The 57,671-nt window shown below is 56.5% G+C and carries 54 protein-coding genes and 1 tRNA gene (2 of these 55 only partly in view); 17 read left to right on the top strand and 38 right to left on the bottom strand.

The features are described from left to right. The 5 genes from WC359_07540 to WC359_07520 form a co-directional block, all read right to left on the bottom strand. Positions 1-102 carry the beginning of a hypothetical protein gene (locus WC359_07540; GenBank protein ID MFA5400274.1) on the bottom strand. The gene continues 732 nt to the left of window position 1, outside the view, so only the first 102 of its 834 coding nucleotides appear in the window; it begins with the start codon at positions 100-102; the stop codon falls past the left edge of the window. Further along, positions 99-632 carry an epoxyqueuosine reductase QueH gene (locus tag WC359_07535; GenBank protein ID MFA5400273.1) on the bottom strand — a complete coding sequence of 178 codons (534 nt, stop codon included), beginning with the start codon at positions 630-632 and terminating at the stop codon, positions 99-101. The genes WC359_07540 and WC359_07535 overlap by 4 nt, the downstream gene beginning before the upstream one ends. A 22-nt stretch (positions 633-654) precedes the next feature. Further along, positions 655-1,434: an enoyl-CoA hydratase/isomerase family protein gene (locus tag WC359_07530; protein ID MFA5400272.1), complete on the bottom strand. Its 780-nt coding sequence runs from the start codon at positions 1,432-1,434 to the stop codon at positions 655-657. A 179-nt stretch (positions 1,435-1,613) separates the two neighbouring features. Next, positions 1,614-2,393 carry an enoyl-CoA hydratase/isomerase family protein gene (locus tag WC359_07525; GenBank protein ID MFA5400271.1) on the bottom strand — a complete coding sequence of 260 codons (780 nt, stop codon included), beginning with the start codon at positions 2,391-2,393 and terminating at the stop codon, positions 1,614-1,616. A gap of 50 nt (positions 2,394-2,443) precedes the next feature. After that, a complete protein-coding gene (locus WC359_07520; protein ID MFA5400270.1) occupies positions 2,444-3,781 on the bottom strand; it encodes an MFS transporter in 1,338 nt (445 codons plus the stop codon). A gap of 213 nt (positions 3,782-3,994) precedes the next feature. Between WC359_07520 and WC359_07515 the strand changes: the two genes are divergently transcribed. Continuing rightward, on the top strand, positions 3,995-4,336 hold the full coding sequence (locus WC359_07515; protein MFA5400269.1) for a hypothetical protein: 342 nt from the start codon (positions 3,995-3,997) through the stop codon (positions 4,334-4,336). Between the two features lie 196 nt (positions 4,337-4,532). Then, positions 4,533-4,871 carry a hypothetical protein gene (locus WC359_07510; GenBank protein ID MFA5400268.1) on the top strand — a complete coding sequence of 113 codons (339 nt, stop codon included), beginning with the start codon at positions 4,533-4,535 and terminating at the stop codon, positions 4,869-4,871. A gap of 65 nt (positions 4,872-4,936) precedes the next feature. Here the strand turns inward: WC359_07510 and WC359_07505 are convergent, their stop codons facing one another. From WC359_07505 to WC359_07495, 3 genes are read right to left on the bottom strand one after another with little or no spacing between them, the layout of a single operon-like run. Continuing rightward, positions 4,937-5,455: a ribonuclease H-like domain-containing protein gene (locus tag WC359_07505; GenBank protein ID MFA5400267.1), complete on the bottom strand. Its 519-nt coding sequence runs from the start codon at positions 5,453-5,455 to the stop codon at positions 4,937-4,939. Between the two features lie 13 nt (positions 5,456-5,468). Then, positions 5,469-6,671 carry a polymer-forming cytoskeletal protein gene (locus WC359_07500; protein MFA5400266.1) on the bottom strand — a complete coding sequence of 401 codons (1,203 nt, stop codon included), beginning with the start codon at positions 6,669-6,671 and terminating at the stop codon, positions 5,469-5,471. Between the two features lie 53 nt (positions 6,672-6,724). Continuing rightward, on the bottom strand, positions 6,725-7,597 hold the full coding sequence (locus tag WC359_07495; protein MFA5400265.1) for a YihY/virulence factor BrkB family protein: 873 nt from the start codon (positions 7,595-7,597) through the stop codon (positions 6,725-6,727). 138 nt (positions 7,598-7,735) lie between these two features. On the opposite strand from WC359_07495, the gene WC359_07490 reads away from it, so the two are divergent. Next, positions 7,736-8,044, top strand: a complete 309-nt coding sequence (locus WC359_07490) for a hypothetical protein (GenBank protein MFA5400264.1) — start codon at positions 7,736-7,738, stop codon at positions 8,042-8,044. A 93-nt stretch (positions 8,045-8,137) separates the two neighbouring features. Here WC359_07490 and WC359_07485 read toward each other — a convergent pair whose 3' ends face one another. The 3 genes from WC359_07485 to WC359_07475 all read right to left on the bottom strand — a co-directional run bounded on the left by WC359_07485 (position 8,138) and on the right by WC359_07475 (position 12,075). Beyond that, the gene (locus WC359_07485; GenBank protein ID MFA5400263.1) at positions 8,138-9,631 is read right to left on the bottom strand and encodes an acetyl-CoA carboxylase biotin carboxylase subunit; all 1,494 of its coding nucleotides are present in this window, start codon (positions 9,629-9,631) and stop codon (positions 8,138-8,140) included. A gap of 1 nt (position 9,632) precedes the next feature. Next, positions 9,633-11,351, bottom strand: coding sequence for a pyruvate/oxaloacetate carboxyltransferase (locus WC359_07480; protein ID MFA5400262.1), 1,719 nt, complete (start codon positions 11,349-11,351; stop codon positions 9,633-9,635). Positions 11,352-11,481: 130 nt separating this feature from the next. Beyond that, positions 11,482-12,075, bottom strand: coding sequence for a LytS/YhcK type 5TM receptor domain-containing protein (locus tag WC359_07475; GenBank protein MFA5400261.1), 594 nt, complete (start codon positions 12,073-12,075; stop codon positions 11,482-11,484). 223 nt (positions 12,076-12,298) lie between these two features. Between WC359_07475 and WC359_07470 the strand changes: the two genes are divergently transcribed. From WC359_07470 to WC359_07460, 3 genes are read left to right on the top strand one after another with little or no spacing between them, the layout of a single operon-like run. Then, on the top strand, positions 12,299-13,456 hold the full coding sequence (locus WC359_07470; protein MFA5400260.1) for a uroporphyrinogen decarboxylase family protein: 1,158 nt from the start codon (positions 12,299-12,301) through the stop codon (positions 13,454-13,456). Positions 13,457-13,486: 30 nt separating this feature from the next. Then, positions 13,487-13,837, top strand: a complete 351-nt coding sequence (locus tag WC359_07465; GenBank protein ID MFA5400259.1) for a DUF5684 domain-containing protein — start codon at positions 13,487-13,489, stop codon at positions 13,835-13,837. Positions 13,838-13,852: 15 nt separating this feature from the next. After that, positions 13,853-14,401, top strand: coding sequence for a dual specificity protein phosphatase family protein (locus WC359_07460; protein MFA5400258.1), 549 nt, complete (start codon positions 13,853-13,855; stop codon positions 14,399-14,401). 101 nt (positions 14,402-14,502) lie between these two features. Here the strand turns inward: WC359_07460 and WC359_07455 are convergent, their stop codons facing one another. Next, positions 14,503-15,042 carry a hypothetical protein gene (locus tag WC359_07455; protein ID MFA5400257.1) on the bottom strand — a complete coding sequence of 180 codons (540 nt, stop codon included), beginning with the start codon at positions 15,040-15,042 and terminating at the stop codon, positions 14,503-14,505. Positions 15,043-15,161: 119 nt separating this feature from the next. On the opposite strand from WC359_07455, the gene WC359_07450 reads away from it, so the two are divergent. Both WC359_07450 and WC359_07445 read left to right on the top strand, forming a co-directional pair. Next, a complete protein-coding gene (locus tag WC359_07450) occupies positions 15,162-16,292 on the top strand; it encodes an MBL fold metallo-hydrolase (protein ID MFA5400256.1) in 1,131 nt (376 codons plus the stop codon). Between the two features lie 103 nt (positions 16,293-16,395). Beyond that, entirely contained in the window at positions 16,396-16,680 is a 285-nt protein-coding gene (locus WC359_07445) for a putative quinol monooxygenase (protein MFA5400255.1), read from the top strand. Positions 16,681-16,693: 13 nt separating this feature from the next. Here WC359_07445 and WC359_07440 read toward each other — a convergent pair whose 3' ends face one another. The 4 genes from WC359_07440 to WC359_07425 form a co-directional block, all read right to left on the bottom strand. Then, on the bottom strand, positions 16,694-17,266 hold the full coding sequence (locus tag WC359_07440) for a YIP1 family protein (GenBank protein MFA5400254.1): 573 nt from the start codon (positions 17,264-17,266) through the stop codon (positions 16,694-16,696). A gap of 91 nt (positions 17,267-17,357) precedes the next feature. Then, entirely contained in the window at positions 17,358-20,639 is a 3,282-nt protein-coding gene (locus tag WC359_07435; GenBank protein MFA5400253.1) for a UvrD-helicase domain-containing protein, read from the bottom strand. Beyond that, a complete protein-coding gene (locus WC359_07430; protein ID MFA5400252.1) occupies positions 20,636-23,767 on the bottom strand; it encodes a PD-(D/E)XK nuclease family protein in 3,132 nt (1,043 codons plus the stop codon). Before WC359_07430 ends, WC359_07435 begins: the two co-directional genes overlap by 4 nt. A gap of 47 nt (positions 23,768-23,814) precedes the next feature. Beyond that, on the bottom strand, positions 23,815-24,384 hold the full coding sequence (locus tag WC359_07425) for a YIP1 family protein (protein MFA5400251.1): 570 nt from the start codon (positions 24,382-24,384) through the stop codon (positions 23,815-23,817). 173 nt (positions 24,385-24,557) lie between these two features. On the opposite strand from WC359_07425, the gene WC359_07420 reads away from it, so the two are divergent. Then, a complete protein-coding gene (locus tag WC359_07420; protein ID MFA5400250.1) occupies positions 24,558-26,003 on the top strand; it encodes a CoA-binding protein in 1,446 nt (481 codons plus the stop codon). Between the two features lie 235 nt (positions 26,004-26,238). Beyond that, complete coding sequence (locus WC359_07415) at positions 26,239-26,820, top strand: DUF308 domain-containing protein (protein MFA5400249.1); 582 nt, start codon at positions 26,239-26,241, stop codon at positions 26,818-26,820. Between the two features lie 26 nt (positions 26,821-26,846). Here WC359_07415 and WC359_07410 read toward each other — a convergent pair. The 4 genes from WC359_07410 to WC359_07395 all read right to left on the bottom strand — a co-directional run bounded on the left by WC359_07410 (position 26,847) and on the right by WC359_07395 (position 29,712). Then, positions 26,847-26,935: transfer RNA gene (locus WC359_07410), tRNA-Ser, on the bottom strand. 268 nt (positions 26,936-27,203) lie between these two features. After that, on the bottom strand, positions 27,204-27,980 hold the full coding sequence (gene pyrF, locus WC359_07405; protein ID MFA5400248.1) for an orotidine-5'-phosphate decarboxylase: 777 nt from the start codon (positions 27,978-27,980) through the stop codon (positions 27,204-27,206). A 213-nt stretch (positions 27,981-28,193) separates the two neighbouring features. Then, positions 28,194-28,880: a phosphoribosyltransferase family protein gene (locus WC359_07400; protein ID MFA5400247.1), complete on the bottom strand. Its 687-nt coding sequence runs from the start codon at positions 28,878-28,880 to the stop codon at positions 28,194-28,196. Beyond that, the gene (locus WC359_07395; protein ID MFA5400246.1) at positions 28,867-29,712 is read right to left on the bottom strand and encodes a hypothetical protein; all 846 of its coding nucleotides are present in this window, start codon (positions 29,710-29,712) and stop codon (positions 28,867-28,869) included. The genes WC359_07400 and WC359_07395 overlap by 14 nt, the downstream gene beginning before the upstream one ends. 552 nt (positions 29,713-30,264) lie before the next feature. Here WC359_07395 and WC359_07390 point away from each other — a divergent pair. Beyond that, a complete protein-coding gene (locus tag WC359_07390) occupies positions 30,265-32,259 on the top strand; it encodes an ATP-binding protein (GenBank protein MFA5400245.1) in 1,995 nt (664 codons plus the stop codon). Positions 32,260-32,622: 363 nt separating this feature from the next. On the opposite strand, the gene WC359_07385 is transcribed toward WC359_07390, so the two are convergent. The 7 genes from WC359_07385 to greA all read right to left on the bottom strand — a co-directional run bounded on the left by WC359_07385 (position 32,623) and on the right by greA (position 42,269). Continuing rightward, positions 32,623-32,853, bottom strand: a complete 231-nt coding sequence (locus tag WC359_07385; GenBank protein MFA5400244.1) for an SHOCT domain-containing protein — start codon at positions 32,851-32,853, stop codon at positions 32,623-32,625. Between the two features lie 155 nt (positions 32,854-33,008). After that, positions 33,009-35,252 carry a redoxin domain-containing protein gene (locus tag WC359_07380; GenBank protein ID MFA5400243.1) on the bottom strand — a complete coding sequence of 748 codons (2,244 nt, stop codon included), beginning with the start codon at positions 35,250-35,252 and terminating at the stop codon, positions 33,009-33,011. 140 nt (positions 35,253-35,392) lie between these two features. After that, positions 35,393-37,198, bottom strand: coding sequence for a redoxin domain-containing protein (locus WC359_07375; protein MFA5400242.1), 1,806 nt, complete (start codon positions 37,196-37,198; stop codon positions 35,393-35,395). A gap of 70 nt (positions 37,199-37,268) precedes the next feature. Next, positions 37,269-38,864, bottom strand: coding sequence for a redoxin domain-containing protein (locus tag WC359_07370; GenBank protein ID MFA5400241.1), 1,596 nt, complete (start codon positions 38,862-38,864; stop codon positions 37,269-37,271). A 150-nt stretch (positions 38,865-39,014) separates the two neighbouring features. Then, the gene (gene serS, locus WC359_07365; GenBank protein ID MFA5400240.1) at positions 39,015-40,277 is read right to left on the bottom strand and encodes a serine--tRNA ligase; all 1,263 of its coding nucleotides are present in this window, start codon (positions 40,275-40,277) and stop codon (positions 39,015-39,017) included. Continuing rightward, positions 40,274-41,797: a lysine--tRNA ligase gene (gene lysS / locus WC359_07360; protein ID MFA5400239.1), complete on the bottom strand. Its 1,524-nt coding sequence runs from the start codon at positions 41,795-41,797 to the stop codon at positions 40,274-40,276. Before lysS ends, serS begins: the two co-directional genes overlap by 4 nt. 4 nt (positions 41,798-41,801) lie before the next feature. Then, positions 41,802-42,269: a transcription elongation factor GreA gene (gene greA, locus WC359_07355; GenBank protein MFA5400238.1), complete on the bottom strand. Its 468-nt coding sequence runs from the start codon at positions 42,267-42,269 to the stop codon at positions 41,802-41,804. Between the two features lie 149 nt (positions 42,270-42,418). Here greA and WC359_07350 point away from each other — a divergent pair, with 149 nt between their 5' ends. After that, the gene (locus tag WC359_07350; GenBank protein ID MFA5400237.1) at positions 42,419-43,471 is read left to right on the top strand and encodes a DRTGG domain-containing protein; all 1,053 of its coding nucleotides are present in this window, start codon (positions 42,419-42,421) and stop codon (positions 43,469-43,471) included. Positions 43,472-43,479: 8 nt separating this feature from the next. Here WC359_07350 and WC359_07345 read toward each other — a convergent pair whose 3' ends face one another. Next, on the bottom strand, positions 43,480-43,719 hold the full coding sequence (locus WC359_07345) for a DUF2007 domain-containing protein (protein MFA5400236.1): 240 nt from the start codon (positions 43,717-43,719) through the stop codon (positions 43,480-43,482). Between the two features lie 81 nt (positions 43,720-43,800). Next, positions 43,801-44,484 (bottom strand): hypothetical protein, encoded by a 684-nt coding sequence (locus WC359_07340; protein ID MFA5400235.1) that lies wholly within the window; start codon positions 44,482-44,484, stop codon positions 43,801-43,803. Between the two features lie 184 nt (positions 44,485-44,668). Between WC359_07340 and speD the strand changes: the two genes are divergently transcribed. Beyond that, positions 44,669-45,043: an adenosylmethionine decarboxylase gene (gene speD, locus WC359_07335; GenBank protein MFA5400234.1), complete on the top strand. Its 375-nt coding sequence runs from the start codon at positions 44,669-44,671 to the stop codon at positions 45,041-45,043. After that, positions 45,044-45,970, top strand: a complete 927-nt coding sequence (speE, locus tag WC359_07330; protein ID MFA5400233.1) for a polyamine aminopropyltransferase — start codon at positions 45,044-45,046, stop codon at positions 45,968-45,970. Here the strand turns inward: speE and WC359_07325 are convergent. From WC359_07325 to WC359_07305, 5 genes are read right to left on the bottom strand one after another with little or no spacing between them, the layout of a single operon-like run. Further along, positions 45,964-46,524 carry a GNAT family N-acetyltransferase gene (locus WC359_07325; protein MFA5400232.1) on the bottom strand — a complete coding sequence of 187 codons (561 nt, stop codon included), beginning with the start codon at positions 46,522-46,524 and terminating at the stop codon, positions 45,964-45,966. The genes speE and WC359_07325 overlap by 7 nt on opposite strands. Next, positions 46,494-47,426: a HEAT repeat domain-containing protein gene (locus tag WC359_07320; GenBank protein MFA5400231.1), complete on the bottom strand. Its 933-nt coding sequence runs from the start codon at positions 47,424-47,426 to the stop codon at positions 46,494-46,496. Before WC359_07320 ends, WC359_07325 begins: the two co-directional genes overlap by 31 nt. Then, complete coding sequence (locus WC359_07315) at positions 47,423-48,238, bottom strand: PAC2 family protein (protein ID MFA5400230.1); 816 nt, start codon at positions 48,236-48,238, stop codon at positions 47,423-47,425. The genes WC359_07320 and WC359_07315 overlap by 4 nt, the downstream gene beginning before the upstream one ends. Before the next feature lie 5 nt (positions 48,239-48,243). Beyond that, positions 48,244-49,542, bottom strand: a complete 1,299-nt coding sequence (locus WC359_07310; protein ID MFA5400229.1) for a metallopeptidase TldD-related protein — start codon at positions 49,540-49,542, stop codon at positions 48,244-48,246. A gap of 1 nt (position 49,543) precedes the next feature. Next, complete coding sequence (locus WC359_07305) at positions 49,544-50,902, bottom strand: TldD/PmbA family protein (GenBank protein ID MFA5400228.1); 1,359 nt, start codon at positions 50,900-50,902, stop codon at positions 49,544-49,546. A gap of 164 nt (positions 50,903-51,066) precedes the next feature. Here WC359_07305 and WC359_07300 point away from each other — a divergent pair, with 164 nt between their 5' ends. Then, positions 51,067-51,321: a hypothetical protein gene (locus tag WC359_07300; protein MFA5400227.1), complete on the top strand. Its 255-nt coding sequence runs from the start codon at positions 51,067-51,069 to the stop codon at positions 51,319-51,321. 45 nt (positions 51,322-51,366) lie between these two features. Here the strand turns inward: WC359_07300 and WC359_07295 are convergent, their stop codons facing one another. The 4 genes from WC359_07295 to WC359_07280 form a co-directional block, all read right to left on the bottom strand. Further along, on the bottom strand, positions 51,367-52,695 hold the full coding sequence (locus WC359_07295) for a folylpolyglutamate synthase/dihydrofolate synthase family protein (protein ID MFA5400226.1): 1,329 nt from the start codon (positions 52,693-52,695) through the stop codon (positions 51,367-51,369). A 95-nt stretch (positions 52,696-52,790) separates the two neighbouring features. Next, positions 52,791-53,960 carry a glycosyltransferase gene (locus WC359_07290; GenBank protein MFA5400225.1) on the bottom strand — a complete coding sequence of 390 codons (1,170 nt, stop codon included), beginning with the start codon at positions 53,958-53,960 and terminating at the stop codon, positions 52,791-52,793. A 54-nt stretch (positions 53,961-54,014) separates the two neighbouring features. Continuing rightward, complete coding sequence (locus WC359_07285; GenBank protein ID MFA5400224.1) at positions 54,015-55,175, bottom strand: glycosyltransferase; 1,161 nt, start codon at positions 55,173-55,175, stop codon at positions 54,015-54,017. Next, positions 55,175-55,792: a glycerol-3-phosphate acyltransferase gene (locus WC359_07280; protein ID MFA5400223.1), complete on the bottom strand. Its 618-nt coding sequence runs from the start codon at positions 55,790-55,792 to the stop codon at positions 55,175-55,177. Before WC359_07280 ends, WC359_07285 begins: the two co-directional genes overlap by 1 nt. A gap of 25 nt (positions 55,793-55,817) precedes the next feature. Between WC359_07280 and pyrF (WC359_07275) the strand changes: the two genes are divergently transcribed. Both pyrF (WC359_07275) and dinB read left to right on the top strand, forming a co-directional pair. Further along, positions 55,818-56,615: an orotidine-5'-phosphate decarboxylase gene (gene pyrF / locus WC359_07275; protein ID MFA5400222.1), complete on the top strand. Its 798-nt coding sequence runs from the start codon at positions 55,818-55,820 to the stop codon at positions 56,613-56,615. 24 nt (positions 56,616-56,639) lie between these two features. Continuing rightward, positions 56,640-57,671, top strand: partial view of a DNA polymerase IV gene (dinB, locus tag WC359_07270; protein ID MFA5400221.1) — the 5' portion only. 198 nt of this gene lie beyond the right edge of the window; only the first 1,032 of its 1,230 coding nucleotides appear in the window; it begins with the start codon at positions 56,640-56,642; its stop codon lies beyond the right edge, outside the window.

Here is a 57,671-nt window from a genome sequence, read left to right as displayed (position 1 = left end):
GCCGTTGTAGGGCAACTGCTGCGTGTTGCCCTGGCAGGCCGGGATAACAAGAGCCAATATGAGGGCAGCCGCTAATAAGGCCGGCGCAAATGGTCTGCTCATTTGCATGACTCCCGCAGGCTGTAGATGCACCCGCAGTAGTTCTGTCGGTAAAGCCCCCAGCTCCTCGCCATCTCCATCGACCTCTTGAAACCATCCTTCTTCTTGAAGTCCCTCGCCATATACCTGTCTCCGCCTATCTCTTTCCCGATGCGGTTGATCTCCGCCGCCTGTTTATGCGGGCTGATGGTTAAGGTAGAGGTGAAGGCATCCGCCCCTCTTTCCCGCATGAAATCGAAGGCCTTTGCGAGGCGCAGCCGGTAGCAGACGGAGCAGCGCGAACCTCCCTCGGGCTCATCTCCCATCCCCGCCGTTAGCTTGTTCCAGGTCTCGAAGTCGTAAGGCCCGGCCGCCAGCGTGAATTGGAGCTTATCGGCAACTCGCTGCACTGCCTCCAGCCTGCGGCGGTACTCCTCTTCGGGGTAGATATTGGGATTATAGAAATAGCCGGTGACCTGATGGCCCTCGTTTAAAAGCACATCGGCGGCGCCCGCCGCGCAGACGCCGCAACAGATATGCAGTACAACATTCATCGGTTTAACGCTGACGCGTGCCTCAGGACTTCTTGCCTTTGGTCCTCTCCTCCAGCCGCTTCTGGATCCTGGTGATAAACTCGGGATCGGAGAAGCCCAGGCTCTGCGCCATGCCGGCGCATTCCAGACCGTCGGCCACGCTCATGTTCATGCTCATATCGATGTTGCGCTTGGCCAGGCCAACGCCGATGGGGCCGTTGCTCGCGATTTGTTTGGCCCAGGCGATGCCGGTTTTCTCCAGGTCCTCCTGTTTGACCACCTCGTTGACCATGCCCCACCTCTCCGCTTTTTCAGCACCAATAGTCTTGCCGGTCAGTATCAGTTCCTTGGCCCTGCCCACTCCCACCATGCGAGGCAAACGCTGGCTGGCGCCGTCGTCGGGCACCAGTCCCATCACTACCTCGGGTATACAGAACGTAGCCTCGGGGCTGCAGATCCTCAGGTCGCAGGCCAGAGCCATCTCGCAGGCGATGCCCAGGCAGAAGTTGTGGATCAGCGCGATGACCGCCTTCTCGAGGTATTCGATCTCGTTGTAAGCCCGCTGTGCCATCCTCACGAACCTGCGGATATCCTGCTGGCTTCCGCCGGCCTGGAAGGCGGTCAGGTCCGTGCCGGCCGAGAATCCCTTGCCTTCGCCCGAGAGCAGCACGGCTCCTACGCTGGGACGCGACGCCACCTCTGCGAAGCATTTCTCGATGTCCCAGAACATCTGGGGGTTGATGGCGTTCCTTTTATCAGGCCTGTTCAGTTTTACGTGGAGAATGCCGTCCTTTTCGGTGTAGGCAAGAGTCTCGAATTGCATGATGCGATCTCCTTAAAATTATTGTGGGACTGATGTCATCCGGTGCCGAACAACAACCCTAATTAAAATAGCTGTCGCAGCCACGGAATGTCAAGCACATATCCGTCGTCGGACAGCTATTCGCCGGACCGATGCCGGCTTGGTAAGGAGACCGGACACACTGTGTCGCAACCGGTTTATCAGGCCTTTTTACTCTTCACCCTGTCGAGGAAGCGCTGCTCGACCCTTTTGATAAAGTTGGGATCGGACATCGCCAGGCTCTGCGCCATGCCCGCGCATTCCAGCGCATCATGTATGCTCATGTTGTAGCTCATGTCGACGTTGCGCTTGGCCAGCCCCACGCTGACCATGCCGTTGGCCATGATCTCTTTGGCCCAGGCGACGCCTGTTTTCTCCAGGTCCTCGAATTTGACGATCTCGTTGACCAGCCCCCAGCGCTCGGCCTTATCGGCGCCAATAGTCTTGCCGGTCAATATCAGCTCCTTGGCCCGTCCCACGCCCACCACGCGGGAGAGACGCTGGCTGCCGCCGCCGTCCGGCACCATGCCCATGTTCACCTCGGGTATGTTGAAGGTGGCTTCGGGGGTGCAGATCCTCAGATCGCAGGCCAGCGCCATCTCCAGCGCTCCGCCGAAACAGTAGTTATGGATGAGGGCGATAACCGGCTTCTCCAGCAGCTCTATCTCGTTGAACATGGCCTGGAACATGCGTACGCCCCGGCGGAGGTCCGCGGCGCTCATCCCCACCTGGAATGAGTTCAGGTCGGTGCCGCCGGAGAAACACTTCCCCTCGCCTGACAGCAGCACGACCTCCACTGAGGCCCCGGTCGCCACCTCGGCGAAGCACTGCTGAACCTCTTTGATCAGATCGAAGTTCATGGCGTTCCTCTTCTCGGGCCTGTTTAATTTTACGCTGAGGATGCCGTCCTTTTCGCTGTGGGCAACTGTCTTGAATTGCATTTCCGTCTCCTTTTTATTATTTCTTTATAATCTGTGAGCGCAGCCGGTTTTCAGCGGGATGCGCCTTTGTGCGGTTTGGGTGGAGTGCAGAAGAGTATGAGGACCACGCCGATCAGACCGCCCACGCAGCCGATGAGCATGGCCGCATCGTAGTTGCCGTAGATATCGAACATGAAGCCGGCGAAGGCCGGCGACATGAACTGGAAGATCGAGTTGACCGGGTTGGTGATCCTGCTGATGCTGGGGAAATGTGCCGCGCCAAAGTAATTGCCCACTATAAGAGGCGTTGCCACATAGGCCGCCCCGAAGCCGAATCCCGACAGCAGCGGGAAAATATATACGGCCCACAGGGTATCTTTCGATGCGATGGTGAAAAGCACGCCGCCCACCAGCAGAGAGAAACCGGCGATGGCTATCAGATATCGTGTCTCTATTTTCTCGCCCAGAAACGATATGCTCAGCCGCCCGATGATGCTGCAGGCCAGTATCAGCCCGTAGATAAAGGCAGGGTGGAATATGAGCTGCGGGTCGGTGGGCAAGAAGCCGCGGTCAAGCATATGGGCGGGGGTCTGCGTCAGCACGGCCTGCCAGAGGAAATAGATCAGGCCCGTGGCGCCCACGATCAGCCAGAGAGCGCGTGTCCTGACGGCGTCCCGGAAATTCCAGTTAATCGGGGTGCGGTAGGTCTTGACCATCCGGTGCCTGGCATGGGCAACGGCCGTCTGCTCCGCCTGGGGAGATAAGCCGTCCGGATGCTGGCCCAGGTCCTCGGGACGGTTGCGCACCGCGATCAGGGCTATGACGGCGCCGGCCAGGCAGGCCAGCGCTATGACGTACCAGCCCACGCGCCAGTCATTGCCGAAGCTGACGATGCAGTTGCTTACGATCTGGGGGTAGATGAAGCCGCCGATGGCGCCTCCACCCAGCACCAGCCCCAGAGCCAGCGCCCTGTGCACATTGAACCACAGAAGCACCAGCGCCTGCACCGGTACCACGGAGCTGAAGGAGAGCCCCAGGCCCACGAAGAAACAAATGACCCAGTATACGACAGGGTAAGAATGCCCGAAGATGGTTACACAGATCTGCGCCATCCATGCCATCAACACGCAGAATACAGTGATGACCACGCCGCCGATGGCCAGTGTCTTTCTCGGGCCGAAACGGTTGATCAGCCATGGTATAACCAGCGCGCCCATGCCCAGCATGATGCCGATGATGGAGTAGCCGACATTTACCTCTCCGCGCTGCCAGCCCAGGTCCTGCACCATAAAGGTATAGATGACGGGCGGACCGTAAAGCGCGAAGCCGATGGGGATGGAGTATACCAGGCAGAGGATGGGAAGCAGCCACCAGCCGTAAAAACCGGCAGCCTCGCTTTTTACAGACATGGGACGTATCTCCGCATAGCCTTCGCCGACCTGAAGAGCAATTATATCACCAACAGCGGCCCGGGATAACGACAGTCCCCTCAGCATTGCGGCGTATGGAAAGATGCGCAAAAGCGCAATTGCAGGTTAAGCATAATGGCGGATGGCGCTGGTTGCCCGCAGTGCTAAATTATAAGTAGCCTGAAGAAGAACCAGGGACAGGAGGAAAACAAAATGGCGAAGACAATAGAGAAAGTTGAAACGGCACCTGAGGTCGGCGCGGAGAGAGCGTTCAATTTCTGGACCGATAAGACTCCATGCTGGGAGATGTCGCACTGCACCAACATGGTGAAAGCCGAGTGTCCGGCGTTCAAATATCAGTTCCTGCCCTGCTGGGAGATCGAAGGCACCTACTGCAAGCTGGACGACTACGGAGCGGACGGCAAAGACACCAGCATCTGCGAGGTCTGCCGCATCTATAAGAGCTACGGCGGCGGCCAGCCCATCCAGTTGAAGCTGCTCGGCCGCGGCATCAACACCTCATTGAAAGCACTGGAAAAGGTTAAGGCGCTCTGAACTTAATCCTGATAGACGGGACAGCGTCCCCCCTTCTCAGGAAGGGGGGATTTTTTTATGGTCGGCAAAGCCCGCTGACACTTGCGCTTTTGCGCAAAAGCAGATTAAGCGTTAAAGCGGATGGCGCTGCGCAGCGTGCATGTTAAATTGTAAACGTACAAAAGAGTACTGAACTTGCAACAAGGAGGATAATACAATGGCTGAAACTAAAGCGAAGGTTAATAAAGAGACCTCGGTAAAAGAGGAGAAAGGCGTTAATTTCTGGACGGATAAATCGCCGTGCTGGGAGCTCTGCAACTGCCCCGAGATGATCAAGAGCGAATGCCCCGTCGATAAATACCAGTTCCTCCCCTGCTGGGAGATCGAGGGCACCTACTGCAAGCTGGACGACAAGGGCGCCACCGGCCGCGACACCAGTATCTGCGAGACCTGCCGCGTCTACAAGAAGTACGGCAACGGCGAGCCGATCGTACTGAAGCTCTTCGGCAAGGGCATTGACACCCACATCAAAGAGCTGGATAAAATAGTCAAATAAGTTGTTGGAATCTGAATTTAAAGGGGCCGGCCATAATGGCCGGCCCCTTTGTGTTGCCGTTTATTCTATTGAGGCTGATCCGGTGGACCGATCTCGGCCAGCGCATCCCTGAGTTGCCTGAGGTTAACGATATCGTCCCGGTTGTAGCGGAGCAGCAGATCGAGTGCATTGAGATCGTCGTGTTTTTTATACTTCTCCCACAGCCAGATCGCGTCCATACCGTTCAGCCCTTCGGTTTCCCTGGATATGCCGAGGTGCTGCAGCACCCGCTTGAAGCCTCCGCGCAGGTTGTGGTCCCAGCACCTGTACATCAGGTCGGTGTGACGGTGCATGAGCTCTAAATCCGGTCCCAGGCAGGTGCGGATGAAGGGGATATCGAAGCGGCTGCCGTTATAGGTGTACATGTGCTCGGTTCCCTTCATGGTGTCAAGCAGGTTATCGCGGGAGAGGCTGCTGTCGTAAAGCTGAACAAGCCTGCCGTCGTCGCCGTTGCAGAAATAAATGCCGATGACGGTTATCCTGCTTTCGTGCGCATACAGCCCTGTCGTCTCGATATCCAGGTACGCTTCCGGGTAGCCGATCATGACTGATCCTTATTTATGCGCTGCAGCCGGCCTTTGTCCTGATGAACAGGATGAACGCGCCCAGGCCGAAGAGTACCGCCGCCAGGTCGCTCAGACAGCCGATAAACGGGATGACGGAGATTATATAGAAGACGAGCAGGCCCAGGGCCAGCGCCCCGATGCTGGGCCCTATCGCCGTGTTGTCGGCGCTCTGCCGCAGCATCCATTTGCCGATGAACAGCGCAATGAAGATGGAGGCCAGGTACACGGCCAGGACCCAGACGGCCAGTCCGATCAGCCCGAGAGGTATGGCGATGATCAGCATGAATGCAACTACTATGGCGATCGGGACCAGCACGAAGAAAAGGGCGCCGTAACCCAGGCAGGGCCAGGGCTTGCTTTTCAGCGTCTCAATTAATGCAGACAGGTGCCTGTGTGCCAGCAGTATAAAGACAATGCCGGTCAGCAGCGCAGCGACGTACTTGAACAGGGCAATTAGTATGAGTAATATCACGAAGAATATGACGATGCCTGAAGCCGCCAGGCCTGCCACCTGGCCTGCGGATTGGCCGGTGGTTGAGGACTCGGGCGGCGGCGGGATTATGTGGTCTATCTTGCCCGCGATCCTGGCCCCTTCGGCCTGTACTGCATCTTTCTTGGATTTATAGGTCAGGTCGCCGGCTATGCTGGCGGACGGCTGCAGCTCGAGAGTGTCGCATTCTACATTAACATTGCCGCCCACGCTGCTGTTGATGATCAAATCGCCGGCGCTGCCGCGTATGTCCTTACCCACAGGACCGCCAACATTGACCGTACCCGCCGCAGGCAGGAAGTCCCTCCCCACCGATCCGGTGGACGTAACATTGATCTGCGAAGCGGCGGCCACAATATCTCCGCCGATGTTGCCGTCGATATAAATGGTCGAAGCTGCAGCGCGGAAGGAGTCACGCACATTTCCATCGACCGTGATGTAATTGGCGGCGCCGTTGAAGTTGCCGTTGACCGGGCCGTTGATATTGATGTGGTCAGCGAAGGCGATGACATCTCCGTTGACGGCGCCGTCAATCGTAATGCCCGAGCCGAAGAGGTAAAGGTCGTCGTTGACGACCTCCTCCGCCGGGATGACCAGAATTTGGCCCTGCCGAACATCGGCAGCAGCGGCCGGCACAGTCAGGAGGAATGTAATTGTCAGCACTGCGGCCAGCAGTGCGAGGAACCTGCCTGCTTTTGCGAACATAGCCTGCCTCCTTTAATCGGATTAGATTATTCTTGCACAATTATGCAGGCCGTTCAACCTCCGGCAGTTCCTGTATTACGCGAGATGTCACGCCGCATCTTCACGTAACTGAACCTGGCGAAAAAGAGCAGCACATAGGCGGTCAGGTAGATGAACATCAGCAGCACGATGACCGAACTGATCGGCCCGTAGACAAGGTTATACTGCGAAAAGTTCTTCACATACCAGACGAAGGCGAACCTGACGATTTCAAAGCCGATGGTGGCCAGCAGGGCACCCAGCCAGATATGCCGCCACCGGGGGCGGTTGCTGGGAATGTAATGGTAAAGAAAGAGTATCACCCCGTACGCCAGTGTGCCGCTCAACAGCATGAAAACCAGCCTGGCGAAAAGGCTGGTGCGGGTGAATTTGAAGATCCACAGCTGCATCTGGGACTCATGGATATACTGGACGGTGGTGGTCAGCCAGGTGAAGGTCAGCAGGGCTATGATGGCCAGTACCAGCATGCTGATATTGAGAAGCTGGCCTTTGACGAAGGTCTGGCCGGACGGCATTCCCCAGGCGCGGTTGAGCGCGTTGCGCAGTGCATCGAAAAAGGACAGCGCGCTCCAGATGAATATCAATAATGCTATAATCCCCGTCGCCCCACGTGCCCTGATCACGCCCTCCAGGGTAGTTACAATCAGGTTCCTGGCCACGGGAATGAGTGTGCCCAGGGCGGTGATGACCTGGCTTTCCACCTCTTCCGAGGACATCAGAAAGCCGACTATGGAAAAGAGCGCCAGTGCGAAGGGAAATAATGAAAACAACAGGGTGTAAGCTACGGCCGCCGCCAGAAGCCTGCTGTTATCGGCGCTGAACTCATCATACGTGGTCAACAGCAAAGAGATCGCCCGGTTGTTTTTAACGGCCGCCCATAAATTCATGGACCTCTCCTCAGATATAAATAGGCAACAGCGGGAGCGGCTATATGTTATCAGATTTCACCGATGAGGTGCGGGCTTTAGGCAAAGGTGCCTGTTTACAGTAGAATAGATTGCAGTGGACCGATAAGGAGGATTGTCATGGAGGAACAGCAAAAAGATCAAAAAAAGTCCGCCGCGGATAACCTCGGCGATATGTTCGACGCCCTGGGCGATGCGATGGGGCAGATATTCAACGACCCGAAGCTGAAAGAGAAGGCACGCGACCTGGGCAGGGCGGCTAAAGAATCAGCCGAAACCCTGCACGAGCGCTTCAAAGACGATGAAGTCAGGGCCAAGTTCAAGGACGTCGGCAAGGCGGCGCAGGCATTCGGCAAGAACGTGGCGGATATTTTTACCGAGGATGCCGACAAGGGCAGCGGCGGAGATAAGCCTCCCGCCGATAAGTAACGAGTCATTGCGAGGGCCGCAGGCCCGCGGCAATCTGCTGTGGTATATGCGGACAACTTCGTCGCCGGGTTTTTTCAATGACGGGCGAAAAAATTATGAGTCCGCGGTGCCGCGGGCGCCCTTCTGTGCGGCCTGAGTATAGGCCACCGCCGCCGCCACCGCCGCCGCCCGTTTGCTGTCGTCGAATACCTGGGAAAGTTTCTCCTCCAGCGGTTTCTCTCTGGCCATAATAGCCTGCATATCGTCGATCAGCGTCGTCTCCTGGGTGATGAAATGCGTTCCCAGCTCGCCGCTGCGGAAGCGGGCGTTCTCCATGACTGCCTTGTGGAAGGGTATGTTGGTCTTAACACCCACGATCACGTACTCATAGAGGGCGCGCCGCATTCTTTCGATAGCCTCGTCCCTGTTGCGGCCCCAGGCCACCAGCTTGGAGATCATGGGGTCGTAGTTGGGTGAGACGGTATAGCGCGTGTGCACGCCGCTGTCGACGCGTATGCCCACGCCGCCGGGCGAGCGATAGCCGCGCAGCTTGCCCGGTGATGGCGCGAAGTTGTTGAGCGGGTCCTCGGCGTTGATGCGGCACTCGATGGCCCACCCGTTCATTTTAACGTCCTCCTGCTTCACACTGAGACGCTCGCCGGACGCGATCAGCAGCTGTTCCTTGACGATATCGATGCCCGTCACCATCTCGGTCACAGGATGCTCGACCTGTATGCGCGTGTTCATCTCCATGAAATAGAACTCGCCCTGGGAGAAGATGAACTCGATGGTGCCGGCGTTCTCATATTTGATCTGCCTGGCCGCCCGCACCGCCACCTCTCCCATTCTGGCGCGCAACTCCGGTGTGAGAGCGGGTGAGGGGGCTTCCTCGATCAGCTTCTGGTGCCTGCGTTGTATGGAGCACTCGCGCTCCCCCAGGTGGATGACGTTGCCATGGGCGTCGGCCAGTATCTGTACCTCGATATGGCGCGGGCTCTGGATGTATTTCTCGATGTATATCTCCGGCAGGCCGAATGTGCTGGCGGCTATCTTGCTGGAGCTCTCCAGGCCCTTTTTAAGGTCGGCCTCGCTGTTAACGATGGTCATGCCTATGCCGCCGCCGCCGCCCGAAGGTTTGACTATAATGGGATAGCCGATTTTTTCGGCTATCCTTTTCGCTTCTTCGAACTCGCTGACCGCGTCCTTGGTGCCCGGGGTTATGGGCACGCCGGCTTTGCTCATCTCCTTGCGCGCGGCTATCTTGCTGCCCATCAGCTCGATGACGCGGCTGGAGGGTCCGATGAACTTGATGCCCTCACGCTCGCAGGAATAGGCGAAGCTGGGATTCTCGGCCAGAAACCCGTATCCCGGATGTATGCCGTCCGCGCCGCTCTCTTTAGCGGTGGCGATGATCTTCTTGATGTTGAGATAGCTCTCGATGGCCGGAGGAGCGCCGATGCAGTAGGCTTCATCGGCGTACTTGGCGAAAATGGCGTCCCTGTCCGCCTCAGAGTAAACGGCCACCGTGCGGATGCCCAGCTCGCGGCAGGCGCGCATCACCCGTATGGCGATCTCGCCCCGGTTGGCCACCAGTACCTTCTTCAGCATATTACTCGATCACCATCAGGACATCGTCCTTATTCACGATCTCGCCGTTGAAGGCGAAGATCTCCTTGACCGTACCTGAATGGGGTGTATGCACATCGTTCTGCATCTTCATGGCCTCGGTGACCACCACGGTGTCCCCTTCCTTGACCTTGTCTCCCACCTTGACCTTGACGGTCAGCACCATACCCTGCATGGGCGAGAGCACGGCGCCCTTGGGTATCTCTTTGTCCTTGGCCTTGCGGCTGATATCCACGGTTGTGCCCATCACCGGGGTTATCTTGATATTGAAGACCTCGCCGTCTACATCTACGCTGAACTCGTTGGGTATCTCCGGCGCCGACTGGCCGGGCGCTGCGGCCGGCGCCGGCCCGCCCAGCACCTCCTCCTTGCCCTCGCCGCGCAGGAATTTGACCGCTACCTGCGGATAGAGGGCGAAGGTTATCAGGTCCTCCTCCTTATGCAGAATGTTCAGTTTACGGGCTTCATCCTTTAATTTCGCCAGCTCGGATTCGATATGCTCTCCCGGCCTGGCGCTGATGATCTTATTGTCCCCTGCCACCATCTTGCGTACCTCGGCATTGATCTCGCCGGGCGGCCTGCCGTAATAACCCAGTAAATAGTCTTTGACCTCTTTGGTGACCTTCTTGTAGCGCTCGCCGTTGAGCACGTTGAGCACGGCCTGGATGCCCACGATCTGGCTGGTGGGCGTCACCAGCGGCGGATAGCCGAGATCGGCCCGCACCTTTGGTATCTCCTCCAGGACGGCGCCCATCTTATCCAGAGCATTCTGCTCCCGCAGCTGGCTGATCAGGTTGGAATACATGCCGCCCGGTATCTGATGCAGCAGCACGTTGACGCTGGGGCGCGTGGCCTCGGCGGTGAGCAGCAAACGGTACTTTCCGGCCATGGCTGCGAAGTCCTCGCCTATCTCGTAAAGCAGCTCCAGATCGAGCCCGCTGTCCCAGGGCGTGCCCTGAAATGCGGCCACTACGCTCTCGGTGGGCGGCTGGGAGGTGCCCCAGGCGAAGGGGGAGAAGGCGGTATCAACGATATCAACGCCGGCCTCCGCTGCGGCCTGATAGCTCATGGGCGCCATACCGCTGGAGCAGTGGGAATGAAGATCCACCGGGACTTTGACTTTGTTTTTAACGGCCTTGACCAGTGAGGCGGCCCCGGGTGGCGAGATCAGCCCCGCCATGTCCTTGATGCAGATGGAGTCGCAGCCCAGCTCCTCCAGCCGGTGGGCCATTTCTGCAAAGCCTTCCTCGTTGTGGACCGGGCTGATGGTGTAACAGATCGTGCCCTGTACGTGCACCTTGTATTTCCTGCACTCTTGGATTGCCAGCTCCATGTTCCTGATATCGTTGAGGGCGTCGAAAATGCGGAAGACGTCCACGCCGTCCTTGACGGCAAGGCGCACGAATTCCCTGACCACGTCGTCGGCGTAGTGCCGGTAGCCCACCAGGTTTTGCCCGCGCAGCAGCATCTGGAGCGGCGTGTGTTTTACAATGGCGCGGATGTCTTTGAGGCGGAACCAGGGGTCCTCGTTGAGATAGCGGATGCACGTGTCGAAGGTGGCGCCGCCCCACATCTCGAGCGAGAAGAATCCCACTCTGTCCATCTTCTCCACGATGGGCAGCATATCACGCGAGCGCAGGCGTGTGGCGATCAGCGACTGGTGCGCATCGCGCAGGGTGGTATCCGTTATCTTTATAGTCATCGTCCGGTCCTCTCCAACATTAGCTGCCGGCCTGAATACGGCCAACCCGATAATGATAAGGATTTCCGGACGCTTCCGTCAATTCGCCTTGAACTGTTTGTTTAACCGGGGCGCCGGCCGGCGCGCATCTTCAGCGGACCGACTTAAGTTTGCTCAGCATGAAAGCGAAAACCGCCACACCGGCGGTATCGGCCAGAATCATGGGCACGGCTATGATGGACACAAGGTTCAGGGCTTTGTCGAAGGGCTGGGCCATCACCAGCAGCAGGCCCATGTCCGCACATTCCATCAGGAACGCATAGAGGGTCGGTTTCCAGACGCCGATTTTGCCTTTGAGCAGCGCATAGATTATGCCGGCAATCAGACCGCTGGCTATGGTCCCCAGCGCGCAGGGCACGGCGGTGAAGCCGCCCATGAAGTAACGGTGGACGCCGCCGATCAGTCCCGCGCCCAGGCCGGCCCAGGGGCCGCCCAGGAATCCGGCGATCATCGGGCCGAGATTACGGATGTTTGCGATGGCTCCGGACGTCTGCACGCCGCTGTAGGTGCCGTAGACGGCCAGTGCACCGAAGATTACGGCCAGTATAAGCTGGTCGAGCAGATTGGGCTTTCCCTCCAGCATGCGCCGGAAGAACCTGATCTGGAACAGCAGGTAAAAAACGACTATAACGAGACAGGCCTGTTCCAGCAGGTTGAGAACGATACCCCAGATTGAGAGCTCCATGGAACCTCCTGATCGAATATAAGATTTTGGCCTGCTAATTATAGTGCAGATCAGCGTTTATTTGAAGCTCTGGGATGTCCACCCGGGTGTCCGGGACGGCGTTCTGAATGTGTTTTGCGCCGGGGCGGACATCATATCAAGGGTTAAGTTTGATAAGACCATTCAGTTTAGTTATGATTGATTGATTTGCAGCACCGTATACAATATGCAGGGAGCGAGTAAAGTGGAAGAAAACCTGATAACAAGGACCAACCGCATTGAGACCGTCATATCACCGGGGATCCCGGACAGGGTACCGACGGTCCCTCTGATCGCCCAGTTTGCCCTCAGATATCAGGGTGTACCGCAAAGCGATGGATACAGGAACCCGCAGACCACTATCAAGGCCCTGGCGGATACGTTCGATGCCCTGGGCGGCTGGGATGGGCAGCTTGCCGCTAACCTCATATGGGTGAATTCGAGCTGGAAGATCTCGGCGGCGCCCATGCCGATGCGGGTGCCGGGCAAACAGGCGGGGGAGCATGAAGCCCTGCAGGCTGTTGAGATGGAGATATTCACCCGGGAGGACTATGAGACCATAATCAATCGCGGCTGGAACGGATTTTTGGCCGAGTTCCTGCCGAGGGCAACGGGACGTCCCCTGGAGAAAATCGATGCCACCCAGAAGAAGCTGCTTAAAATATACATGGAGCATGTCGATATATGGCGTGACAAAGGCGTGCCGGTGATGTCGGGCGCAACCACCTGCGATCCCACCATGATCCTCTCGCTGTCCAGGACGCTCAACCAGTTCACGCTGGACCTCTACAGGCAGCCGGACAAGATGCAGGCGGTGATGGACGCCATGGTGGATGACCTGATCCGGAACGTGCTGGACGACACCGCCGCCACGGGCCTGAAGTACGTGTTCTTTCCACTGGAGCGTGGATCGGGCAGTTTCTATCCGCTCAGGATATTTGAAAGGTTCGGCTTCCCCTACATCAAAAAGATGGCCGATGCTTTCGCAGCCGCCGGGCTGATCAGCATCCTTCATTTCGACACCGATTGGACGCTCAATCTCCCCTATCTTAAAGACCTGCCGCGGGGCAAATGCATCTGCGAGCTGGACAGCACGACCGATATCTTCAAGGCCAAGGAGATATTGAAAGGCCACATGTGCATCATGGGCGATGTGCCGGCATCTCTGCTCGCGCTCGGCACGGAAGAGGAAGTGGTCAATTATTGCAGTAAGTTATGCGAAGTCGTGGGCAGGGACGGCGGCTTTATTATGAGCACGGGCTGCGAGTGCCCCATCGACGCAAAATTCGAAAATGTGAAAGCGATGCTGGAAACCGCCCGCAGTCATACCTATGCCGGTCATTGTAACGATGTAAGCGCGTGATATATAATCCTGCCAAGGAGGTAAGTAGATATGTACCAAGCACCTAACGATGGTTGGATGATGGCTTTATGGATCATCATCGGCATCGCATGCTACATTTATGTGGCTGTCTGCCTGCAGACGATAGCCAGGAAAACCAATACGCCCAACGGCTGGCTGGCCTGGATACCCATCGCCAATATATATCTGATGTGCATGATCGCGGGCAAGGCCTGGTGGTGGCTGCTGCTCTGCCTGATCCCCTATGTCAATATCATCTTCCTGGTCATCCTGTGGTGGAAGATCTCCGAGGCCAGGGGCAAGCCGGGCTGGTGGGGCCTGCTCTTCATTGTGCCTGTTGTGAACCTGGTTATCATCGGCGTCATAGCTTTTTCCGATTAAGAGACACGGTATCATATGGCTGAGTATGGATTCGGGCCGGCTGCGAAGGGCGAAAAACTGGTCTTCGGCTCGCAGCGGCCGGGGAACCCCGGCAAGTTCATCCACCGGGACGTGGTGGACGACTGGATTACTTTCATTAAAGAGCAGGGCATCCGGCGCGTCGTCTGCCTGCTGCCCGAACAAGAGCTCAAATACTATCCGGTGGAAGGGGGACTGCTGGGCCTTTACGCGGAGGCCTTCAAGCCGGACAACGTGCTGTGGGCGCCCACTCCCGATATGCAGCTTCCCACCGGCGAGGCGCTCCGCCACATAATGTATTTTCTTTACAACTCGATGGAGAGGGGCGAGAAGACGGTGGTGCATTGCTCGGCCGGCCAGGGCAGGACCGGCCTGGTGCTGGCCGCCTGGCTGATCTTCCATGACCGCGTGTCCGAACGCAAGGCAATCCGCATGGTGGAGGAGCAGAACCGCAATCCAAAGGAAGCCGTGCGCCGCGGCAAGGTCACGGAAGATGAGATGATGGCGCTGCTGGCCGTGGCCAGGGAAATGAACACACCTTCCTGAATCAGGTCATTGCGAGGAGCCGCAGGCGACGCGGCAATCCTGTGTAGCGTTATTTCCCAATACCAGATTGCTTCACTGCGTTCGCAATGACTGCGAGATGTCTATCCTTCGAGTTCCCGCCTGTACTTCTCCCATACCGCGCCGGCCTTGAAGGCCTCGATGCAGGCGCGCATGACATCGTACTGCGCCAGGTTGCTCTCCATAATTGCCGTGATCACCTTTATCCAGTCTTCGGAGGGTGAGATCTCGTCTGCGCTCTTTTCGTAGCGCTTGAGGAACCGGTCAAATTTGTCCTGCAGGCGCAGCTCACGCACCTTCTTACGGTAAAGGATCGAATCTTTCTTGAGTATATCCTCGATCTCCGCCTGCCAGAGGGGCCGTCCCGTCACAACCGGCTGCTTCCTGTCATCCGCAGCGAAGTAGATATAACGCGGGAACCGGTAGCGCGTAAGCAGCATGTCCCAGGACAGCTTGATCCTGTTCTCCTTCTCCATATTGATCAGCGCTGGCAATATTTTTTTGTAGATGAGCGTTTCCTTGTCATTGCCGGATACGTCGTGGGCGAAATGAGCGATCAGCTCCGTGAGGCGCACCTTATCGGAGCTAAGCTTGGAGATGAATCTGATGATCTTGTCTTCCATGGCGGTCACCTCCTTATCAAACGTTCCGTGCAGAGGTTCTGCCTTAATTTTAGCAAATTTTGGACACACTTCGTCAAAAAGCTTTACAATACGACTTTGTTGGCTAGGGAGGTAATCCATTGCAGAAATTCGAGATTATAAAGCAGGGCAAAGCCGGCGGCGAGGGCGTCATCATGAAATACCGCACGCGCCGCGGTACCGATATCTACTGCCTGGGCGCGCCGCTGTTCTATGAATCGGGCGGGGACTGGAGCCTCGGCCCGAGCTGGTGCTACGTGGTGACCGGCGAAAAGACGACTCTCATCGATACAGGCCAGTTCGACAAATTCGACATGCTGACCGATCTGCTCGGCCAGGCCGGTTTCGCTGTAAAGGATATTAAACGCGTCATCATCTCTCACGGACATGAGGACCACGACGGCAACCTGCCCGAGATGTTGGCCGACGGCGGCGCTGAGCTGTGGGCGCATTTCGCTTTTGAAAACATGGCGGCCTACCATGAGGATATAAACGACGGCGCCGCCCATCCGGATTTTCCCGGGTCCTGCCGCACCTGCCTGATGCCGGATAAGTTCAATATTGCCTGCCGCCCCTATCACCGCAAGCGCAGCAACATAAAGGTCACACATCGTATCAGCGAAGGGGAGCCCTCGCCCGACAACCGTTTCCGCTTCCTGCTCACGCCGGGTCATTCGCCTGACTCCCTCTGCGCCATCTTCGAGGATGAGGTGGTCTTCAGCGGCGACACCCTGCTGGCGTCCATCACACCGCATCCCTCACTCGTACTGGAGTATTACTGCAACAGGCGTATACTGCCCGAGGGCTACGGCAATGATAACAGCGCTTACGGTTTAATGGCCTATATACGGTCGCTGGATAAGTTGCAGAAGCAGTGCGCGCATACCGAGCTGCTCCTGCCCGGCCACCGGCTGTACGAAAGGGGCGAGCCCCACTATTTGAAGCCGGCCGAACGCGCCGCCGAGATACTGCGTTTCCACGTCGAGCGCTGCGGCAACATCCTGAAGATACTGGATGGCCGCGTCCTCGATCTCGATCAGATATCCATCGAGCTTTTCGAGCCTCGCCTGCGCAAAGGCTTCGGCAAATATCTGTCGCATCGCGAGGTCATGAGCCACCTGGAGCTGCTGGCCATGCACGGCGATATCGCCTGGGCCGGCGGCGGCCCCGAGTTCAAATCCCGCTCAACCGGCAATGATAATTATAAAAAGTTCTTTCAGCAGTTTATTTGACCTGTCATTGCGTGTCTGCAGGGGGAGTATAACGAGGGAGGCGATCCTTTTTAAGTAAAAAGCTTATCCCCTCTCTGAGAGAGGGGGCAGGGGGAGAGGTAAAATGATCGTAATAACCGCAACTATGCGCGCCAAGGAAGGCCAGGGAGACGAGATGGCAAAGGCCATCCAGAGTTTCGCGCCCAAATTCCTCAAGGACCCGGGCTGCATCGACTACAGCGTCCACAGGCGCGCCGACAACCGCGATATCTTCTTTTTCTACGAGAAGTATGAAGACAACGAGGCGCTGACCTTCCACTCGTCAGCGCCCCATTTCAAGGACATGTTCAGGGCGATCAAGCCTTTCCTGGAAGGGCAGGCCGAGATCGCCATGTACGAGAAAATATAAACCGCTCCGCGGTTTACGAGCTGACCGCCGCGATCGCTCCGCCGATCAGCACACCCAGCAGCACGATGATGATGATGGGTATGATGGCGGCCACGATGACCGTGCCGATAGACCTGCCGGTGGTGAAGTCGCAGGCCTGCCTGACCGCTATCACGGCAGCTATGATCGTCCATATCCAGGTCACGAAGGGGATAATGGGGCCGATGAACGGAATGAAGCTGAATATGTTGAGCACGCCCGGCGAGTAAGCAAAGCCCAGTACCCGCAGCAGTTCTCCCAGTGAGGACTTGGTGTTGGGCCCCTTGAAGATGGATGTGCCCAGCCAGAAGCAGAGAAGTGAGAAGACGAACCAGGCTATCAGCGATCCGATAATGCCGGTGGCCAGCCCGATGAAGAAGCCGGACACGGTCTCGCTTCCCTTCATGGCGGCGGAGATGCCTGATCCGATGCCCGAGCAGACGCTGACCAGCACGACCACCAGCAACGCCTGACCGGTCGCGGTGGAATCGGACTCAACCTCCTCGTAAAGCTGCGATTCCAGTTTGGCTGCGCGCAACATTCTCTGGAATAATGGTCCTGATGCCATAATCAACCTCCTTTTTTGTTAGGTGGCATATTATAACAGGCATGGCAACGGCGAGGCATTCAGCCTGCGGCATCCTCGTTTTACAGGGGTTTTATTTGACGCCGGCCACCCTTGTCCTCGCCTCCGCGATAAGTCGATCGATATCCCCCGGAGCTATTTCTTTTTTTGTCCTCAGGAACAGCAGCACCACCTGCTTGACCGGCCTGCCCGTTGCCTCCTGCGCCATCAGGGCGTAAAGGCCCGCCTGCAGTTCGTAGATATCCCTCTTCTCCAACAGCTCATCCTCTTTATCGATGGCATCGGTCTTATAATCGGCGATGACCAGACCGTCCTCCTCCTCGAAGATAATGTCCATGATCCCTTCCAGCAGCCTGCCGTCGACCGCTGCGCTGATGAAGACCTCGCGGTGGTAATTGCCGGATGCCACAGCGCGCCTTACGATGTCCGATTGCAGGCCGTTACCGGCCATTTTGGCCACCTCCTGCCAGCGGCCGGCGATGCCCTCCGCGGCAGCTTGCGCCCTGCTGAAATCCTGCATGCCCGCGCCGGTGGACAGGTCGATGCTCTGCAGCACGCTGTGCACGGCCCGGCCAAGGCTGCTGCCTCCCCGCCCGGTGCGGTAATAGACCTCCCCGCCCTCGGCCTCCTCCTTGGACATCTTCACCAGGTCGGTTACAGCTACGGCCGCCGGCCTGGATGATTGCGCCAGTACGAGCGCGCGCCGTTCCTTCCATCTATCCAGTTCGGGCTTACCATCATCCTTTTCATCGGCAACGGCTTCGGCGTCCGGGCGAAAAGGCGTCACGCCGGAAAGGTCGATCTCCCCCCATAGGTCCGCAGCGCCCTCGCAGTGCCCCAGAATTGCGGCCGCATCGGTCTTTTCTGACGAGTGATAAAGGCTGAGCACGAGGTGGTCGCGCGCGCGCGTGGCGGCAACATATTTGAGCCTCACACGCTCGGCTTCCTCAGCCTCTCTCTCGATGTCCTTGAGCCCGTCATAGCCTGCCGTCTTGAACTCGCCGGCGCCGCTGCCCAGGCGGACCTCGCAGCCTCCGGACCTGTCGAAGATCACGCTGGAGAAACGGGCGCTGGGGCGGTCGTCCAGGCCGAGCATAATCACGATGGGGAACTCCAGCCCCTTGGCGGCGTGGACGGTCATGATGCGCACTGCGTCCTCGTCCGCCTCCGGCACGGGCGCCTCCTCCATGCGCGACCCCTCCTCCGCACGACGGTCCATCCAGTCCAAAAATCCCCGCAGCGAACTGCCCTCCACCCTGGCATAGGCCCGCGCCAGGTCGACCATGGCCTGAAGGCGGCGCAGCTTCTCTCGCGGCCTGGACCGCCCGTAGGCGGACTGCGATAAGCGCCTGTCCTCGATAAAATTCTCGATCAGCCGGTCGGCCTGCAGCCAGCCGCGCCCGACGTGAAAACTCTGCAGCGTCGCCAGGGCATCCCTTACGATACCCTCTCCCCGGCCGGGATCGATATAATCGAGCCTGCCGCCGCCCTCCACCCACAGCAGCAGGTCCTCATCGCTGCAGGCGAAGGCCGATGAGCGCAGGGCGCCCACCAGCGCAACCTGGTCGGCGGGCGAGTCGATGGCCCGCAGGCAATTGAGCAGTTCCTTTACGTCCTGCGTGCCCAGTATGAATGACTCGCTCTCGATGCGGTAGGGGACCCTCGCCTCTGAAAGCTGGCGCTCAAGCGCCGCCAGGCCGGTGCGCGACGGCATCAGGATGCAGACGTCCCGGAATTCAGCGTCCCGCAGCGCGCCGTCCGTCCCCCTGACCTGCCAGCCCCCCGTCCGGATATGCTGCAGGAGCAGCGCCACCTCCTGTGCCTCCCGGCGCCTAACAGCAGCCCGTTCGTTTTCAACGTAGCCTCCGATATATTTCACGCAGCGCTCCAGCTGCGATTCCGGCGGCATCTGAGCGTGCTCCAGATTCATGTAGGGCGGCTGCACGCCCTCCCGGCCGACCATCCACCTCTGGAAAACATGGTTGACCCAGGCTATGATGGTGTGCTGCGACCGGAAGTTGTGCGTCAGCGGCGCGCTGCCGGCCGCCATCAGTCCGCGCACCGTGTCCACCGTGGCGATATCGGCCCGGCGGAAGCGGTAGATGGATTGCTTGGGATCTCCCACAACAAAGAGCCTGCCCGGGAGCGGGCTGAGCTTTTTCCAGTCGCTCTCGGCCAGGTCGCGGCCGCCTTCAGCAGGCCCGGATGTCAGGTAAAAGGCTATCTCGGCCTGGATAGGGTCGGTGTCCTGGAATTCGTCGATCAGTATCCGGCTGTATTTATGCTGGAAGTGCTTTCTGACGGACGCATTATCGCGCAGCGTATCGCGCGCCCACACCAGCAGGTCGTGAAACTCGGCCACGCCGCCCGCGCGCCGCTCGTCAGCGTAGGCGAGCACCGCCAGGCGCAGCTTTTCGAGCAGGACGGCCAGCCCGGCCTGTTTGACGGATTCGATCTCGGCCTGCCGGGCCTCCTCCAGATCGCCCAGCAGGGCCTTAAGCTCGCTGCAGGCGTTCTCGCCGGACGGCAGGTTGCCCCATTTCTTTCTGTCGCCCCTGCTTTGTTTGAGCTTGCCGCCCCTGGCCAGCGCCATCAGGGCGTAATCATCGGACGGCTGCATGGAGGAAAGCGCGGCGCCCAGGCTGAGGACACCCTGCATATGCTGATAGAGGTTGTCCGATTCGTCCAGGCAGAGGCTGCACAGTTTCTGCATCAGCGGAAGGGATTCGACCACTTTCGCCACCGCCCGGCGCGGCGGCGCCGGGTGAATGTCGAAGGGTTGGCCGATGCGGTCGTAGTTGCTTTGCAGCGCTATTGCGGCGGCGCGCAGGTGGCCTGTTTTCAATCCCAGTTTGATCAATCTGAGCAGCTCGAGGGCGGTATCACCGGTCAGCAATTCACCGTGCAGCCACGATTGCCATTTATCCTCGAAACGTATGTCGGCCTCGATGGGCTCCGCGATGCGGAAGTTGGGCGGCAGCCCCGCCTCCAGCGGGCGCTCGCGCAGCAGAGAGGCGGCGAAGCTGTGCAAGGTCTGGATACTGGCGCCGTCCATATCGGCGGCCGCCTCCCGACAGCGCTTTTTCTCCTCTTCGCAGGCGCCGGGTGAGAGGGCATACTCCTCCAGGCCGCGCCTGACACGGTCGCGCAGCTCGGCGGCCGCCATCTCGGTAAAGGTGATGGCGGCCAGGCGGTCGATGGTGGTCACGCCCTGCCTGATCAGGTTGACGATGCGTGAAACCATCTCGGTGGTTTTCCCCGTGCCGGCGCCGGCCTCGACGAAGAGCCCTTCCTGCAGGTTTTCAGATATCCTGCGGCGGGAAGCATGGTCGGCCGTAAGCGGCAGGTTGTTCATGGATTCAAATCCCCTTCGATATCCTGCATGCGCAGGTAACGTTGCAGCGCGGGGTCGCCGGACTTCCTCTCCCACTGTATATGGCGGTCTGAATGGCAAATGCGCTTGAAATCGCACCAGCCACAGCTTCCGAAGTCTTCGTTTTCGATGCGGCCGGGATTGGCCGCGAACATGCCGGCGGCTATGCCGCTTATGATCACGTCCAGGCACTCCCGGAATCTGTTCTCGACCTCTGCCAGAGGGACCTCCATGCGCCTGAAGCCCCCGCGGCCCGTGTTGTACCAGTACATAGCTTCGATCACACAATCCTCGTCCATGCCGGCGCGCAGCGCGAGGGCGTAGACAGGCAGCTGCAGCAGCGTACCGCCGATCAGCATGTCTTTTTTGAACACGTCCAGGTTGCGCGCTTTGCCGGTCTTGTAATCGATCACCCAGGCCCTGCTGCGACCCGGATTGAAATCGATGCGGTCTATCTTGCCGCGGAAGCTTATGGTGAGTCCTCCTGCCAGCCGTACGCGGGGCGCGGCGTGGGACCTTGCATCGCCGTCGATGCCGAAGCTGTACTCGGCATACTCGGGTTTGGAAACGTTCCGGGCGCGCAGGGCGTTGTCCTCCTGCAGGAAGACGGAAAGATCGTGCAGCATTTCGGTTTGAGCCGCCTGCCAGAGCAGGGGATGGCCGGTGACTCCGCGCCTGCCGGCCTCCTCGAACTCATCCATGGCGATGCCGGTGAGCAGAGCCAGATGCTTTTTCTGCCAGGGGGCGCCGTGGGCCGGCGCGATCCCGGCGGACGAGCACTCGTTGTGAAACCGTTCAAGTACCCTGTGGAGCAGCGAGCCTCGCTCCATGGGATCGATCTCCAGCAGCTCCTCGGGGGGATCGAGCACAACAATATTGAGTATGTTCTCCAGGAAATATTTAAAGGGACAGCCGGCCCATTTCTCCAGCCGCGTGGCGGAAAAAGCGGCGCCGTCCACGATGTTCAACCTCTGGCTGGCCTGCCTGGCCCCTGCCAGATTGCCGTCCCAGGCGGTGAGGCGGGTGCTGTTGCGGGCGTCTTCCATGTCCAGGACACGCCTGCCGGCGCTGCCCGGCGGATTGAGGAAGTGGTCCCGGACCGGCCTGCCCGCATCGTGCCAGCGTGCCAGGCTGCTCAGCTCATAGTCACGTTTATCGGCGAAGGATGTGCCCTCTGCCAGCTTCAGCCCGTGCCGGGGCGATTGAACGATGGTGACCCAGGGACGGCTGCCCATCTTCTCCAGCGCCGAAGTGCTCAAGGGGCTGCCGCTCAGCGCCGAGGCCGCGGCTACGAACCACGGCGAAGGATACTGAGATCGCTCATTGGAGGCCGTTGCCTTGCAGCAGGACAGGATGCGCTTCCGCCCGGAGGCCAGCGCCTCGAGGAAAAGCCTGCGCTCCTCCATCCTGCGCTCGGACCTCAGCGGCAGGGCGTCTTCCATGTCCAGCGAAGCGCGCACGGCGTCGGGCAATACGGCGTCATCGGCGTTGGCCGGAGGGAAGGCGCCCTCGGCCATGCCCAGGATGTAAACGGTATCGAAATCCATACACTGGGCCATCTTGAGAGGGGCGGCGAAGACACCCCTTCCCACCTTGCCCAGTTTATCGGCCGCCGCGGCAAGCATATCGTCCAGCATCTGGCGGAATGAGGCCAGGGTCGTGCCGTCCTCAATGGTGTCCAATCCCCTCATGTCGCCGATGGTCTCACACACGCGCTCACGAGACTCCCGGTCTGTTTCAGGCCACTCATCCGGGCGGTGTTCGAACTTCTCGAGCATGGCCAGCGCCCAATCAGCGAACTCGCTCCAGGGCCTGCCCTCTGCCGGCGGCTTCTGCGAGGCAACTTCACCCACGAACTCCAGCAGCCTGGCTGCGGATTCGACCTGCCCCTCTTTGCCCGCGATGCGGGCCGGGCTGGCCTCCTCGTCCGACCGCAGGTCGTCCAGCTCGGCCTTTTTGCTCTCGATGTAGCCGGTCAATCGCTCGGCCCAGGACCGCCGGCCTGAGACGATGCCGGCCTCCTGGGATATCACCTCCCAGCGGACCAGCTCGGACGATGCCGGGTAAAGGCCCTGTTTGGCGCTGACAGGCGCCTCGGCGATCCAGTGCATCAGGCGGGCGCGGTCGAGATCGCCGGCCAGAACGTCCAGCAGGCCGGTCAGCAGCCTGCCCGCCGGCGTATCGCGCAGCGTCCTCGGGTCGGGCCCGGACAGCTTGATGCCGGCTGCGGAGAACTGACTCTGGATTATGGATGCATAGGGGTCTGAGTTGCGGTAAAGCAAGGCCGTGCGATGGAAAGGCAGTCCTGCCTCTGCGTCCTGCATGATGCGGCGGACAGTCCAGCGCACCTCTTCGGTCGCGCTGGGCGAAACCAGCATATGGCTTGCGCCCGCGCCGCTATTTCCGAAGGAGGGGCGTATTTGCACCGGCGCTCCGCACGCCTTCAGTTTTTCGGCCTCCAGCATCGCCGACCTGTCGGCTTCCGGTTCCCCCGTGATCGGAAGAACGACCTCGCACAGTCCGGCCCGGGCCAGTTCTGCGATAAGCTCCCTCTCGGAGCGCGTGAAGCGGGGAATCCCGTAGAAAATGATGAAGCCCAGGTCGCGCAGGGCCCCACCGGCTGTGCCGTCCCTTACGGCGGAGGCGGCTGCGCGGTAGAGCTCCTCACGCGTGTAAAACGGCGTTAGTCGATTGATATATTTCCTGTACCAGTCCACGACCTGGCGCACCACGTCGCCGGAGGCCTCCAGACTGTGTAAATCGCTCTCGGACAGACCATTGAATTCGCTGAAAGTCTGCCTCAGGTAAAGGTGGAACTGCGGGTGAAGCGACACGGCGCCCAGGGGCGGTACGGCCGTCATTTCGCGGGCGAAATGCCTGACCGCCGCCAGCCGGATCATGGGCGTGAGCGGCGATTTGCCCTGCGCCGCCAGCGAAGGCGCGCCTAAATATTCGGCCAGGCGGGGCAGGGCCATGAAGCGGACGTTGACCAGTCCCCTGTCCTCAGCCATCCTGCGGCGCAGGGAAAGGCCGGCATAGGTGGTGGGTACGATGATGGTAAGAGGGGAGAGATCGCCCTTTTTGTGTTTCTTAACGAGTGCGTTTAACAAGGAATGTCCCCATCTGCAGATTTCCAGGGGCTGCCGCGTGACAGGTATTAAAAATTCAGCATCTTATAGGGCGAAGGCAGCCAGATATAAACCAGGACAAGCGCGGCCATGTAAAAGAGCCAGCCGAGGATGCACGTGGCTGCAGCCCTGCCCGCGTCGAATTCAAGGGTCTGTTTTACGGCGATCACGCCGGAGGCCAGCGTCCAGATGCCGGACAGAGCCAGTATGAGCCATCCCAACATGGGGACAAAGGACAATATGCGCAGTATGCCCGGCGAGTTGGCCAGGCCCAGGGTACGGGTCAGTTCACCCAGGCTGGCCTTTTCAGGTCCGCGCAGGAAGGTTGTGCCGCAGAAGAAGGTGATCAGCACCCAGGCGTACCATCCGGCCAGCGAAGCCAGGAACCCGCTCAACAGCCCCCAGAGGAACCACATGGCGCCCGCGCCTCCTACCAGGGCGGCCAGGCCCATGCCGATGCCCGTGGCTGCGCTGACTATTAAAGCTACCATGATGGCATGCGCCAGGGCATCCTCCTCGGTCTCCATCTCCTCGAAGAAGCCGGAATCCAGCCTTGAGGCCCGCATCATACGGTTGAGCAGCTTTCTCCATATCTCCATGCTAACCCTCTCGCTCCCGGTGTGCCCGGGCTTATTATAGCAGTTTGTACTATCCGGCAGCTTGACCGGCCGGGCCGCTCCATTTGTTACTGACTACTGGTAATGTTAAAATATCTGCTGTTTTATGTGACCGCTGTCCGCTGCCGCAATTTTTCTGAAAGGACTGACTGCTCATGACTGACTTCAACCGTTTCTTTGCGCCGCGTTCGCTCGCCTTCCTGGGCGCATCCACGGATACCAAGAAATGGGGATACCGTATCCTGGCCAATGTGCGCACCGGCGGCTTTCAGGGAAATATATATCCGGTCAATCCCAAGGGTGGAGAGGTGCTGGGCCTGAAGGTTTACAGCACGATAGAAGAGATACCCGAGGTCCCGGACCTGGCTATCATCGTGGTCCCGCCCCCGGCTATGGTTGACACTATAAAAGAGTGTGTCGCCAAAGGTATCAAGGCCGGAGTGGTGGTGACCGCGGGCTTCGCCGAGGTAGGCAGGGACGGGGCGGCGGTGCAGGAGGAGATAGTGCGCATCGCCAGGCAGGGCGGCCTCAGGCTGGTGGGCCCCAACTGCTTCGGCATACTCAGCCCGTCGGCCAAACTATATGCGCAGATGCCGCCCATCTTCCCTCCGGACGGTGAGATGGCGGTCGTCTCCCAGAGCGGCAACGTGGGACTGACCATAGCGCGCCGGGCCATGTCCATCGAATTCGGAGTCAGCCGTCTGGTCAGCATCGGCAACGAGGCGGACCTTCGCACCGAGGATTTTCTGGAGTACCTGGCGGGTGACGATCACACAAAAGTTATCCTCAGCTATATCGAAGGCTTCAAGGACGGGCGCAGGTTTTTCGAGATAGCCAGGAGAACCAGCCTTAAGAAACCCATCGTAATGATCAAGGTCGGGGAGACCGAGGCCGGCGCCTCGGCGGCCAGGTCGCATACCGCCGCCCTCTCCGGATCGGCCGAAGTGTTCAACGGCATCAGCCGGCAGGCGGGCATAGTCAGAGCCAACAACCTGCTGGAACTGATGAACCTGGGCTACGGCTTTACCTGCCATCCCATACCGCGCGGGCGCAGGGTGGGCATCGCGACGCTGGGGGGCGGCTGGGGTGTGCTGGCCGCCGACGCGTGCGCCAGGCTGGGTCTGGACGTGATCAAGCTGCCCGGGGATGTGATTAAAGAGCTGGACTCGTTCCTGCCGGGGTGGTGGAGCCGCAACAATCCCGTGGACCTGGTGGCCGGGTCGGCCGACAACATTACAAGGGTGGTGGATATACTGGCCAGGTGCGATGATACCGACAGCGTTCTGGCACTGGGCGTACCCTTCCCGCACTTCGCCAGGGTGGGCCTTCCCACTAACGAGGAAGAGAAAAAGAAATTTTTCGAGTTCGTCGTCGACTCCTATACCAATTCCTTCCGCGAGATGAAGGCCATATCCCGCAAATACGATAAACCCGTCATCATAGCTGCGGAGCTGCCGACGCCGCGCGGCGAGCGCGCGCTCGATGTCGACATATTGCGCTGCATCGCGAAGGAGAACATGGTCTGCTACGGCATGCCCGACGAGGCAGCCAAAGTACTTAACTCCATGGTGACCTACGGGGAATTCCTCAAGCGCGGCTGATTTATCGCGGCGCCGAGTCTATTAAAACGTCATTTGCCCAGCCATTCCGGGCCCCTGACGGCCAGCACTATGACGGCGAAAACCATTGTCACGATGATGAAGCTGGCGATAACCAGTATGACGGCTACCTTGATATATTTGTTGTCCATAATGTCGGCCGGGTACACATTATAGTAGCCGCGGCATTGCCTGACAATATATAATACGCCCGGGGTGCTCCCAAAAGGAGGTTGAAATGCTGGAGACAATGGTAAAGAGATGGTGGCTGATCTCGTTGCGCGGGCTGATCGCCCTTGTACTGGGCATCGTTTTGCTGGTACTGGATCCCCTTACGGCGGCTGAACTGCTGATTCTGTTTATCGGTATCTATGCCCTGCTGGACGGTATATTCGCCCTGATAGTGGGCATCATCAATAAACCGCCCCACAGGGACCGCGCCTGGCTGATCACGGAGGGCATTATCGGCATACTGGCGGGCATCGCCATACTGATCGCGCCGCTGCTGGCTGGCGTCATCATCATTTATTTTATCGCTTTCTGGGCGCTGCTGACGGGCATACTCGAGCTGGTTTTCTCCATCGCCCAATGGAAATACATACCCGGCGCCTGGATGATACTTGTCACCGGCATCATCTCCGTGCTGCTGGGCGGCCTGATACTGGCCAATGTCGTAGCGGGCACGGTGCTGCTGGTAGTCATCATGGCCGTTTACCTGGTGATCTTCGGCCTGCTGCTGATGCTGCTCGGTTTCTCCCTCAAGAACCTGGACGTAGACAAGCTGAGCAAGGAATTAATGGCGGAGCTCGGTAAAGAATAGTCGACCGTGATCCGGCTTTGGAAAGATGGCGGAGGGGGCGGGATTCGAACCCGCGTTAGCGCGAAGCTAAAACGGTTTTCAAGACCGTCACCATCGTCCACTCGGTCACCCCTCCGTGCTGCTTATTCAAGCTGAAATTGAACTTTCGATACTAACAGTCTATCTAATTTTTCAACCGCTTATCAAACCGTTAATTATAGTTATTACCGAAAGCCTCGTCAAAGCTTTTGCTGTTGCAGCCTGCAAACCCAGTGAAACGTGGGAGTAAGTGTCCAGCGTGATGGCTATACTGGAATGCCCTAGCCTCTCTGGCAATATCTGGGGTTTCGCGTGGTTTTCACGAGCCCTGCCGTGAATTGACCTAGTAATGCCGCTATTACTGCCTAAACCTTGCTTAGATTATTGATCCTTTTAATCAAGGCAGAAGCAATTTCTTCCGAGATCATTTTCGCGGCGTTAATAGGCGTACCTATTTGAATCGGCGGTTTGGTAATCGGACGACCGATGACCAAATACGAGGCACCTTTATCAATTGCCTCTGCCGGTGTCATGATGCGCTTTTGATCTTGAGTGGCCGCCCATTTCGGTCGAACACCAGGAGTTACGATCAGCATTTTCGGATTAACGCTTTTGCGAATAGCGGTAATTTCTCGGGGTGATGCAATTACACCGTCTAGCCCCGACATGTCTGCAAGTTCCGCTAAATTGACTACCTGTGTCTTTACTGCCCCAGCCACTTTTAATTGCTCATTCATGGTGAATCTATCTATGCTAGTGAGTATGGTAACGCCCAGGACGAGTGGCCGTTCAATCCCTTCCTTAATCGCTTCTTCAACAGCCGCCTTTGCCGCGGCTTGCATCATTGCTACACCACCCATGGTGTGTACATTGAACATAGCGACTCCCAACCTGGTCGCTGCCCCAGATGCCCCTTCAACCGTGTTTGGTATGTCGTGAAATTTGCCATCGAGAAATACTTTTGCTCCACGATCGGTTATCTTTCGGACGATTCCAATTCCTTCGGAAGTTATTAATTCTAAGCCGACCTTAAAGAGACCGACATGTCCACTTAGTTGTTTGACCAATGCCATGGCCTCAGATTGGGTGGCAACATCCAAGGCAACAATTATTCGTTGCCTAGCTAATTCTGCAATACGCATAATCCCACCTCCTTAGGTCTTTGGTTAACCAAAGACCTCCGCCTACCGCTCCAACAGCAGTTTAACCTGCCAATGCAATTATTCTACCCTTATTTAGTGGCCCATTTCAAAATAAATCTTGGCATTGCAGGGATGAATTGGCGAGTTAACGCTGGTGACACTAGGTAGATAATAGGGGTTTGAGAAGGTGTGAGTTGATCTGGTCGGTAGTTGTCAAACTTCCCAGCTAGGTATCGGTTTACTGGTTCTATCTAGACTACATTCAGTTGGTCTGACCGTTTTATCTTGGAAATCAAGACTACCAAGACTATAGACCTTGATGCTTTCGTGCTTTTCGAATTCCTTCAATTTTTCCCAAGCTCTATCTGCAAATAGTGCTACTGCGACAGGTTTAGCTTTGCAGCGGCGAATAGCACTCAATATTGCCGATAGACCAGTACCCGTTGTGAAAACATCACTTACAATCAGGATTCTGTCGTTAGGATAAATATATTTGTCGTTGATCAATTCACCGGTAGGCACGTTGTGACTGTCTACTTCAGCTATAACAAGCCGCTTATGCATAGTCGTGGCGATCATTTCTCCCAATATATGACCGGCCGATGGCTGGACTATAATGACATCGAACCTGATATTGTCTCCTGCCAGGTCAGAGATCAGTTCATCCATCACAAGTCGCACATTGCTGTTTAAACTAGCTCCATCGGCATACCGTGAAAAAAACTGAGTATGTAGCCCAGATTCAAGACAAAAATGCCCTTTCAGCAGCATACCAGTAGAGGCGATCAAGTCTATGATAGCTTTTTCTTTAGCTTTGTGCCTTTCACCAACCCTGAAATACTTTTTGACTTCCTCAGGATCGGTGATTCTTTCGATTGTAGACTCTTCAATTATTTCCATTTTCGAAGTCTCCCTGATAACATCGTAGATTCAAGTCGATAACTACTCTATGTCGTACAGATGGATCAGCGTATTCATATTCATGCTCTTCTAGTTTTATAATAGTCAGGATTTCAGATATTTCGCTTTCACTGTATTGCTGTATGTATTCAACAGTTTTCTGCAAGTGTTTATCGTTCATACCAACTGGCTGGAGTACCAATATTCTTTCATTTTTCTTACTGCGAATAAGTCCTTGAGCCTTGGGCCTTACTCGCAGTAATGCCGGTGTAAGGATAATAGAGGGCACATCTTGTGAAGCTAGGCAGTCCTTCAGCGCTCTTTCAAAAGCGACCGCCAGCGATGCTTTTCCCCCACGCGGAAAAGGCAATACAACAATGCAAGCGACCTTGTCCTTGTCGTAGAATTCGTTTAGTGGCCCAACTATCGTATTTTCCAGTATCGTATCCAAGGTTACAAACAGCTTATCCCAATTTACTCTGAACTTAGTGTCGGAATTCGCAGACACAAGTACTTCTTTCTTATGTTTCTTGAGATCCTTTTTATCTAAGATAGTTACAAGTCCAAATTGAGCGATTTTCTCAACAATCCGATCTTCCGACCGGGTCGATAAAACCTCCCGATTAACTTCTTTAAAAATCTTGCGAATTTCCTTTTTCGTAAGCGCGAATTTCGATCGTATCCTTTTGCTAGCTAGCCATATAAGAAACCGATTGTACTGCGGCTCAAGATGCAATATCCCCACTACCCATCGTACTGCCCTCGTCGAAACAATGGGCGGCACGATTATAGCAAAGATGACCGCCCACAACAATCCGAGCCAATCAAACATTATTTTGTTTCCTTAATCCTATAGTACGGAGTCCTGCCCTTTTCACGTGAAATTTCAATGATAGCCAAAGTCGTCAGCTCGGTCAAAGCAACGACCACCTTTTCCCGATTCTTGACATTGATTTCCCTCATGATTTCGGGAATAGTGTATTCGCGCCTAAGGTCCTTTTTCATGTATTTTATGATTTTGTCAGTAATTTTTTCTTGCATTTAAATATGTTATTATAATCAGAATTAATTTTCTAATTTTAATATATATAAAAACTGATGTCAAATACCGTATTAAATAGTTTAATATATATGATATATGAAAAGCATTCGTTCTGCAACAAGTGGCTTATATATGTGGGATCGCCTCTGGGGTGCGCATAGGTTACCAAGCACGAAATCCATTGTCCTTTTCGTTTGTCATGAAAGCCTATATAATGTGGCCATCTAATTCCATCGTACTTGCCAGTTTGTGGTTCACAGGTAAGGGCTGATTAGGAGCTGAAAGCAATGGCGTATCTCAATATTGCTTTCTAAATATTTGTGCTTGCACTGGAGGTCGCAAATGGAAATTCAGGGATTTGACCCGTTATCTGATCTGCCTGGCCAATCGTTGGAGATCGAGAAGCAGGGGAAGTTCAACACGATTCTCGATGAGGCGCTGAAGGGGACCGTTGTAAACATTCTGAAGTCATACACGGGTTTCTACGACTTGTTCTCAGAAGCTATTCAAAATGCTCTGGATGCCGTTCAAAAGATGAAAATAGCTGCTGACGACAAATACACTCCTAAGATTTGGATATTCATAGATCTTTCCAATCGCACAGTCCGTGTCACCGATAATGGCACTGGGATGACTGAGGAGGAATTCCTGCTGTGTTTTCGTCCCAATGTCAGCTTCAAACGTGCTGATGACTTGCGTGGAAACAAGGGTGTCGGGGCAACATTCCTTGCATATGGCTACAATTACATCCAGATACAATCCAAGAAGGATTCCAGGCAGATGGCAGCGATTTTAAGGGGCGGCCGACTTTGGGCTGAGGATCAGACGGGTAAAGTGCCGCGCCCAACTTTGGAGGAGAGTACATTCAATGTCATTGAGCTGGCAAATGAGACCTCTGGGACTTGCATAGAGATCCGTTTGACTGGCGGTCATGGCGAGAAACCAAAGGATCTGGGCTGGCAGAATGCCACCACCGCTGATCAATGGTTTGATGTTCTGCGCTTAACCTCCCCACTTGGCGGAATATATCTGGATACTGCGCCGTTCCACACTATGGCCATTCTGACGGTAACTGACTATGCTAGCAAAGAAACAACGATCAAAAGCGACAACACGACGTATTATTATCCACATGAGATACAGGGGCTCAAGGCTATCGATCTGAGGGAGTTGAGAAAGGCTGTAAATAGTATTGATGGGGACCCACAGACAAAATTCCAGAAGCTGCAGCCAAAGTATAGAATGCTCGATTGTATCTGGGACATTTGGAGTTATGAGGAGCTTCTGAATGATGATAGACCGCTAAAAGGAACATTCTCCGATGAACAAAAGGAGATGATGGCCAAGCACCAGGTGATTGTCTACGCGGCATTCCTGGATAGTGTAAAGACCTTCGAGCTCTTCAACGAGAAGTTAAAACTGCGAAAGAACGCTTATGTGCTACGGGGTGGATTGCAGATTGCGTGCGATAACATGCCCCAGGGAGAGTTGTTGCTGATACCCTTGAAGCGCTACACCGGTCATCAATTTCAGACGCACGTGATCGTTCACTTCCGGCATGGATCACCGGATCTAGGGCGCAAGACAATCCAACCGGAATTGAGGCAGCTCGCTGAAGAACTGGCGGTGAGCGCAACGAGGGCTTTGACCGACTATCGTTGGCTGATGAAACCGGATACTGGCGAATTGAAAGACCTTACTCCATCTAAGGAGCTTTATATCTGGAAGAAACAGCAAGAGGATTGGCGGGCTCAGAACCCGTTGGGTTTGGAAGGAATTGTCTCCAACCTATGCTACTCAGCTGTACCCAAGCAGGAACAGGATGTGGTGGCACTGTATCATGAATTGGTGGGCGCCTCGCAAATCAAAGGGATCCATTTCTATGCGACTTCTCAGAACGAGCGTTACGATGGTTTGATCTACTTAAGCTATACTTCCGCACCATCTCATTTGTATGACGCTGCCAATAATCGGCTCGGTGTTCGCAACAGTATGCATTTGCCGTACGAATCGGAGCCGAAAGTCATTGAATACAAATATGACCTTGACTATCTAATCGCTGATTTCGATAATGGCATTAAGTTCGCTGATCAGATCGATCTGGTAGTCTGCTGGACGGCAAGCAGTAGCTATTCACAGAAGCTGATGCTGAGTTCCTTCCTCATTGATAACGAGGGAAACAACCGTATATTCTTCGGCTCGACACATAACGCGTATCTGGTAAGTCAATCGGCGAAACCAGTGTTTGAAGTGGTCATTCTTGAAGATTTGTGCAATTACATTAAAGACCCCGTTTCCGAAGAGTCGCGGCAGAGAGTGCAGTACTCTCAGAGATGAGTTGTAGCAAAGCCAATATGAGCATCATTCTAAGACCAGATGGACATCTCATCTTCGACTTTCCTGCGCCAGCCACTCAGGCTTTCAACGGCGGTCTTTTTTCGGCACACCTCTATTGAAGCTGTAGAATAGCTAACAAAAAAGCTAGCGAATAGCTAACACATCAAGATAACGGAAATCTACGAGACACATTTACGAGCAGCAGCGGTTTATCTTAAATAGCACAAACGCACTCAACTGATCGTAAAAGCAGTAGATTGCAGACTTACTTACGGTTTTCAAGACCGTCACCATCGTCCACTCGGTCACCCCTCCGCGGGACATATTAGTATATTTAATGTCCCGCGCAGAGGCAAGTTATGACTAAAGGTCCTTTTTGATCTGCTCGAACTGCTCCCGAGTGATCTCCGACTGCGCATAACGCCGCTTGGCGATCTCCATGGGGCTTTCCATCGTAGCGCAGCCACCCCTGTGCCCGGTCGCCTTATTAATGCCCCAGACTATCAGCCAGACAACGCCGCCCCAGAACAGCACGAACAGAATGCCTGCCAGCGCCATCCACCATCCCATTCCGGTAAACCAGTAACCCATCATTTTATTGCTCCTGTATTTATTATCCTTCTCTTATTATGTGCGGGACTTATGAAGACATGATGAAAATACAGGTGTGATTTAATGAAAACTGGAGCCTCGCATAGCAAAGGAACGTCAGGAAGCTACGGGATCAGGAATTGCGCCGGTATCGCGTGCTAATTATATGAGTCTAACAAGCTCTCTATTGCAGCAGCCCCGCCTTGGAAATAGCCGTCTTGTACTGCTCGTATGATACCAGTTGAGTCGATGAAAAAGGTCACCGGTATGCCGCTGGTTACCTCGTAAGCTTGGGCAACAACGCCTGAATCATCCAGCGGGACCGTGAATTCCCAGCCTTGTTCCGTTATTTTCGCGCCCACGTATTCATCCCTGTTGGCGGGGAATCCGCCGGCGGCGCTGTTGATCATCAGCATGGCTACCTCGCTTTCGGGATGGTTTTCACGTACGGTCTGGAAATATGGCATCTCATCCATGCAGTATTGGCAATTTAAATTCCAGAAGTTGATGATTACTTTCTTGCCCTGCAGGGAGCTGAGCGTCACCTGGCTGCCGTCCGCGCAGCGCAGCGTGAAATCGTGTGCCGCATCTCCTCTATCTACTCCGGCCGGGACCGGCGTTGTAAACGTGTCATCGGCCGACGATTTCTCGTTGCCGTCGGCGTCCCTCGATATCACCTTGTAATGGAAGGTCGTCTGCGGCGCCAGCCCGTTGAGTATCACATCGTGGAAGGTCGTCAGCTGGGTGTCGGTCTGCGACGGCTGCAGCGTACCGTAACTGGCGGTAGTGCCGAAACTGACCTGGCTGGTGGCAGGCTCGTCCGTGTTCCAGGTGATCTCCGCCGACCCTCCGCTGGTGACATTGGTGACCCTTACGTTGCTGAGCACCGGCGGTGTCGTATCCGGTACGTCCAACATCCTCAGCACATTGGTGACCTCCAGGCTGGAGTCCGCCGAATCGGGATCGTTGCCCAGCGCGGATTTCACCGTTATATGATAGGACTTGCCCTGTTCAAGGTTGGTCAGGTTGACGCTGTGGCTGGTGACCAGCTCGTCGTCCCGGGCGTTTTCGCAGAGGGTACCCCCGTCCAGGCAGTAGATCACCAGGCTGTTGGACTTTTTGTCGGTTGTCCAGGTTACGGTAGCGCCGGTGCGCGTGATATTGGAATATTCGACATTGGATATCTCGGGTCCTTCGGTTGTGCCGGTGGGAGTCGTGATGGGGGGATTGCTGATAACGGCCGGCGCGGGCGTCTTAAGCTGGTCGATCAGGAATACGACTCCGATGATGATAACCCCGGCCAGCGCGATAAGCGCCAGCAGTATGGGAATGGGGGAAGCCCGCTGGCCCGGTTTTTCCGTCCTATCCCGGCGCTCACGGGGCATTTTCTCCTTCCCGCGTTTTTTCTCGGGATAAATCTCCTCTACGAATCCGGGCGACGGCGCCGGGTAGGCCATCTCGTACGGCTGCACCGCCGGCTGCCCGTAATACTGGCTTTGCTGCGGCGCAGGGTATGCGGCATAGGGCTGCTGCTGAGGTGGATATGCGGCGTAGGCCTGCTGCGCGGCCTCCACCGCCCTGTAGCGGTCCTCGGCCTTCATAAAGGCCTTTCTCTTCTCGGGCGGGAGGCGATTATTTCCGCAGGTGGGGCAGACCTTGCTGCGGTCGGGCACGGCATTACCGCAGTTGGAACAGGTGCGTTGCTCGGCGGGCATGGGCGGCGCCTCCGGCACAGGGGCCGGCGTAGCCGGACCGGCCTGCATCTGCGGATATATCTCTTCGGGCGCCGCCTGCCTGACGCCGGAACGGGGAGCGGGGCCGGCCTTCCTCTCCTCCATCCTCCTGTATACTTCGCCCTCAAAGGTCTTGTCCCTGACGGGAGCAGTGATATTTCTCAGCGCGTTGCCGCCACCGAACTTGCCGTGCACCGGGCACAGGCTGGAGCCGGGAGGTATGACCCTGCCGCATTTGGAGCAGACCTTCTGCGTGGTCGCGGTCTCCTCGGCAGGCGGGGGCGCCGCGAATGTGTGAGTGTAGTCGCCATGGGCGGGCTTCATCACGCCGTGGCCCTGCGTGGGCATCATGGTGAAACGGTTTCCCAGTTGTCCGCAATAGGGGCACTTGCCCAGCGAAGGATCTATCCTGTTCCCGCAGCTCGGGCAGACATACCTGTTGGCCGGCATGGCGCCGGGCGCCACCGTCGAAGCTGCGACGCTGCCGGCGGAATATTTACCCGGCCTGAAAGATAGATCTTTCTTGCCGCAGTGCGGGCAGATGGCTGCGTCGGGCGAAGGGATTAACAGGTGGCAATGCGGACAGAACCTCGCGCCACATTTCTGGCAGACTGTAGCGTTGGGTTCATTGATCTCATGACACCTCTGGCAGATTACCGTGCTGGGCATTAAATATTATCCATCTCAATCTGTATTCAACGTTATATTAACGGTAAGACAAGATATTCTTCGTGTCAAGTTTATCTTTACGTGAAAGGCAGCGGTGTGAAGCGGATTTGCGGAATCGAAGGAACGCTGAGGGGCGCCGATCAGTAGGAGTTGAGCATGAACTCGATCTCGCCAGGGCCGGTGAACATGCCCTGCTGAATCCTGCGGATGATACCGTCCTTATCGATAAAGTAGGTCTTGGGTATACTGGTAAGCTCATATTTATTGAAGGCCTCGTCGCCCGGATCGAGGCAAACGGGAAAAGTATAGTTGCCGTCGGTGACGAAGTCCCTGATAATAGTCTCCTCCGACTGGCTGCCGGCCACGGCCAGGATGACGAAGTCGGCGTCCGGATTATTGGCCCACAGCGTCTGGAAATGCGGCAGCTCGATCTTGCAGGGCGTGCACCAGCTGGCCCAGAAATTGAGTATGACTTTTTTCCCGCGGAACTGGCTGAGCGATACGGTCTCACCCTGAAGGTCACGCAGCGTGAAATCGGGGGCCTTGCTGCCCATGTAGGGAGCAGCCCCCGTCTCAAGCTCGGTTTTGAAAATGAAGTCGCTTTCGGTCATCACGTTGCCTGAGGCGTCCCTGGATATAACCTGGTAATGGTACTCCGTGTTGGGCGAAAGCCCGCTGAGGAAGACGCTGTGCTCGGCGCTGAACTCATAGGTAAAGCCCGAGGGGAATTCATATCCCGTGCCCAGGCTGTATTTGACCTGCGATTTGGCCTTCTCGTTTGTTTTCCAGGAGATGGTGGCGTTGGAATCGCCGACCGATGCGGACGGCTTGCCGACAAGCTGTGGGGCGGTCGTGTCGGCGGCCGACAATAACGTCTGGAAGCTTCGCTCCTGTTTAGCATCGTTGCCGGAGTCATCGCGGCTGATGATGGTTATGTAATATGTTTTACCGCTTTCAAGCCCGCTGAGATCGGCCTGGTGATAACGGGTGGGTGTGACCGCCCCATTGACGAGGTGAGGTTCACCTAACTCAGTCTTATAGGTGACCCTGCCGGTGCAGAGTTCATCCGTCTTCCATGTCACCCTGGCGCCGTGATCGGTGATGGACGTTATAAGTATCTCGGATATAACCGGAATTGTCGTATCGGAGGGCACGGCTGGCGTTGCAGGAGTCTGCACGTTGTCCGTGGCGGCCGGCGAGCTGGTATTATCGGTGGATACGGGCGCAGCCTGCCCCCATTTGAACATATTCAGCAGGCCGTCGAAGAACCCCTGGCCGGAATCGGTGGAATCTGCGGGCTGGTCCGAGGCAGGAACCGTCTCCGGGGTTGTGGGCGACATCAGCCAGCCGGATATCTCTTCCTGATTACTATAGGCCCAGAGAGCGCCCGTTATCAGTGCCGCGACCAGTATAATGCTGATGATACTTCCTGCGAGGCCTACTCCTTTCTTGCGCGGCTTCTCCTCCTCTTCCCCCTCGTCGAGGAAAGATTCGTAGTGTTTAACCCTGGCGGGCCTTTCGTCGGTATCCCAATCCCTGTCGTCGGTCCGTTTCTTCTCTTTGCGGGGCCGTCTGGCCGGCTCCTTCCTGTCCTCCCTGTCCATGTCCTCTATGTGGTTGAGTATCTCGGCCCTGCGGTTCATGCCGACGGGAAAGCCCTCGGCATTGTCTCCGCGGCGACCGCGCCCCCTCTCGGACGCGATGTCGGTAGTCTCAGGCTCGTAATTAACCGGGGCCTCGCGTCCGGTGGTTGCAGGAGGCTGCCACTCACCCCTGTCAACAGGCATATTCTCGGGTCGCCTTTGCTGGGGTGGGCCCTGCGTGGTCGGAGCCGCGGGGCCGGGCTTGCCGGCATAGGCGTGCGGGCCGAGGCTGCCGCAGTCTTTGCACGGCTCGTTTGAGTAGGCCATCGCCTTGCCGCATTTACATCTGAACTGGCTGTCCAAAAGGGTATCTCCCTATGAATCTACACTACAACGGGGTATATCAGCTGTCAAGAGATTTATGAGCATAGAGCTATTCTAAAGTATTGAGCGTCCTCTCGACCTGCTCTATATTGAAGTTGCCCGGCTCGATGTCGCGGATAATCATATCGCCGTCGATGAACACCGTATAGGGCGCTTTCTCGACATTGTATAAATGTGCTGTGGTCTTATACATATCGACCACCACCGGCACCGTGAGCTCGCCTCGCTCCGACCTGTACTTGGTGATGGTTTTCTCTATATCATCCAGCTTGCTCTCCATGAAGACAGCTATGATCTTGACACCGGGGATATTTTTATCCTGGATGGACTGCAGTAAAGACAGCTCACGGTCACATTCGGGGCAGTAAACGGCCCAGAATGTGAGCAGGACCTTCTGGCCGCGGTAGTCGCGCAGCGAAATTGTCTCCTGTTTCCCGAACAGGGGGAGTGTGAAATCGGGCGCCCTGTCGCCGATGCGCGGCCCGGTGGGCACTGCGACCAGCGTTGTGAACATATTGGGGGGATCCATCGTTGCCACGTTCCCATCGGCGTCCACCGACCTGATGCGGTAATAATAGCTGGTGTTGGGCTCGAGGCCGAGAATGCGCACCAGGTGGTCCGTGAGCATCCTGGTGTCCTCGACGGTGGAGCTCGAACATGACGCGTCCGCTCCATAAAGCACCTGGCTGCTGGAGGGGTTATCGGTGGTCCAGCTTATAACGGCGCTTACGTCAGTGGGCATGACCTTGAACATGGTCACGACGGGCGGCGTGGTGTTCACCCGCTGGACCGTATCGAACATATGGTCATTGCTGCGGTACTGCTCGTTGCCCTTGCCGTCAGTTACCATTACAGCGAAGTGGTAGGTCGTCAGGGGCTCGAGCCCGCTGAGTGTGACCTTCTGGGCACTGCCACGCAGGACGGCGGCGGCAGAATCCCCGTAGGACTCCGTTTTGCCGTACAGGACTTTGCCCCAGGCAGGCTCAGGGGTGGTCCAGGCGATGGCTGCTCCATCCGAAGTAATATCCGAGATGGCGATATCTGATATCTTCTCCGCCGGGGTGGCCGGCGCCGGTGGCGCCTCCTGTTGCTGGGGCGGATTGAAGAAGGTCAGAGATGACGGCAGGACGCCGTATTGCCTGGCTAACATGTAACCGACGCCCAGCAGAATAATTATGATAACAATGCCGATTATGATATCGAGGGTTTTGATGCGGCGCCGGCTGCCTTTTCTCTCTGCGCGTTGGGAAGCGCCCTTGATGGAGGCCAGACCTTTTGCCGCAGGCGGCAGGTTCAGAGCTTGGGCGGTCTCTTCAATAGACGCCTCATCCTCTTTCCCGGGCGGAACGATCCTGGCTTTAGCCGTGCTTTTTCCGCATTGAGGACATGTAGGCGAAGGCCCCTGCAGCACCGCCATGCAGTTGGGGCAGCGGTACTGCTTCTGCTCCTGAGCCGGACCGGCTTCGCCCATACCCGCCGCCGCCCTTTTCTCAATGATCTTCTGCCAGAGGTCCGCCCCCTGCTGCTCCACGCGGTCCATGTACCACTTCTGGCCGCAGCGCGGGCAGATCGGGGTTCCCTCGGGTACTACGCCACCGCACTGGCGGCAGAACTTCGGACCGGTCTGCGGTTCACCTTCTGCCATATCTTTTCGGGATCTTGCCTATAATATTTCCTTTAATTATACATATAGTTAAATTGAATTTGAAGCCTATGTCAAGATAACGGAGGCGTTGGCGTCGCTCAGGCTGGAAAAATCGGCCGGTGAGACGGCGCCGGAGGCGTGCGGGCCTGTCTATCGGATGATATCCGTATTCATGTACGGCTGCAATGCGGCGGGCACGCTGATGCTGCCGTCTTCCCGCTGGTAGTTTTCCATGACGGCGATCATCACGCGCGGCAGCGCCAGTCCCGAGCCGTTAAGCGTGTGTACCAGGCGAGGTTTGGCCTCGGGGTCGGGCCGGTAGCGAATATTGGCGCGGCGCGCCTGGAAATCGCCGCAATTGCTGCACGAGCTGACTTCAAGCCATTCGCCGCAGCCGGGCGCCCACATCTCGATGTCGAAGGTCTTGACGGCGGCAAAGCCCAGGTCTCCCGTGCAAAGTTGTATCACACGGTAGGGCAATTCCAGCCTGCGGCAGATATCCTCGGCATTATCCAACAGGCTCTTTAGTTCGTTGTCCGAGGTGGAGGGATCGACGAACTTGTACATTTCCACTTTTTCGAACTGGTGCCCGCGCTTGATGCCGCGCGTGTCCTTGCCGGCCGCCATTTTCTCGCGGCGAAAACATGAAGTATGCGCGGCATAATGTATGGGCAGCGTACCGGCCGCCAGTATCTCGTCGCGGTGCAGGTTTGTCAGAGGGACTTCGGCGGTGGGGATGAACCAGTAATCCTCCTCCGCGTCGTGATACAGGTTATCGGCAAACTTGGGCAGGTTGCTTGATCCGACCAGGCATTCGCGCTTAACCATGAACGGGGGGTAGATCTCTATATATCCGTGCTCCCTGACGTGAAGGTCGAGCATGAAGCTGATCAAAGCTCTCTGCAGCAGGGCGCCCATGCCGCGCAGCACGTAAAATCTGGTTCCCGAGAGCCTGACGCCGCGCTGGAAATCGATGATGCCCAGCTTTTCAGCCAGGTCCCAGTGGGGAAGCGGTGTGAAGGCGAATTCAGGGGTCCGTCCCCATGACCGGACTTCGACGTTATCTTCCGAGCCCTGCCCTTCCGGTACGTCGTCCGCCGGCAGGTTGGGCAGGCGCAGCAACCTGTCCTCCAGCCTGTCCGACAGCAGATTTGCCTCGGCCTCGATCTGGGTGATGCGGTCGCCGACCTGACGCATTTCGGCTATCAGATCGGCCGGCTTTTCTTTCATGCGGCTGATCTGCTTGCTCACGTCGTTGCGGCGGGCGCGCAGGGCTTCGGCTTCCTTGAGCAGCAGACGGTAAGAGCTGTCCAGCTCTATGATCTGATCGACGTCCGCGCGCCCTTCCCCGCGCCTGTCCATGGCCTGGTATACAACTTCAGGATTATCTCGTATTAATTTGATATCGATCATTCTTCGCTCCTCCCCTGTTTGGTCTTGAGCTGCGGGAAGAGGATGACTTCACGTATGGATTGTCTGTCGCTGAGCAGCATGATCAGCCTGTCGATGCCGACTCCCAGGCCGCCGGCGGGCGGCATGCCGTGCTCCATGGCGGTTATAAAATCTTCATCAATCATATCGGTCTCGGGCAGCTCTCCAGCCGCAATAGCGCGTTCTATCTCGGCGGCATGCATTTCCCGCTGGCGGCCAAACCGCTCGCGCTGCTCGCGCGGATCATTCAATTCGGAAAACGCGTTGGCCACCTCCATTCCGCAGATGAATGCCTCGAACCTCTCTACCAGGCCGGGCGCCTCGCGATGCAGCTTGGCCAGAGGCGACATATCAATTGGATAGTCGATGAGAAACGTGGGCTGGCGCAGGTCCGGCTCAATATAGGTGGAGAGCAGCTCATCTATAAGCCTGCCCCTGTCCTTAAATTGGTCGACCTGCAAACCCATTTCCTTCATGCGCGCGCGCAGACTATTGGAATCCGGGTATTGCATGAAATCTATGCCGCACTTGTCGATCAGCGCCTGGCGGAGGGGAATCCTTTTCCAGGGAGGCGTCAGATCAATAGTTTCTCCGGCGTAACTGATCCGGGTGGCGCCCAGAACCTCAGCGCATGCGCTGCTGACAAGCTCCTCCGTCATCTGCATCACGTCATTGTAATCGGCATAAGCCTCGTAGCTTTCCATCATGGTGAACTCGGGGTTGTGCCTGGTTGAGATTCCCTCGTTGCGGAACACGCGTCCGATCTCATAAACCTTGTCGAAGCCGCCGATCAGCAGCCGCTTGAGGTAGAGCTCGAGCGCGATGCGCGGATAAAGGTCCTGGCCGAGGGCGTGGTGGCGCGTTATAAAGGGCCTGGCCAGCGCTCCGCCGTACATGGGCTGCAGTACCGGGGTCTCCACTTCGATAAATCCGCGTGCGTTCATGAAATTGCGCACGGCGTTGATGACTCCGCTCCTCCTGATGAAAAGCTCCCTGGCTTCCTCGTTGGCGATCAGGTCGAGGTAGCGCTGGCGGTATCTTTTCTCTACATCCTGGAGGCCGTGCCATTTCTCCGGCATAGGCCGCAGAGACTTGGCCAGTATGGTGAAGTCGGCGGCCTCGAGGGTTACCTCGCCGCTGCGTGTCTTGAATACACGGCCCGATGCCCCCATGAAATCGCCCAGGTCGAACTCGTGCAACAGATCATACTTATCGTCTCCCAGGGAATCGCGGCGGAAGAAAACCTGTATCTTGCCCGATCCGTCGCGGATATCGAAAAAGGCCGCTTTGCCCATGAACCTGGCGGCGGTGACGCGCCCGGCCAGGCTGACGTCCGGCATTGTCGCTGAAGGGTCTTTTTCGATCAGCTCCAGGAAAAGGCGCGTGGCTTCCCCGGCGGTGTGGGATCTGTGGAATTTGTGTGGATATGGGTCAAGGCCGCGGTTTATCAGCCTGGACAGTTTTTCCAGGCGCGGTTGCTCAATGCGTTCCTCCCCGGCCATCTTCTCAGCTTACTTCGGTAATCTGCAGTTTCATTATTCCCGACGGCGTGCGCACCTCTATCTTATCACCCTTTTTCTTTCCCAGCAGCGCCTTGCCGACGGGCGACTCGCAGGAGATCTTGCCTTCATGCGGATTGGCCTCAGCGGTCCCCACGATTGTATAGCGGTCGATCTTGCCGTCCTGGTTCTGTATGAGTACTGAATCGCCAAGCTCCACAACCCCGGGCTGGTGCGGGGCCTCGATGATGCGGGCGTTGAGGATAATATTCTCCAGAGAGCTTATCCGGCCCTCGATAAACGCCTGCTCGTTCTTGGCATCTTCATATTCGGCGTTGTTCTCCGTGCCACCCATCTCACGCGCCCGCTTGATCTTGTCGGCCACCTCCTGGCGGCGTGCCGAAGTAAGCTGGTCGTATTCAACTTTCAGCTTTTCGAGGCCCTCACGGGTGATATCAAACTTTTTTAGAGTCATGGGTATTACCTCCCAGCATGCCGGATATTAAAAAACTGAGAGCCGCAATAACTCTCAGCTTTTTCAGTGCCTTTCAAAATATTATATTCCGATGCAACCGGGAAGTAAAGAATGGTATAATGTCTGCCGGCTAAAATTCAGGAGGCACCATGACTAATTTACTTATCGCGGCTTATGATCCCTGCGGGAAAACGGCATTATGCGCCGGTATAGGTAAAAAACTGGCCAATTCGGGTAAAAGGATCGGCTATATCAAACCCATACATGTAAAAGCGGAGGGCGCCGGAGATGAATGCCTGGATGCGGCCTTTATCGGTCAGGTCCTCGAACTGGGCGAGAGCAGGGAACTCCTCTGCCCGATACACGTCAAACAGGACGAGCTGTGGCGCAGCCTCTCGGAGGATGCTGAGAACTTCTCCGCCGGAATTAAATCGGCCTGCGATAAGGCCGGCGCCGGCAAAGATATTTTAATTATCGAAAGTCCCGGAGCATTCAAGAATGACCAGGTATCCACTCTGGCCGCATATACCATCGCCGAGAAGCTCGATGCCCGTGTGATACTTCTGCTCTGCTGGTGCTCGGATTACCGCGAGGCTGGTATCCTGCAGGCGGCCGAAAAGCTGGGGAGCAGGCTGATAGGAGTGGTGTTGAACCAGGTGCCTTCTTCCAGGATAACCATGGTCCAGGCGGAAAGCGCCGCCTACTTTAAGGAGAAGGGCATCGCGGTGCTGGGCGTGCTGCCCGAATCGAGAGCACTGCTGGGCGTGACGGTGGGGGAGATCGCCGGCGCTGTGGGTGGGGAGATCATCAATTTTAAGGACAAGGCCGGTGAGCTGGTGGAGAATGTTATGCTGGGCGCCATGTCGCCCGATTCAGCCAGAGATTACTATAACAGGCTGCGCAACAAGGCCGTGGTCACCCGCCATGAGCGGGCCGACATGCAGCTCGCTGCGCTGGAGACTTCGACCAAATGCCTGGTGGTCAGCGGCAAAAGGCCTTCGACATCGGTCATGGTCAAATCCGAGGATAAAAAGGTGCCGGTGATCGTGGTTGACAGAGATATCAATGAAATAGTCAAAGGGATCGAGCAATCGCTGGCCGGCGCGGGCTTCCATCAAGTACAGAAGCTGCAGGCTATGTCCGCCCTGCTCGACAGCAGGTTCGATTATAAGTCCCTCAATATCGCGCTCGGGCTGAAATAAAAGGTCGTTTAATCTTCGACTTCCTCGCCGGCTGACCCGATTATCTCCCTTGCCCGGTCGGCAAACCTGGCGGGCACCTGTACCTCCACCTGTCCCAGCCCGTCCACCGTCAGGCCGTATACGCTGCCGATGCTTTCGTATTTGAGCAGGGCAAGTATACCTTCTATTTCGAGCCTGCCCCTCACTATCTCGGCCTCCGGTTGCCCGCAGGCTTTATAGACAGTAACCAGCTTTTCTTTCTCGTCCATGTAACTGTAATCAGAATAAAATAAATAAGCGCTGCCGATCGGGGCAGCGCTTATTTATTTTCAAATCAATTGTGTCGAGATTTATTTGCCGCTGCTGCAGGACTTGCACTTGGCCAGAAGGTTGTTCTGCAGGCACCAGGTGAGAGACACGCACTCGGGATGCGGGCAACCGGTGATACCCCAGTCGCCGCCACCGATGGGAGATGTGCCCCTGTGGTTCATGTGGGTATTATTGATGTTGGACCTCGTGCCGATATCGGCGGCAGCCCAGCTCTTGTTGGCATAGGACAGGCTCTTGCCCCAGCAGCCGGAGCACTTGGAAGTGCCGAGGCCGGCGGTGGTGGCATTGGCCGGACAATTGAGCGGGCAGTCATCCAGAGGAAGAGAGGTGGGCTTGGTCTCGGGATTGAGACATTTCTTGGAATCGTCACATGCTGATCCAAGAGTTCCTGCCTGTGTATTGCAGTTGCTGCAGCCACCCAGGCATTCGTTGATGTCGCAGCCCGTGGGCTTGGGACATTGGGATGTGTTGCATACGCCGGAACAAAGCTTATCCGGGCCGCACAGACCAGCAAGTCTGGACATGGCGCTGGTGGGCGTCCTTCCCCAGTGCTGGAGGTATAGCTTCCAGGAATTCTGGTTGTTTTCCCATTTAACTTTGTCCCAACCCGTGCATTTGCCGAGGTCGGCTGAGACAGTGGCCGGTATCAAAACTAAAGATAAAGCCACTACGATTGCAACGAGGGTTCCAAAAATTCTCCTCACGGCATACGCCTCCTTAAATAGTGAATTTTGAACGAATTTTACAAGGTCAAATAGACTTTGTCAATAGTCAGCTTAGTGTATTTCTTGAAATAAGTCAACATAAAATATAAAATTACACTCTGTTTTGCATTAATAATAGCATGTTTTATGATTTATGTAATGCTGTCTTAAGGAGGAAAACCGCTTGATCGCCCTGGGAAAACATATGCTGTTGGAATTGAAAGACTGCGACGCAGGGCTTCTCAACGATATGGAATATCTAAGAGAGGCGCTCAACGCAGTGGCGGTATTGATCGGGGCGACCGTGATCAAGGATTCCTTTTACCAATTTTCACCTCAGGGGATCAGCGGCGTCGTCATCATCGCGGAATCGCATATATCCATACATACTTGGCCGGAATTTTGCTACGCCGCCGTGGATGTTTTTACCTGCGGCGAGGTCATCCAGCCGGCAAAGGCCGTCAAGCCTCTGGCGGAGAAATTGAAAGCCAAATCCACATCTTATATAGAGTTAAAGCGGGGCGTCTTGATGGAGAGCCCGGCGGCGGCGGGAAGGTAGATGGCCAGGCCGGACTATTTCGACAGCAAAAGGTGGCTCATCGATGAACTGACCGACGACCTGGTGCAGATCCACGGCGTGCGGCGGGTACTGCACGACCGGAAAACGCGCTTTCAGCATGCTCAGATATCCCAGACCCATACCTTCGGCATCTGCCTGGTGCTGGACGGAAAGATCCAGTCCGGCGAAAAAGACGAGTTCATCTATCACGAATCCCTGGTCCATCCGGCCATGCTGGCCCATCCCAATCCGGAGAAGGTGTTTATAGCCGGCGGCGGCGAGGGAGCGACCCTGCGCGACGTGCTGAAACACAGGACGGTAAGCAGGGCGGTGATGGTTGATATAGATGGTGAGGTGGTCAGGCTGTGCCGCAAGTACCTGCCGACCTTTCACCAGGGATCATTCGATGATAAAAGGGCGGTCGTCCTCCACGACGATGCCAGAAAGTACATCGCTGAGACAAAGGAACGTTTCGACGTGGCTGTGATCGACCTGGCAGACCCGGTGGAGGAGGGACCGGCCCGCATGCTATACACGCAGGAATTCTACAAGCTCGTCAGGGACAAACTGAAGCCGGGAGGCATCATGGTGGTGCAGTCCGGCCAGTCCGGCTGGATCAACCTGCATAATTTCGTGGCCATCAACGGCACTTTGAAAAGCATCTTCAAGATCGTGCGCCCCTACCAGGTCTATGTGCCGTCCTTTGTAGACCTGTGGGGATTTCATACGGCATCCGACTCGCTCGACCCGGCGCGCCTGTCGCCCAGGGAGATCAACAGCAGGATGGCGGACAGGGTCAGCGGCAAGCTGCGTTCTTATGACGGCATCGCCCACCGGGGGCTTTTCTCGCTGCCGCTGAGGCTGCGCCGCAAGTTAAGCCGTTCGCGCCGTATTATAACCGACGCCTCGCCCATAGCGGTTCACTGACCCTTGTTCAGAACCGCTCCCCGCTCCACCTGCATGATTACGAAACGGTGCTCTCCCCGCACTATATCTCCGCGCGGCGCGAAGCCGCATTTCTCGAAGCAGGCCCGGGCGCGCACGTTCCAGTCAAGCGTACGCAGGATCAGGCTCTGCAATCCGGAGGCCTCGAAAATGTCGAGCATAAAGGTGTTCAACGCGTCTTCCCCGTAACCTCGTCCCCAGTACGTCTTCTCGCCTAACATTATCCCGATTTCGGCCGTGTTTCCCGCCAGGTTAAAATTGAAAAGGCTGCAGCTGCCTATATGGATGGGGTCCAGCGTATCGATGGCGAGGGTGTGGGTCAGGCCGGGGAACTCCAGTTCAGCGCTGTATTTCAAATGGAATTCTTCGTAGCTACATGTGAGTAGTTCAGTGGCGTCCAGCCGGCACAGCTCTTCATCCAGACGCCATCTGTACTCGGCTGCGGCGTCATCCAGCCGACGGGGACGAAGCCGGACTTTATCCCCTGCAAGCACAGATTGCCGTTTCAGGAACTCGAAGATAGTGGATCCTGGCAAATCTCAAGCTCTGTCAGCGCGGACATGGCCGCTTCTTTAATCCTGTTTTCAGGTGATGTTTTCAGTTTGCTAAGGGCGTCCCTGGCCTTTTGGCCGCCGATTTTGCCCAGGGCTGCAATGGCGGCTTCCTGCACATCGTGATCAACGTCGTTCAATAAATTAAGCAGGCCGGGGACGGTATCCTCTTCTTCTATATCGCCACAGGCCCGTGCCGCCTCGCATCGAAACCGCGCGTTGCTATCCTGCAGCTCTTTATTCAGGTAGTCCAGCCAGCGGGTATCGCAGTTGCGGCCCATGGCGAATATGGCGCTGGCCTTGAGCGCCGGGTTCTCGCTGAAGTAAAAGTCCTCAATGTAGCTCGCCACGGGTTCCTGCCGGAAGGGCGAGATGGACTCCAGCGCCCGCCTTCGTAGCGAATCTGGTTCGGAAGGATTCTCCAGCACGCCGAGCAGGGCATCGAATATATCGTCACCCACAGCCGCAGGAAGCTCCCCCAGCTCAGCCATGAGTGCGAATTTACCCATCACCCGGGCGGCGGCTTCCCTTACCTCCGGCGACTCATCCATCTTGAGCGTTTTGATTACCGGCAGGGCGAAATTGTATTTGTCTTCCAGCTCCAGCCCTTCAAGCGCTTTGATACGTATACCAGCATCGATATCATCGAGGCAAAACTTGAATATGCGTGTGAAATCCAGCCTGGCGTCGTCCTCGCCCATGCTGCGCAGCTTTGATATGATCAATGCGCGCCTTTCCAGGTGGGCGCTGTTCCAGGCCCTCTTATATTGCGACAGGTCGTCATCGTTCAAATTAGATAGTCGGGCCAGGTCGGAGTGACTGATCTCGTCATTCGAATACAGTGTTTTCGCGATAATTGCACTCAGCGGCGGCTGTGATTCACTCATTCCTCCTCCTCTTCCTCTTCGTCCTCGAATTCGCCCTCGTCCTCCGGGGGCGGCCATACCGGACGCGTGTAGCGGTCTATATATTCACCCATAGCCTGGGCAGCCAACCGTTTCATCTGCTGGTCCGACTCCTCGGCCATTTTGGCCAGCTCGCTGAGATCGATCTCGACTTCGAGCACCTGAAGCAGCACCTTCAATACGGCCAGCGAAGCCTTGGGATTGGGTATTCGCGTGGTGTAAGAGGGGACCTCCCCCAGGAGGCAGATGCCTTCCATGGAACGTTCCCTGGCAACTCCCAGCAGCAGGCCGTTCAATCCTGCGATCTGAAGACGACCGCGCAGAACCACATCAAACTTCTTGAGGTAGGCGACCAGCGACGCGTCGGTGGCCACGCCCCATACCTTGGGCTGCTCGGTATGGTGAATCTTGGCGATAGCGGCTGCAAATGTGTAAATACGTTGAACCTTGAATTTCCTGGCTATATCGAGAATAAAGTTAGCCAGGTCGTAACCTTTGTAGGCCGGCTGCTCATCGCTGATGAAAAAGAGGATGTCCTTTTTGCCGGACGCATTATGCCAGTAGAAGAACTTACCTTCGGGGAATTGCGGAGTTTCGACGATGTTGTCCTTGACCATCACGCCGATAGGGTCGAAGAAGGTGAAGGGCTCGATCTCCCCTATCTCCTCTGCGCCCAGCTTCTCCCTCAGGTAGCGCGTTACGATAAGGGAAAGGTTGCCGATGCCCGGCCATGCCGCCACCATGTCGCAGGCGCGCGGCCGCGGTTCCTTGCGAAAATTGACCAGTTTCTTCATTTCTTTTATTTCGCTGCAACGGAGATAGAGGGGCAGTAGATGCTCGGTGTGTTCACATAGCCGGCTATCCAGCGGCTGTCGCTGCCCATGGCCGGGACCTCTTTCAATAGCTGATATACGTTGCCGGAGACCATGGTGTCCTTGACCCTGCCGGTGATTTCCCCTTTCTCAACCTTGTAACCCAGCAGCACATTGCCGCTGAAATCCCCGTTGAGTATGTTTCCCTGTTCGGCGCCCATCATTTGCTCGATAATCAGCCCTTCTTTCATATCTTTGACCATATCGGCCAGGGATGTCTTCCCGCCTTCGATCACCAGCGCGTGGACCGCCGGGGCGGGCATTCCTCCGTTGCGGCCGCCATTGCCCGTGCTCGATGATCCCGCCAGCGCCGCCGTATGCAGGTCATAATAGAATTGAACCACCGTCCCGTGGTCGATCAGCGCGTTGCGCCTTGCCGGCACCCCCTCGTCATCGAAAGGCGTGCTTCCCGGCTGGTAGGGTATGGTGGGATCATCGAATAAAGAGAGTCGGCTGTCGAATATAACCGCGCCCTTTTTATCTTTGATGGGCGAGGCGCCGTCCAGCACGGTCTTGCCGTTAAAGGCGGATATGAGAGGGGCCAGAAGCGAACCTGCCACGCCGAAAGGCGTGAAAATCACCGGCATGGCGCCCGACTTGATGGAGGCATTGTTCCTGGCCAGGTCGAGCTGCCTGATGATCTCGCCCGCAACCGGCTCAGGGTCGGTGACGGGACGGCAGGAGCTGCGTATGTCACCGACATACAGAATGTCCCCGTCCCTGACCAGCATACCGTCCATGCTGATACTGAAATTTGTGCGCCTGCATGATGCGCGCCCGCCTCCGCTGACAGCGATTTCGAAGGTGGACATACCGCGCGATATGCTGCCCTCGCATAGAATACCGGGCGTATTGGCACACACGGCGTCGACGACGGCCTGGCCGAGGCTGATCAGACTATCGATACCGACACGTTCGACCTGCGCATCGTAGACGGCGACTTCTTCGTAAGGCCCGAGTGCGGGGAAGTCGAAATCCACCGTGTAGCCGAACTGGCTGGTCTCGAGCGCCATGTCAACCAGGTCGGCGGGGGCGATATCGCCGCTGGCCTGGGCGAAGCCCATTTTACCGTTCTTGATCAGGCGAAGGGCGACGGAGACCGATTCCTTGGTCTGGATCTGCTTGAGGCGGTTGGCCTCGAACTGGACCGGAGTCCTGATGGATGTTACGCGGCAAACTTCGGCGCTGTCTGCAGACCTGCGGGCGATCTCAAGTATCTCTTCCATTTTATTTGCCCCCCACCAGGCAGTTCTGAATTCTTATGTGAGGGCTGCCGTTGGAGACGGGTAGCGGCGATTGGCCGGCTTTTCCGCAGCCTCCGCCCTGGTTCATATCAAGGTCATTGCCGATCGCATCTATATTGTGCAGCGTTGTGAAGACATTGCCGCTCAGGACCACCGGTCTGATCATCTCAGCGATCTTACCGTCCCTGATCATGTAAGCTTCGCCGGCAGAGAAAGTGAACATCTCGAGGCTGGTTGTGCCGCCGTACCAGTCCCTGGCGTAAACACCTTCCTTGATCCCGCCTATCATCTCGTCGAACGTGGTGCATCCAGGCTCGATATAGGTATTGGTCATGCGCACTATGGGCGGATAGGCATAATTAATAGCGCGTGCGTTGCCGGTGGGTTTCTCCCCCATTTTAGCGGCCGTCTCACGGGAATGAAGCCGGCTGTTGAGCACCCCTTCTTTGATCAGATAAGTCTTGCCGGCAGGCGTCCCTTCGTCATCATACCTGTAGCTGCCGCGCAGACCCGGCAAGGCCGCGCCGTCCACGATATTGAGATGTTGTCCGCCGAACCTGCGACCCAGAACCATTATTTCCCGCATCTGGGGATTCTCATAGATATGGTCTGCTTCTGAGAGATGGCCGAAAGCCTCATGAACGAATACGCCCGCCAGCACCGGGTCAAGGACCACGGTGTAGGTTCCCCCTTTGACCTCGGGAGCGGAGAGCATGGCCGCGGCCCGCCGGGCGATGCCCCGCACCTTCTCCTGCAGGCCTTCCACGGTTGAGAAATCACCCTTGCTGCCTATACTCAGGCCGACCTGCTGGACGTCGCCGTTGCGGCTGGCGATGGCTGACAGGCGCAGGTTCAAGTCTATGCGGCTTTGCTCAATATAAGAGCCGTCGGAGTTGGCGAAAATGACCTTCTTTCTGATATCACCGTAACCGATGCTGGTAGTCTGGATGTCCGGTATTTCAAGCATGATGCGGTTATACTCATCCAGCAGCGACTTCTTGGCCGAGAGGGTGACTGCCAGAGGATTCTTCTTATACTCGGCGTCAATCTTATCGACGACGGCCTGGGCGGGGCTGAACTCGCTCTTTCCTTTGCCCACATGGGCGGCCTGCTCCACCGCCAGGGCAGCGCTCTCCGCCATCCTGCCCGGACTGTTAAAGCTGGCAAAGCCCCATCCTCCTTTCACCAGCGCGCGCACGCAGCCGCCCGCGCCGGCCGTCCTGCCCGCCTCTTCCAAGCGCTCGCCCCGGAAGACCAGCCGGCTCGACTGGCTCTCATCAAGGCGGACCTCGACGTAATCAGCTTTGAGCTTGCGGATAACGGAAAACAGTTTGTCCTGCATCAGCCTTTCCGAAATATCAATTTTAGCAGATAACCTTAGATAGGGTGTAAACAAAGCGGGGCCATGGCTGAATGTCAGCGGAGGCGCATTTGTTGACATAACGGCTATTAAATCAGGATAGACTTTTAATAGCGGCCGTTATATACTTTTGGCGGAGGTAATCGATGCAACCCAGTCTCGCCGGCAAGATCGAAAAAGCCAAGCGCTATGCAGAGGAGCCCGAGCGAGTAACCATCCACAATTTCTCAGCCGATTTCCGCGGCGAAAATGACAGCCATGCCCTGTCATTCACTGACGGTAATTGGAACTGCAACTGCCATTTCTTCTCCCAGTGGGGCCAGTGTGTTCACATCATGACGTTGCAGCGCCTGCTCGAAAGGATGCTTCCCGTAGCGGCCGACACCTCTCAAAAGGCTTAATTAGCTACATTATTCCCGGGCGCCGTGATACGGTGCAGGGTCAATTTATCTAAAATTACCATCCTTGAAGGCTCTCGCGATATCCGCTGCCAGAAATAGCGACCCGGTTGCCAGTATGAGGTCGTCGTCTGCGGAGGCGGACAGCGCTGCCGACAGCGCTTCTTTGGCATTACGCCCGATGTCCGCCGTCACGCCCTGCCGCCTGAAAATGCCTGCCAGTTGCGACGCGTCGGCGGCCCTGGGATGGCCCGAGCTGGTGATGATTACCTTCGATGCCGGCCCCGCCAGCGCTTTTGCCATGCCTTCGATATCTTTATCGCCGGACGATCCGAATATGACAATTAGCTTTTTATAAGGTAAATACCTGCTAACCGATTCGAGAAGGGCTTTCATCGAATAGGCGTTGTGTGCGCCGTCTATGACCAGCAGGGGAGCTCTTTTCAGTATCTGCAGGCGCGCGGGCCATTTAACGTTTTTTAGCCCCGACGCGATATGATCTAAAGTTATTATCACTCCGAGTTTACGCAGCGCCTCCACGGCTGCCACTGCCAGGCTGGCGTTTTCCATCTGATAATCGCCCAGCAGCGGTATTCGCAACGCATAACTGCCGTTCCTGCTGCGGAGGGTAAAAGCTTGGCCGCTCAAATTTCCGCGCCGGCGTTTCCAGGTTATATCTTCTCCCGCCAGGACCAGCTCTAAATTAAGTTGTCTGCATTTTTGTTTGATTATCGCCAGTGCTTCCGGCTTCTGTGGGGCGCTGATCACCGTGCAGCCGGGCTTGATAATCCCCGCTTTTTCGCCGGCGATCTTGGACAAGGTGTCGCCCAGCACCCCGGTATGGTCGAAGCTGATGGAGGTCAGAACGCATACGTCCGGGTCGGCGATGTTGGTGGCATCCAGCCTGCCCCCCATCCCTGTCTCCAGCACCTGGAAGTCTGCGCCGCTGTCTCTGAAATAGAGGAATGCCACGGCGGTCAGTGCTTCAAACGTCGTGATTTTGCCGAACCGGCCATCCCCATTGATTTTCTGCACCTGCTTTTGAACGGCGCTCACCAGGCGGGCGAAATCCTTTTTTGTTATCGGGCGGCCGTCAACGGCGATCCTCTCCTGCCATGTATAGAGGTGCGGTGATGTGAAAAGGCCGGTGCGGTAGCCTGCGGAAGTCAGGATAGAGGACAGCATGGCCGCCGTGCTGCCCTTGCCTTTAGTGCCTGCTATGTGTACCGTCTTCCTCCCCTTCTGGGGCAGGCCCAGCTTGCGCAGCAGTAGCTCAACCCTGCGCAGGTCGAAATTGGCGGCGTTATAGGCTGTGGCAGGCGATACCTCGTAATCGGTGAGTCCTGCGAGATAGGCGGCCGCGGCGTTATAGTCCATCGCAGACTGAATTATAGCATTGCCGGGGACGGCGGGAAGTCAGTCGTGCAGCAATAGACGCAATTACCGGAGGGAATAAAATGGTGGATACTGATTCAGAGCTTTACGAACTTGGGCATGATGCGGCCCTTCCATAGCGCCTTGCCCTGCATTGTCAGAATCATGGAAGCGAAGGCTACCACCGTCATGAAAATAGCGCTGAAAGGGTAGAATAGCACGACATATAGTGGGAAATGGAAACGTATATTGCTGACCGTCCAGAGCACCAGGTTGAGAACGACGGCAATGCCGGCCATGGCCGTTATCTCCAGCGGGATTTGCGGCTGGGACAGACCTATTCCCAGAACAATCGGCGGGCTGACATAGAATATCAGCACCAGCGTATACATCAGTATCAGGAAAAAGGGATCGAAATTGAAGGTGGCGAAAGTGCTTTTAGTCAATCCCTTCCAGGTCTGTTCGAAATCGCGATACATCCTGCAGGAGACCAGGCCGCCTCCGTCCAGCAGTTTGTATTTGAGCCCCATGGCATGCACCCGCCTGCCGATGGCTATATCGTCGACCACATTGTGCCTGACCGCCGCATAGCCCCCGGCTGCATCATAAGCGTCCCTGCGGAAGATCAGGAACTGCCCGAGTATGGCGAATAGCAGCGGGTTACGCTGAAGGCGGGTCAGCTCCAGCGGCACTCCGCACAGCATGCCCAGGTAAAAAGCCGGTATGCTCAGCAGCTCGGACCATGAGACAACGATCTGCCGCGGCAGCGCCGAGATCAGGCACGTGTTCTCGGCTATCATGGCAGAGGTTGCGCCGCGCAGCATGCCCGGCTCGTGGTAGGTATCCGCGTCGACAAAAACCAGCAATTCACCGTCTGCGGCCTCGGCAAGCTGCGAGCAGGCCCAGTGCTTGCCCAGCCAGTCGTCGGGCAACGGTTTACCCTTTATCAGGGCAAGCCTTGTATCCTCAGCGGCGAGATCCTGCAGTATCTGCCAGGTGCGGTCGGTGGAGTTATCGTCCAGCACTATAACCTGGAAATCGGGGTAATCCTGGTCCAACAGGCTGCCGGCGCACCTTCCGATATTGGCCTCCTCATTACGGGCAGGGACCAGCACCGAGCAGCGCGGCCAGGCGGGGGGCGCCGGGTAGCTGTAAAGGCGCCGCAGATACCGCATATTGAATAGCGATACTGTCAACAGTACAACCAGGCTGACCACTATAGTGGACTGTACGTAGAACAGGATATCCAAGAATAATATTTGATGCATTCGGTCCTACTACTTAATGTCAGGGCTTGTATTGTCCCAGGTTACGGGGATCAGTCATGGAATCTTGCTTTTAGGTAATTTGCGATCCTTCCAGGTAGCCCGGCCGGAAAGAGTGAGGTACATGGACGAGAACGAAATTGCCGTGATCAGCGACACGCTGACCGGATAAAACGGGACTGTATAAAGCGGCAGCTTGAAGCGCAGGTAATAACCGGTAAACAGTAACAGCGATGCTATTATGGATATGGCTGCCAGCCCCAGCGATAATACAGGGGGATAGTTCGGCATCTTGTGCACACCCAGTTCTATGACCGGCGCCCAGAATGCGAAATTGATCCACAGCCAGGTAATAAAGGAGAGCGGCACATTATATCCGCAGGCGGGAAAGCTGTTCTTGGCGAGGCCTTCATGCAATTCCGTCCAGTTATGATACATACGGCAGGAGACATTGTCGGTGCCGTCGAAAAGCCGATAACGCATGCCGGAGGCTATTATTTTTTCTGCCAGCTGTAAATCGTCCAGCACGAACTGACGGATACCTTCGAATCCCCCTGTAGCTTCGTAGGAACTGCGGGGAAAGAGCATCAGCTTTCCGCTGGCGGATAAAACGGTGATGCTGCGGGGTCTTAAACGGTCGGACAGCGGCCTGCTGGCAAAAACACCCAGCGCAAAAATTGGCATTATCAGCTTCTCGGCCAGGCTGCCCAGCTTATGCCTGGGTATGATGGAAAGCATATCGGCTTTTTCCGCCTGGAGGGCCGCCGCCGAGCATCTCAGTGTGTCGGGCGCATGGACTGTATCCGCATCGGTGAACAGGAGCAGTTCGCCGTCGGACGCGCGATATAGCTGATGGCAGGCCCAATGCTTGCCAATCCATTCAGGAGGAAGCGGTTGACCGCTGATAACCTTGAGACGGCTGTCCGCCTTTGCCAGTTCCGCAAGTATCTTACCTGTGTCGTCCGTGGAGCCGTCATTCAGCACTATGACCTGGAAATCGGGATAATCCTGCCCCAGCAATGACCTGACGCAGGCGCCGATGTTTTCCTCTTCGTTCCTGGCCGGGATTAACACCGAGATACGCCGCCGGACTTCAAGGTTTTTATAATCTTTCAAATTGCGCAGTGTACGCATATTTATGCCGGCTATGGTGAGCATGATGAGCATGCATAGCACGATCAGTAGATTTGGCAGAAGCAGGGGATCGCCGGCAATCATTATTTTTTTAACACCTTGCTGAGCCAGGGCTGCGGATCCGGCCAGCTTTTAAAATATGAATAGCGCCTGATAATAAGTATAGCGGTATGTGTCAATCCGGCGCAGAAGAGGGGCGCCCTGTACATTTTAATAAAGGGATCCGGGACAAGCAGCAGGAAAATAAGGAAAAGGAACATGCCGCACACAGAGCCCCAGACCCAGTTCTTCTGAAGAATAAACATAAATCCGATGCAGAGCGCCATGGCCAACGGTCCCAACCAGCCTGTCAGACCCAGCCAGACGCCGAAGGTGGTCGCGACGCCCATGCCCCCCCTGAATCCAAGAAAAGGGGAAAAGGCATGTCCTATCACCGGCGCCACCGCGACGGCCGCCAGCTCCCAGCCGGCGACTCCGGATAACAACTGGGACAGCCACACGGGCACCGTGCCTTTGAAGGCGTCCAGCAGGGCAGCGATCACGTATAGAGGTTTGCTGCCGGCCCGGGCCACGTTGGTGGCCCCGGGCGCGCCGTCGCCGTATTCCCGGATATCCCTGCGCAGGAATATTTTGCCGATCCAGACGGAGAAAGGCAATGAGCCGAGTATCAGCCCCGCGGCTATCCAGGCCAGGCTAATCATCAGATAATTATTATATAATTAAGCCGTGGAGTTTGTCAGCCGTCTACTTAATGCCTCGCGGCGCAACCGCAGCCTGCTGTGCGTTGGGCTGGATCCCGATCCCTCTAAGCTGCCCGTCAAGGACGTCTTCGAGTTCAACCGGGCGATCATCGATGCAACGTCCGACCTGGTCTGTTGCTATAAACCCAACCTCGCCTTCTATGAGGCTATGGGTATACGCGGGTTGCAAACGCTCAAGAAAACCGTGGCCTACATTCCACGGGATATCCCGGTTATCGGCGATGCCAAAAGGGGGGACATAGGCAACACGGCGGCCGCCTATGCCAGGGCGCTTTTCGATTATTATAAATTCGATGCCGTGACGGTCAACCCTTACCTGGGCTACGATTCGGTAAAGCCTTTTCTCGATTATCGGAACAAGGGCATATTTGTTCTCTGCCGCACTTCCAACAGCAGCGCCTCTGATTTCCAGGATTTAGTGGACAATTTCGGCATGAAGTTCTATCAGTCGGTCGCGCTGCGCGCCCGCGATTGGAACAAGGGCGGCAATGTGGGGCTGGTGGTGGGCGCTACATATCCTGAGGAGTTGAAGGAGATAAGGAAGCTATGCCCTGATATGCCTCTGCTGATACCCGGTATAGGAGCCCAGGGTGGGGATCTGGAGCTGTCCGTCAGGTACGGTGCCAACGCTTTCGGGGAAGAGGCCATTATCTCGGCTACCCGGCAGGTGATCTATGCCTCCCGGGGACCCGGCTATGCGCAGGCGGCCCGCCAGGCTGCACGAGAGATTCGTGACAGCATCAACAAATTCCGTGGCGTTTAGGCATATACGCGGAGGATGCCCCAAATGGGTGATGCCGGAAAAGAAACCTTGCGCAGCATTTTCCATATCGATCTCGATGCTTTCTTCGTCACTGTAGAGCAGGTGCTTAATCCAGCCCTGCGGGGTAAGCCCGTGATAGTCGGCGGCAGACCGGAAGGTAGGGGTGTGGTGGCTTCGGCTTCATACGAGGCACGCAAGTTCGGGATACACGCTGCCATGCCGCTGTCCAGGGCCAGGCGCCTCTGCCCGCAGGCCGTTTTCCTGGCGGGCAACTATCACAGTTATGCCGAGTTCTCGCATAAGTTCATGCGGATACTGGGCGATTACAGTCCATCTATCGAATCCGGCGGGCTTGATGAAGCGTATCTCGATGTAACCGGTTGCCAGAATTTCGGCTCCTGGCGGGAGCTTGCTTCCAGGATCAAAGAGCGAATAAGAAAGGAGACCGGTCTGGTGGCCTCGGCAGGTATTGCCCCGTGTAAAGTTGTGGCCAAGGTGGCCTCCGATGCCGGAAAACCGGATGGGCTGGTTGAGGTAATGCCGGGTCAGGAAAGGAGCTTTCTGGCCCCTATGCCGGTGGAGAAGTTGCCCGGTGTAGGGGATAAGACCGGCAAAGTACTGCGATCGATGGGAATTCAGACAATCGGCCAGCTGGCGGATATGCCGGACGGTTTGTTTAAGACACGATTCGGGGATGGTATGGTGTGGCTGCAGCAGCACGCCCGCGGCCTCGACGACAGCCCTGTTGAAGAGAGAGGCGAAGCCAAATCAGTCAGCCGTGAGACCACCTTCGAGCAGGATAGCGTGGATTCGGCCATGCTTAAAGCTACACTTCGTTACTTCGCAGAGAAGCTGGGCGCCGAGCTGAGGGATATGGATAAAATGGCGAGGACTGTAACTCTCAAACTCAGATATGCTGATTTTGAGACTGTTAACCGGGGTTCGACTTCCAGAACGGCCACCAACCTGGACGATGCTATCTTCCGGGCAGCCTTGCAATTGCTGGAATCAACTTTAGCGAAAAAATACCGGCCGGTCAGGCTTATCGGGCTGGAA

The organism is Dehalococcoidia bacterium (genome assembly GCA_041653995.1).
GTDB lineage: Bacteria > Chloroflexota > Dehalococcoidia > GIF9 > UBA5629 > CAIMUM01.
This window is presented reverse-complemented; position numbering and strand designations above follow the sequence as displayed.

Bases quoted from the DNA above. Each gene is read 5' to 3' on its own strand.
- WC359_07300 (MFA5400227.1), top strand. From the start codon at position 51,067: ATGCAACCCAGTCTCGCCGGCAAGATCGAAAAAGCCAAGCGCTATGCA.
- WC359_07455 (MFA5400257.1), bottom strand. From the start codon at position 15,042: ATGGAAGACAAGATCATCAGATTCATCTCCAAGCTTAGCTCCGATAAG.
- WC359_07370 (MFA5400241.1), bottom strand. From the start codon at position 38,864: ATGGCAGAAGGTGAACCGCAGACCGGTCCGAAGTTCTGCCGCCAGTGC.
- greA (MFA5400238.1), bottom strand. From the start codon at position 42,269: ATGACTCTAAAAAAGTTTGATATCACCCGTGAGGGCCTCGAAAAGCTG.
- WC359_07345 (MFA5400236.1), bottom strand. From the start codon at position 43,719: ATGGACGAGAAAGAAAAGCTGGTTACTGTCTATAAAGCCTGCGGGCAA.
- pyrF (MFA5400248.1), bottom strand. From the start codon at position 27,980: ATGCGTATTGCAGAATTAGCTAGGCAACGAATAATTGTTGCCTTGGAT.
- WC359_07490 (MFA5400264.1), top strand. From the start codon at position 7,736: ATGGAGGAACAGCAAAAAGATCAAAAAAAGTCCGCCGCGGATAACCTC.
- WC359_07495 (MFA5400265.1), bottom strand. From the start codon at position 7,597: ATGAATTTATGGGCGGCCGTTAAAAACAACCGGGCGATCTCTTTGCTG.
- WC359_07515 (MFA5400269.1), top strand. From the start codon at position 3,995: ATGGCGAAGACAATAGAGAAAGTTGAAACGGCACCTGAGGTCGGCGCG.
- WC359_07440 (MFA5400254.1), bottom strand. From the start codon at position 17,266: ATGGCATCAGGACCATTATTCCAGAGAATGTTGCGCGCAGCCAAACTG.
- WC359_07395 (MFA5400246.1), bottom strand. From the start codon at position 29,712: ATGTTTGATTGGCTCGGATTGTTGTGGGCGGTCATCTTTGCTATAATC.
- WC359_07350 (MFA5400237.1), top strand. From the start codon at position 42,419: ATGACTAATTTACTTATCGCGGCTTATGATCCCTGCGGGAAAACGGCA.
- WC359_07445 (MFA5400255.1), top strand. From the start codon at position 16,396: ATGATCGTAATAACCGCAACTATGCGCGCCAAGGAAGGCCAGGGAGAC.
- WC359_07400 (MFA5400247.1), bottom strand. From the start codon at position 28,880: ATGGAAATAATTGAAGAGTCTACAATCGAAAGAATCACCGATCCTGAG.
- lysS (MFA5400239.1), bottom strand. From the start codon at position 41,797: ATGGCCGGGGAGGAACGCATTGAGCAACCGCGCCTGGAAAAACTGTCC.
- WC359_07280 (MFA5400223.1), bottom strand. From the start codon at position 55,792: ATGATTAGCCTGGCCTGGATAGCCGCGGGGCTGATACTCGGCTCATTG.
- WC359_07500 (MFA5400266.1), bottom strand. From the start codon at position 6,671: ATGTTCGCAAAAGCAGGCAGGTTCCTCGCACTGCTGGCCGCAGTGCTG.
- WC359_07285 (MFA5400224.1), bottom strand. From the start codon at position 55,175: ATGATTGCCGGCGATCCCCTGCTTCTGCCAAATCTACTGATCGTGCTA.
- WC359_07380 (MFA5400243.1), bottom strand. From the start codon at position 35,252: ATGCCCAGCACGGTAATCTGCCAGAGGTGTCATGAGATCAATGAACCC.
- WC359_07295 (MFA5400226.1), bottom strand. From the start codon at position 52,695: ATGGACTATAACGCCGCGGCCGCCTATCTCGCAGGACTCACCGATTAC.
- WC359_07530 (MFA5400272.1), bottom strand. From the start codon at position 1,434: ATGCAATTCGAGACTCTTGCCTACACCGAAAAGGACGGCATTCTCCAC.
- WC359_07475 (MFA5400261.1), bottom strand. From the start codon at position 12,075: ATGGAGCTCTCAATCTGGGGTATCGTTCTCAACCTGCTGGAACAGGCC.
- WC359_07525 (MFA5400271.1), bottom strand. From the start codon at position 2,393: ATGCAATTCAAGACAGTTGCCCACAGCGAAAAGGACGGCATCCTCAGC.
- WC359_07510 (MFA5400268.1), top strand. From the start codon at position 4,533: ATGGCTGAAACTAAAGCGAAGGTTAATAAAGAGACCTCGGTAAAAGAG.
- WC359_07385 (MFA5400244.1), bottom strand. From the start codon at position 32,853: ATGATGGGTTACTGGTTTACCGGAATGGGATGGTGGATGGCGCTGGCA.
- WC359_07505 (MFA5400267.1), bottom strand. From the start codon at position 5,455: ATGATCGGCTACCCGGAAGCGTACCTGGATATCGAGACGACAGGGCTG.
- speE (MFA5400233.1), top strand. From the start codon at position 45,044: ATGGCCAGGCCGGACTATTTCGACAGCAAAAGGTGGCTCATCGATGAA.
- WC359_07435 (MFA5400253.1), bottom strand. From the start codon at position 20,639: ATGAACAACCTGCCGCTTACGGCCGACCATGCTTCCCGCCGCAGGATA.
- WC359_07305 (MFA5400228.1), bottom strand. From the start codon at position 50,902: ATGCAGGACAAACTGTTTTCCGTTATCCGCAAGCTCAAAGCTGATTAC.
- WC359_07480 (MFA5400262.1), bottom strand. From the start codon at position 11,351: ATGACTATAAAGATAACGGATACCACCCTGCGCGATGCGCACCAGTCG.
- WC359_07320 (MFA5400231.1), bottom strand. From the start codon at position 47,426: ATGAGTGAATCACAGCCGCCGCTGAGTGCAATTATCGCGAAAACACTG.
- WC359_07460 (MFA5400258.1), top strand. From the start codon at position 13,853: ATGGCTGAGTATGGATTCGGGCCGGCTGCGAAGGGCGAAAAACTGGTC.
- WC359_07485 (MFA5400263.1), bottom strand. From the start codon at position 9,631: ATGCTGAAGAAGGTACTGGTGGCCAACCGGGGCGAGATCGCCATACGG.
- WC359_07315 (MFA5400230.1), bottom strand. From the start codon at position 48,238: ATGAAGAAACTGGTCAATTTTCGCAAGGAACCGCGGCCGCGCGCCTGC.
- WC359_07520 (MFA5400270.1), bottom strand. From the start codon at position 3,781: ATGTCTGTAAAAAGCGAGGCTGCCGGTTTTTACGGCTGGTGGCTGCTT.
- WC359_07425 (MFA5400251.1), bottom strand. From the start codon at position 24,384: ATGGAGATATGGAGAAAGCTGCTCAACCGTATGATGCGGGCCTCAAGG.
- WC359_07390 (MFA5400245.1), top strand. From the start codon at position 30,265: ATGGAAATTCAGGGATTTGACCCGTTATCTGATCTGCCTGGCCAATCG.
- WC359_07415 (MFA5400249.1), top strand. From the start codon at position 26,239: ATGCTGGAGACAATGGTAAAGAGATGGTGGCTGATCTCGTTGCGCGGG.
- WC359_07290 (MFA5400225.1), bottom strand. From the start codon at position 53,960: ATGCATCAAATATTATTCTTGGATATCCTGTTCTACGTACAGTCCACT.
- WC359_07465 (MFA5400259.1), top strand. From the start codon at position 13,487: ATGTACCAAGCACCTAACGATGGTTGGATGATGGCTTTATGGATCATC.
- WC359_07310 (MFA5400229.1), bottom strand. From the start codon at position 49,542: ATGGAAGAGATACTTGAGATCGCCCGCAGGTCTGCAGACAGCGCCGAA.
- WC359_07420 (MFA5400250.1), top strand. From the start codon at position 24,558: ATGACTGACTTCAACCGTTTCTTTGCGCCGCGTTCGCTCGCCTTCCTG.
- WC359_07535 (MFA5400273.1), bottom strand. From the start codon at position 632: ATGAATGTTGTACTGCATATCTGTTGCGGCGTCTGCGCGGCGGGCGCC.
- serS (MFA5400240.1), bottom strand. From the start codon at position 40,277: ATGATCGATATCAAATTAATACGAGATAATCCTGAAGTTGTATACCAG.